The sequence below is a fragment of the Mycobacterium neumannii genome (genome assembly GCF_002245615.1).
Taxonomy (GTDB): Bacteria; Actinomycetota; Actinomycetes; order Mycobacteriales; family Mycobacteriaceae; genus Mycobacterium; species Mycobacterium neumannii_A.
On the sequence record NZ_NKCO01000005.1, the window covers coordinates 1 to 57,671 of the forward strand.

Sequence of the window (57,671 nt, forward strand, 5' to 3'; positions counted from 1 at the left end):
GGCGGCGGTAGCCCACCGCCCAGGAAGGTGTTGCCGGGGGCGGGCTCGGGGTTGGCCGGTGGGTCGCCCTGGTGCACGTCCGACGATGCCGGTCCGTGCGTCGAGGGCTGTTGATCGCTGTCGTCGCTCGAGCTGCCACTGCTGCCGCTGCTGGAGCCGCTGCTGCTGCTTGAGGACTGACCGCTGGTGGACTGAGAGGTGTTGACCGGCTCGTTGTCGGTGATCGGGATCGGCGGGAAGTTCAGCCGCTCTTCGGGGATGTCCGGGGGCGGTACCGGCGGCTGACCGTTGATCAGCAGCGGGCCCTTGGCGCTGTTGAGCAACGTCGACCAGCCACCGTTGCCCAGCGTGGCTCCGATGCTGCAGGACACCTGACGACTGCCCGCCGCCCAGCTCGGCAGCGAGATCGTGCTGTAGATCAGCGTCAGCGTGGTGCTGCGTAGCTCGATGGGCGCCAGGTAGGCGTCCGTCATCCGGGTGCACGCGTCCTTGATGAAGCTGTCCTGCTCGGGCTCGGGCGGCAGTCCGCCGGGGAACCTCTCGGCGAGGTTCACCGCGCCGGTGACCTCCATCGCATGCGGCGCCGCGCAGTCGACCGGGATGTCGGTGGGCTGGTTGGTGGTGGGGTCGATGCCCAGGCAGGTGCCCGCAGGCCACACCTTGGACTGGTCGACCTCGGCGACCTTGCCGGAGAACGCCAGCTGCTGGTTGTTCGGGCCGGGCAACTGCAGCCCGCACAGCATGCGGCGCTCGCCGGACTGGCGCCAGGCCTTGTCGCCGGACCACAGCATGCTCACGGTGAAGCGGCTGTTCGGGTCGAAGCGCGGACCCAGGTAGTTCTTCACGGCCGTCGAGCACTGCTCCTGGCTGATCTGCTGGATACGCGCGCTCGACGGCGGCGCGGCGTCCGGACCGTATTCACTGCCCGGGAAGGTCCGCATATCCACCGACTCGGCGACCTCGAACCGGTGCTCCTGGCTGCAGTCGACTATCTCGGCGGCGTCGGGTGTCCGGTCGGGCCAGTTGAGGCAGTCGCCCGCCTTGGCATGTTCGAACGTCGCATTGCCCCGGGGCCCGAGGGAGATCGTGCTCGCGGTGAGCCCGCTGGCGCCGTCGTTCTGCGGCAGGGCGGTGATGAGGCCCGCGATCAGCAACCCGCCCAGCGCCGTCAACACGAGCGCTCGGCGCGTCGGCGTGGCGTGCAAACTGGTCCACCACGCCACCCGCTGCTGCGCCTGTGCGTCGCCTTGCTGCAGATCGGCGGGTTCATGCTCGCCGAACGGGCGACCGGGTGCCTCCAACATCTGCTCCATTGTGACAGGCGTGTCAGGTGCTGTGACAAGTGATGCAGTTGTAAAGTTATGCGGTTGTGCTGGCCTGGGTGCTCGACCAGTAGGGTTGCGCCCGTGATCGACCTCAAGTTGCTGCGCGAAAACCCGGATGTGGTCCGTGCCTCGCAACGCGCCCGCGGCGAAGATCCGACCCTCGTCGACGCGTTGCTCGAGTCCGACGCCGCGCGCCGGGCCGCGGTGTCGGCGGCCGACAATCTGCGCGCCGAGCAGAAGGCCGCGAGCAAGAAGGTGGGCAAAGCGTCGCCGGAGGAGCGGCCCGCACTCCTGGAGCAGGCCAAGGAGCTCGCCGAGAAGGTCAAGGCCGCCGAGACCGCGCAGGCCGACGCCGCGCGGACGTTCACCGAGGCGCACATGGCGCTCTCGAACGTGATCATCGACGGGGTGCCCGCGGGCGGCGAGGACGACTTCGTCGTACTCGACACGGTCGGTGAGCCGCCGCGCATCGACGACCCCAAAGATCACGTCGAACTCGGTGAGTCGTTGGGTCTCATCGACCTCGAGCGCGGCGCGAAGGTGTCCGGTTCACGCTTCTACTTCCTCACCGGGGCCGGCGCCCTGCTGCAGCTGGGCCTGCTCCAACTGGCCGTCAAACTCGCCACCGCGAACGGGTTCACGCTGATGATCCCGCCGGTGCTCGTGCGCCCGGAGATCATGGCGGGCACCGGTTTCCTCGGCGCGCACAGTGAGGAGGTCTACCGGATCGAGTCCGACGACCTGTATCTGGTCGGCACCTCCGAGGTGCCGCTGGCCGGATACCACGCCGACGAGATCCTCGACCTGTCCGACGGGCCGCTGCGCTATGCGGGTTGGTCGTCGTGCTTCCGGCGCGAAGCGGGCAGCCACGGCAAGGACACCCGCGGCATCATCCGCGTGCACCAGTTCGACAAGGTCGAGGGCTTCATCTACTGCAAGCCCGCAGACGCCGAGGCCGAACACGAACGCCTGCTGGGCTGGCAGCGCCAGATGCTGGCCGATATCGAGGTGCCGTACCGCGTGATCGACATCGCCGCCGGTGATCTCGGATCCTCGGCGGCGCGCAAATTCGACTGTGAGGCTTGGGTTCCCACGCAACAGACCTACCGGGAGCTGACCTCGACGTCGAACTGCACGACGTTTCAGGCCCGCCGGTTGGCGGTGCGCTACCGCGACGAGAACGGGCGTCCGCAGACCGCGGCAACGCTCAACGGGACCTTCGCGACGACGCGGTGGCTGGTGGCGATCCTGGAGAACCACCAGCAGCCCGACGGCAGCGTCCGGGTGCCACAAGCGCTGAGGCCGTATGTCGGAACCGACGTCCTGATGCCGGTCAAGTAGGACAAGCGCCTCGCGGGGCGAAGAGGTGGTTTCGCGCGCCCGGACACGGGTAGACGCGTTCGCATCCCGACTCTAGGAGGCGCCGTGAAGGCGATGGTTTACCGCGGCCCGTACAAGGTACGGGTCGAAGAAAAAGACATTCCGCCGATCGAGCATCCGAACGACGCGATCGTGCGGGTGACCCTCGCGGCGATCTGCGGTTCGGACCTGCACCTGTACCACGGCATGATGCCCGACACCCGGGTCGGCATGACCTTCGGCCACGAGTTCATCGGTGTGGTCGAGCAGGTCGGGCCCTCGGTGCGCAACCTCAAGGTCGGCGACCGGGTCATGGTGCCGTTCAACATCTTCTGCGGTTCGTGCTACTTCTGCGCTCGCGGGCTGTACTCCAACTGCCACAACGTGAACCCGAACGCGACGGCCGTCGGCGGGATCTACGGCTACTCGCACACGTGCGGTGGATATGACGGCGGGCAGGCGGAGTTCGTCCGGGTGCCGTTCGCCGATGTGGGCCCGGCGCTCATCCCCGACTGGATGGCCGACGAGGACGCGCTGATGTGCACCGACGCGCTGGCCACCGGCTACTTCGGCGCGCAACTCGGCGACATCGTCGAGGGTGACGTCGTCGCGGTCTTCGGTGCGGGTCCGGTCGGCCTGTACGCCGCGAAATCGGCATGGCTGATGGGCGCGGGCCGGGTGATCGTCATCGACCACCTCGAGTACCGGTTGGAGAAGGCTCGCACGTTCGCCCATGCCGAAACCCTCAACTTCGCCGAATACGACGACATCGTCGTGGAGATGAAGAAGACCACCGGTTATCTCGGCGCCGACGTGGCGATCGATGCCGTGGGCGCCGAGGCCGACGGCAACCTGCTGCAGCACGTCACGGGCGCCAAGCTCAAAATGCAGGGCGGTTCGCCCGTCGCGCTGAACTGGGCGATCGACGCGGTGCGCAAAGGCGGCACGATTTCGGTGATGGGCGCCTACGGACCGATCTTCTCCGCGGTCAAGTTCGGCGACGCGTTGAACAAGGGACTGACGCTGCGGATGAACCAGTGCCCCGTCAAACGCCAGTGGCCCAGGCTGTTCTCGCATATCCAGAACGGCTATCTCAAACCCAATGACATTGTCACCCACCGCATTCCGCTCGAGCACATCGCCGAGGGGTATCACATCTTCTCCGCCAAGCTCGACGACTGCATCAAACCGATCATCGTGGCGAACGCCGCCTGAGGGGAATCATCATGACCTACACCGCCGACCGTCCGCCCGTTCCGACGTCCGAAGACCTGCGTGCCCGCATCCCGGGGTGGGGCGCCGACCTCGACCCGGCCGACCGGCCCTCGGTGCCCAAGCTGAAGGCGGTCGAGACCGGTGCGCACTGGGACTTCCCCGACCGCCAACCCGAGAAGTGGCCTCGGGAGAGGTCCATCGAACACAAGTTCCTGACACCGGTTTTCGGTACGTCGACGCCACCGAGGGGGCTCTCGGGTGCGATCCGGCGCTACTCGTATCGCACGTACAGCGAGGGCCGTGCCGCGCACTGGCTGCTGCTGATCCTCGCCGACCGCGTCGACGCCGTAGAACACCACGTGCAGTCGCTGCTCAGCCTTCGCCCGGACAACCCCGTCACCCAGACCGGAGTCAAGACCGAGCTGACGCACAACGGCCTGGCCGCGCGCGCGAAAAGTAAACGTGCGGACGTCAATCACATGTGGCTCGACCCGCTGATCGTCGGTGGCCCATGGGTGGCGACCGCGGGGGTCGGGCTGCTCGCGGTGCGCCGGTTGCGCCGCAACCGGCGCTAAGGCTGCAGCAGCTCGTCGAGGACCTCGATGAGCTGGTCGGGGTGTTCGGGCGTGAACGCCGGACGCCACCGGTTGCCGTCGACGTCCAGGGTGACCAGCGTGGCCTTCAGCGGCCTGCGCACGTCCAGCGGCAGCCAGCGGCGCAGATCCGAGCTGCCCCAGAACCGGTAGCGGTGTATCCAGTCCAGCGGTGAGGCGGTGTACCCGCGGATGGTCGGCAGCGGAATGACTTTCGACGTGCCAGAGGGGAAGTGGTACCGGCGCAGCGTGACCGCCTCTCGGTCGACCTGTATCATGCCGTCGTCGTAGAGCTGTTGCGGCACACTCACTTTCGCTCGCTCCGCAACTCGTGGCCCTTGGTGGTCAGGCATCGGCCGTTCTGCAGATTCCACTGCCATCCGTGCAGATTGCAGGTCAGCGTCGAACCCTCCACCACGCCGAACTTCGACAGGTCGGCCTTCAGGTGCGGGCAGCGGCGCTGAATCTCCCAGCCGTCCAGCGTGATCGACGCGGAGTCGTCGTGTGCCTCGGCGAACCAGCCGTCGGCGTACGCGATCCGCTCGTCGGTCAGGCACTTGAAGAACGTGTACAGGTACTCGTTGTATCCGCCGACTCGCCAGGCCCGAAATCGAGTGGACAGGAAGATGGTGTTGACCCAGTCGGGTTCGTTGTCGCGCAGCACGGTGCGCACCAACTCCGGCGGGATCGCAAAGCCGTAACGGAACTTCTCTGCAGAGATCGGTTCACGAACAACGCGTTTCGGAAAGTCGACGACCACGGTCTCGGACCCGAGCCGCAACTCGACGGGGTAGCCGATACCGTCGCAGATCTGATCACTCTGGATCATGATCGGCTCGAAAGCGGTGCGTAGCGGCTCCAGTAGCGACTCGCCCGCCGCGTCGGCCCAGCTCGCCTTCTCCGCGGCCAGCACCGGCGCCATCCGCTCGGCGTAGTCGGCGATGTAGTCGGCCTTGCCGGTGGTGAAGATCGACTCCACCTCGTCGTCGGGCAGCGGGTGGTTCAGTGAATCCAGTTGCGAGCCGGTGAAAGTGGCCGTCGAACCCGGAATCAGCAACAGCCCGCCGTCATGGCCGTGTGTGCGCATCTGCTCCAGAAAAACCATCTGGTCGGGGAAGATGTTGGCCGGGTCGTCGTGGTCGTCGTTGAGGTCGCGCAGGTCCGGATCGAGGAAGCACGGCGGGCCTGCCGACGGGATGACCCAGGTGGCGCCGACCTGTGCGATGTACTGGCGGCAGCGGTCCATCTGGCGCTGGCGCTTCTGGATGCCGAACGCCTCCTTGGCGCGCACGGGCATGTCGTAGACCATCGGGTACCAGATGGCGCCGGAGTACTGGAGCATGTGCACGTCGACGTGGCCGAAGTCGGCGTGCACGACGTCGAGGTCGACCGGGCGTGCGTCGTTCATGTTGAACGCCACGGTTTGACCGTCGTCGACGACGAGTCCCGAGTCGCCGATCGGGCCGTCGGCGGGGGCTCGCAGCGCGATGATCATCACAGCGAGGTCGCCCTTGGGGCCGGACACGGTGTGGCGCACCGAGTCGACGGTCTCGAAGAACCGGTGAAAGCCGAGCTTCTCGAGTTCGCGCCGCAGGTCGGGCACCGGATAGTCCGGCAGCAGCACGACGGCGTCCTTGTTGACGTGCTCGCGCAGTAGTTTGGGGTCGAAGTGGTCGCGGTGCAGGTGCGAGACGTACAGGTAGTCGCAGTCGCCGAGCGCTTCCCAGTTCAGGTCGCTGTTGTCGGGGAACGGGAACCACGACGCGAAGTAGGCAGGGTTCACCCAGGGGTCACACAGGATGCTCCCGGCCGCTGTGTCGATGCGGAAACCCGCGTGGCCGATGCTGGTGACCTGCACAAATACCCTTCCTGCGAATGTGGATGTCTGCCGCGAGTCTAGCCCGCCGCAGGCTCGTCCCCATCCCACGCGCGGCGGTAGTAGGCGACACGGTCCACGTCGGCGGCAACGCCGTACGCGTCGAGAAGGAGCTCCTGGAAACCGCCCGGGCCTTCGGTCGGGAAGTTCCAGTCCAGCGACATGGTCGCGATGCCCAGATCGGCCCACCGGTCGGCGACGCCGAGATCGCCGAGGTCGACGTGCCCGCTGAACGCACCTTCGTCATCGAGCAGCGTATTCGGTGAGCAGGCGTCGCCGTGGCAGACCACCAGGCGGTCGGCCGGCGGGGCGCCGGCGGGCACCCAGGACGGGCGGGCGAACGGACAGTCGGCGACGGGCAGCGCGTCGTGCAGCCGGCGCAGCCCGGTACCGATCGCACGTGCCGCGATATCCGGACGGTCGGCCCAGCGCGGATCGACCGCCGAATACCCGGGCAGTCGCGCGGTGTGTAACCACCCCGGACCGGCCGCCAGAACCTCCGGAACCGGTGTGTAGCGCCGCGCCCAGCGCAGCCGCGGCACCTCGGCGGCCAACAGGTGCGCGGCACCCGGTGGGTACACCTTCACAAATTCACCACCGGTGACCTCGAACGTCACCCCACCCAGCTCGTTGCGCCACACGGCGCGCACCGGCCGTCCGGCCGCGATCCGGGTGACGACGCCCGGTGTCGGCACGGGTTCGGTCGGCAAGGTCACGCGACTAGGCTGCCTGATGTGGAACCCGTATACGGCACCGTCATTCAGCTGGCGCGGCTGATCTGGCGCGTGCAGGGACTCAAATTCACCGTCACCGGTGTGGAGAAACTGCCGAGAACCGGCGGCGCGGTCATCGCCATCAACCACACGAGCTACTTCGACTTCACCTTTGCGGGGCTGCCCGCCTACCGGCAGGGCATGGGGCGCAAGGTGCGGTTCATGGCGAAGAAAGAGGTCTTCGACCACAAGATCTCGGGCCCGGTCATGCGCAGTCTGCGCCATATCGAGGTGGACCGTGACAGCGGCGCCGAGTCGTTCGAGCAGGCCTGTCAGAGGCTCAAGGAGGGCGAGTTCGTCGGCGTCTATCCCGAGGCCACGATCAGCCGCAGCTTCGAGATCAAGCAGTTCAAGTCCGGCGCCGCGCGCATGGCGATCGCGGCGGGCGTGCCGATCGTTCCGCACATCGTGTGGGGTGCGCAGCGCATCTGGACCAAGGGCCACCCGAAGAAGATGTGGCGCCCCAAGGTGCCTATCACCGTGGCCGTCGGCGAACCGATCGAGCCGACGTTGCCCGCGGCGGACCTGACGGCCCTGCTGCACTCCCGGATGCAGCACCTGCTCGAGCAAGTCCAAGACGGCTACGGCCCGCACCCCGCCGGCGAGTTCTGGGTGCCGCACCGGTTGGGCGGGGGTGCGCCGACGCTCGCCGAGGCCGACCTGATGGACGCGGAGGAGGCCGCAGAGAAGGCCGCCAGGCGTGCCCAGCGTCCCGACCCCAGCGGAGCAACCGGGTAGCCGCCATGGAGCCGGTCTTCTACACGCTCGAGGTTCTGGTCAAGGCGGCGGTCAGGATCAATGGCTACAAGATCAGCTACCGGGGCTTGGAGAACATCCCCGCCAGCGGCGGTGCGGTGATCGCGATCAACCACACGAGCTACGTCGACTGGTTGCCCGCCGCGCTTGCGGTGCACTATCGCAAGCGGCGCCTGCGGTTCATGATCAAAGAAGAGATGCAGGACGTGAAGGTGGTCAACTTCCTGATCCGCCGCACCGGCACGATTCCGGTGGATCGCCGCGCCGGTGCGGGCGCCTACGCCGTCGCGGTGGAACGCCTGCGCGCCGGTGAGCTCGTCGGCGTCTACCCGGAGGCCACCATCAGCCGAAGCTTCGAGCTCAAGGACTTCAAGACCGGCGCGGCCCGCATGGCCCTCGACGCCGATGTGCCGATCGTTCCGCTCATCGTCTGGGGTTCGCAGCGGCTGTGGACCAAGGACCATCCCCGTCGTCTGCGGCGCAACAGGATTCCGATCACGGTGCAGGTGGGTAACCCCCTACGGGCCGGCGAGACGATGGAGCAGACATTGCAGGAATTGCGTTCGGCGATGACCGAAATGTTGCACGAGGCGCAGCGCGACTATCCGCACCCGGAAGGGGCGTACTGGGTGCCGCGCCGACTCGGCGGCTCCGCACCCACCCTGGACGAGGCGAAGGCTCTCGATGAGGCCGAACTGGCCGAGCGTGCCCGCAAGCGTGCCCTGCGCGAAGCCAAGAGTCATCGGTGAGCCCGGACACCGGCGAACGCGGATTCCCGCGGCGGTCCCGGCTATGAACCGGCCCTTGCTGATCGCCTCCGACGTCGACGGGACGCTGCTCGACGACGACGAAAAGGTCTCGACGCGCACCAGGGCAGCGGTCACCGCCGCGGTGGAGTCGGGCACCGAGTTCCTGATCGCCACGGGACGGCCGCCGCGGTGGGTGCAACCGGTCGTCGACGCGTTGGGTTTCGCCCCGATGGCGGTGTGCGCCAACGGTGCTGTGCTCTACGACCCGGCCACCGACCGCATCGTGTCCGCGCGCACGCTGACCACCGACGTGCTCGGTGAGCTCGCCGACATCGCGACCAAAGTGATCCCGCGGGCGGGCCTGGCCGTCGAGCGGGTGGGCAACAGCGCCCACGACGCCGCGACCCCGCAATTCGTCAGCTCACCCGGGTACGAACACGCATGGCTCAATCCGGACAACACCGAGGTGTCGTTCGAAGACCTGCTCAGCGCACCCGCGATCAAACTGCTCGTCAGGAAGGCGGGCGCGCGCAGCTCGGACATGGCGGCCGAGCTCGCCGATCACGTAGGGCACATTGCCGATATCACGTACTCGACCAACAACGGCCTGATCGAGATCATGCCGGCCGGCATCAGCAAGGCCACCGGGGTCGCCGAGGTGGCCGAACCGCTGGGCATCACCGCCGATGAGATCGTCACATTCGGCGACATGCCCAACGACGTGCCGATGCTGCAATGGGCCGGCCTGGGGGTCGCCATGGGGCACGCCCATCCGGCCGCGCTGGCCGCGGCCGACGAGGTCACCTCGACCAACAACGACGACGGCGTCGCGCGTGTGCTCGAGCGGTGGTGGGCGTAGGCCTCAGGTGCTGATCGGCGGGGTGAATCGCTCGAGTTGCACGGGCGGGGTGTCGAAGTCAGGCTTCGGCAGTTCCACGGGGATACCGTCGAAAACGCGTGTCACCGTGCCCTTCTCGCGGTCGAAGTTCAGTGTGCCGTGCTGGAAGTTCTGCACGATCCACAGCGGCTCCTGGATCTCGCCGCTGGTGGGCAGTCCGAGCGCACCGCGTTCGAAACCCAGTGTCCCCCAAGCTTTGTAGATCTCACCGGTGACCGGTTCGGCGCCGCTCACCGGTGACCAGTAGATCGCGCCGCGTTCGAACGTCACGTAACGGGCGCCATCCTGGCCCGAGGCCTCCAGCGACGTCGGCCTGCCCAGCGGGCTCTTCATCCCCCCCATCGCTTCCCACTTCGCGAATATCGCGCCTCCGCGCAGTGATTCGGCCAGGTCGTCGGGTCCCGGCGGTTGGTTGAAGCGCGCGGCGATGTCGCGGATGTGGTCCATCAGCGCGTATGCCGCGTTACCGGGGCACTCCGTTGCGCCGACGTCGCGGTGGGTGAAGATCGCGGGCAGCCGCGGTGTCGCCCCGGTCGGGAACTTCGAGAACGACCCGCCGCCTGAGGCCAGCACCACCGCGCCGCGGGGGTCGACGTGGTCGAGGCCGAGCCGCCATCCCAGTAGCCGGGCCGTGGTGCGCAGCTGAATCGGCGTCGGTGGCACCACTTCGAAGTTGCCCATCATCGCGACACCCCAGGTGTCGTGGTTGAACCCGCCGGTGTGGGCGCCCTCGACGGGTCTGGTGATACCGCCCGCGCGCCCCTCGAAGACCTGTCCGAACTTGTCGACCAGTGCGTTGTAGGCAATGTCGCACCAGCCCAGTGTGCGGGTGTGGTACTCGTAGATCGATCGGATGATGCCTGCCGAGTCCTGCGGGGCGTACTCGTTGCTGCCTGCGGTGTGGTGCACCACCCCCGCCCGAACTCCGGAGTCCAACCGGGGGTCTCCGCACCGCATGGATTCGTCGGCGCCCCACTGCGCGCGGTTGATGATGTTGGGCGGCACTCCGGGCGCGCTCACCGCCGACGGCGGAGGCAGCGTGTCGACCGGCGGCGCCTCCGGCGGGCTGATCAGCACCGCGTTGAGGTTCTGCCCGAAGGAATGTTCGGTGTTGGCCGGGACGTAGCCCAGTTCCTGGGCGGACTGGGGCGCCGCTTCCGGAATCTTGGGTGCGTCGGGCGGACGGGTCACTGCGATCTGCACCGTGGTGGTGCGGCCCACGAACACGGGTTCGGTGCCTGCCGGTCCCGCCGACGGAGTGTCCGGGCCGACACCTTCGAGGGGTTCCGCTTCGTACCAGGGCCCCCAGCTGCCGTCGGCCTTCCTGGCGCGCACCCGTGCGGTGGTGCCGGTGAAGTCCTCAGCGGTCAGCGCCACCAACGAGAATGGCGTGTCCTGGTGGATCTCGCGGATCGTCTCCCCGCCGCCCAGCCCCGTCAGCGGTCGCTGCGCCAGGTGCAGCGTCTCGGCGATTGCGTCGTCGTCACCGTCGCCGGGCAATCCGAACAACGCCATCGGCAACATCACGACCGTCGCCGCAAGCGCGGTGAACAGCAGTGACGGCGTGGGACGGCGAGTCGGCACGGACTGATGTTACGTATGTGCCAGGTGATGCTAGTGGTGCGACACGGTTCGGAGCAGAACTAATCGACGCCAGACCGGCACCGGCACCGCAGAGCCGAAGCGGCTTCTGCGGTGCCGTCTGGTGACAGGTCTCAGGCGCCGGGTGCGGGTGCCGGCACGGGGGCCGGGACCGGGGGCACCGCCGGCGCGCCGGGCGGCTTGGCCGCCGACATGATCGCCGGCATCACCATGCCCTTGAGCAGGTCGATCGCCTGCCCCGCACCGAGTTGATCGGCCATGCTGGACAACTCGCCGATGATGCCGCCGCTACCCGAGGTGCCGGTCGCCGCGGGCATCGTCGCCAGGGAGGGGTCTCCGAGGATCGGATAGGTGCCTGCGGCCGGGTCGAGCCCGATCGGTGCCGCGATCGGCACCTCGCTCGGAGCGGGCAGCCCGGTGGCCGACGAGATTGGCGTGGCGCCCAGGGCAGGGTCGGTCAGCGCCGGCGGCGTCGACAGTCCCGGCGTGGTCAGCCCCGGCGTGGTCAGGCCGGTGTCACCGGTCGGGCTGGTCAGCGCAGGGCTGGTCAGCGCGGGGTTGGTCAGAGCCGGATCGGTCAGTGAGGGAGCGGTCGCGGTCACGCCGGGAACCGTCGCGCTCGGGGCCGTCAGGCTGGGAGCCGTCAGGCCGGGTGTGGTGAGCCCGGGCGCGGTCAGGCTGGGCGACGTCAGCTCGGGCGTGGTGAGCGCCGGCGTGGTCAGGCCCGGAGAGGTCAGCGTGGTGGGCGAGCTCGCGCCCGTTCCGGTCAGGACGCCGGTCGGCATAGGCGGAAGGTTGATGCCGAACTGCGAGAGGCCCTGGGTCAGGGCGGACATCAGCTCGTTCGGAAGATCCGTGATCGTCGCCGCCTGGACGAATTCGCGGTGCTGGGGGGCCGGCTTGGTGGCCTCCGTCAGCTCGGTCACGGCGACTACTGCTGCGGGACTCGCGACTGCCAGGGCCAGGACTGCGCTCGTGGCTGTCGACAGCCTGCGTCGACGTCGGTTCGGCACGGAAGTCTCCTCAATACATGGGCTACGACTATTAGTGGTCGCTTGTGGTTCGGCTAGGCGATTCAGGTGAACAGCCCAGGTCGTGCACTGCCGGTAGTCGAAACCGACGTGATCGACGGTACTGATGTGACTTCTGAGGCGAAAGTGACGATATGTAATCGTGAGCCGATCGCAATATTCGGCTCCTGTCGGATTCGGGCGGTGCGCTCGCGGTCGGATACCCTTGCTGCCGATGACCACGCCTGTTTCTCCGGTCGCTCCGCTCTCCGGAGCCCGTTTTGACCTCTTTGTCGTCGGCTCCGGATTCTTCGGCCTGACGATTGCCGAGCGCGTGGCAACACAGCTGGACAAGCGGGTGCTGGTCATCGAGCGCCGCCCGCACATCGGCGGTAACGCCTACTCGGAGGCCGAGCCGCAGACCGGTATCGAGGTGCACAAGTACGGCGCGCACCTGTTCCACACCTCCAACAAGCGGGTCTGGGACTACGTGCGTCAGTTCACCGAGTTCACCGGATACCAGCACCGGGTGTACGCGATGCATGGCGGGCAGGCCTATCAGTTCCCGATGGGGCTGGGGCTGGTGTCGCAGTTCTTCGGCAAGTACTTCACCCCCGATGAGGCGCGACAACTGATCAGGGAGCAGGCCGCCGAGATCAAGACCGAGGACGCGCAGAACCTCGAAGAGAAGGCCATCTCGCTGATCGGGCGCCCGCTCTACGAGGCGTTCGTCAAGGGCTATACGGCCAAACAGTGGCAGACCGATCCCAAGGACCTGCCCGCGGCCAACATCACCCGGCTTCCGGTGCGCTACACGTTCGACAACCGCTACTTCAACGACACCTACGAGGGGCTGCCCGCCGACGGCTACACCAAGTGGTTGGAGAACATGGCCGCCGACGACCGCATCGAGGTCCGGTTGGACACCGACTGGTTCGATGTCCGCGACCAACTGCGCGCCGAGAACCCCGATGCGCCGGTCGTATACACCGGTCCGCTCGACCGGTACTTCGACTATGTCGAGGGGCGGCTGGGGTGGCGAACCCTCGACTTCGAGATGGAGGTGCTCGACACCGGGGACTTCCAGGGCACGCCGGTGATGAACTACAACGACCTCGATGTGCCCTACACCCGGATCCACGAGTTCCGGCACTTCCACCCCGAGCGCACGTATCCGACCGACAAGACGGTCATCATGCGCGAGTTCTCCCGGTTCGCCGACAACGACGACGAGCCCTACTATCCGATCAACACCGAAGCCGACCGCGCGTTGCTGGCCGCTTACCGGGCCCGAGCGAAGGCCGAAACCGCTTCTGCCAAGGTGTTGTTCGGGGGCAGGCTGGGGACCTACCAGTACCTGGACATGCACATGGCCATCGCCAGCGCGTTGAGCATGTACGACAACACACTCGCACCGCACCTGCGTGACGGTGCACCACTGACCGAACCAGGCCCAGAAAGCAGTAGCGCATGAGCGAGATTCCCTCCGGCGCACTGGAATCCGTGGAATCGAAGGCGGTCAGCCTGCTGGCCCGCGTCATTCTGCCGCGTCCAGGCGAACCGCATGACGTCCGCAAGCTCTACATCGAGGAAGCGGAAACCAACGCCAAGCGCGCACACGCGCCGTCGCGCACCGAACTCGAGATCGGCACCGAATCGCAGGTGTCGTTCGCGACCTACTTCAACGCGTTCCCGGCCAGCTACTGGCGGCGTTGGTCGATCCTGCAGTCGGTGGTGCTGCGGGTCGAGTTGACCGGCAGCGCGCGTGTCGACGTCTACCGGTCGAAGGCCACCGGCGCGCGGATCACCGTCGGTGGCGCCCCGATCGTCAGCGAGCGCGACGGTGAACCCGCCCACGTCGAGTTCGAGGTCGAGCTGGGCCCGTTCGAGGACGGTGGCTGGATCTGGTTCGACATCGCCACCGATGCAGCCTCGACGCTGCACCACGCCGGTTGGTACGCGCCGGTCCCGGCACCGAGCCGGGCCAACATCGCCATCGGCATCCCCACCTTCAACCGTCCCGCGGACTGCGTCAACGCGTTGGCGGCGCTGACGTCCGATCCGTTGGTGGACGAGGTGATCAGCGCCGTCATCGTCTCCGATCAGGGGACCAACAAGGCGAAGGACCATCCGAACTTCGGCGAGGCGGCGGCCGCCCTCGGGAACCGGTTGACCATTCACAACCAGCCGAACCTCGGGGGCTCCGGCGGGTACAGCAGGGTGATGTACGAGGCGCTGAAGAACACCGACTGCGAACAAATCCTGTTCATGGACGACGATATCCGCGTCGAGCCCGACTCGATCCTGCGGGCGTTGGCGATGAACCGGTTCGCGAAGACGCCGACACTGGTCGGCGGCCAGATGCTCAACCTCCAGGAGCCCTCGCACCTGCACGTCATGGGGGAGATGGTCGACTCCGAGAACTTCATGTGGACCAACGCGGTCAACACCGAGTACGACCACAATTTCGCCAAGCACGCTCTGGCGGACGAGGATTCAGCGCGTAGCAGGTTGCTGCACCGCCGCATCGACGTCGACTACAACGGCTGGTGGATGTGCATGATCCCGCGTCAGGTCGCCGAGGAGCTCGGCCAGCCGTTGCCGCTGTTCATCAAGTGGGACGACGCCGACTACGGCCTGCGCGCCGGTGAGCACGGTTATCCGACCGTCACGCTTCCCGGCGCCGCGATATGGCACATGGCGTGGAGCGACAAAGACGACGCGATCGACTGGCAGGCGTACTTCCACTTGCGCAACCGGTTGGTCGTCGCCGCGCTGCACTGGGACGGCAACGTCAGCGGTCTGATCGCCAGCCATCTGAAGGCGACACTCAAACACCTTCTGTGCCTTGAGTATTCGACGGTCGCGATTCAGAACAAGGCGATGGACGATTTCCTGGCCGGGCCCGAGCACCTGTTCTCGATCCTGGAGTCGGCGCTGCCCGAGGTGCGCAAGATGCGCCAGCAGTACCCGGACGCGGTGGTGCTTCCGAGCGCGGCCGAGCTGCCGACGCCGTCGGACAAGCGCTGGCGCAAGAAGGCGCGGATCCCCACCAACGCGGTGGCCATCTCGACGCGGTTGTCGCGCGGCGTGATTCACCAGCTGCGGCCGCATGACCCCGAACACCATCGGCGGCCCCAGATCAACGTCGCCACCCAGGACGCCCGGTGGTTCTCGCTGTGCCGGGTGGACGGCGTCACCGTGACAACGGCCGACGGCCGCGGTGTCGTGTACCGCCAGCGCGACCGCGAGAAGATGTTCGAGCTGCTGCGCGAATCGCTCAAGCGCCAGGCGCGCCTCGCACGCAAGTTCAACCGGATGCGCAAGGTCTACCGCGAGGCGTTGCCGACTCTGACGAGCAAGCAGAAGTGGGAGACGGTCCTTTTGGAGTCGTCTGCACATGGATGAGAGCTCCCTCCTGAGCCCTGCGGTCGGGGACGCAGCTCTTCGCCCGCGGGACCAGCGCGGCGAGGAGGCCGCTCTGGTCGCGGTGCAGTCCGCGCTCGGTGACCGCCCCGCGGTCCTTTCGGCGGCGCGCGCGTTGTCCCATTTCGGCGAGCACAGCCTCGGCTGGTTGGCAATCGCCCTGTTGGGGGCGCTCTTTCAGGCCGACCGTCGGCGGGACTGGTTGGCCGTGGGCGCAGGTGCGTTCGCCGCACACGCCGCAGCGGTGTTGATCAAGCGGGTGGTCCGCCGGGAACGGCCGCACCATCCCGCGATCTCGGTCAATGTCGGCACGCCGAGCCGGCTGAGCTTCCCGTCCGCGCACGCGACGTCGACCACGGCGGCGTCGGTGCTGATGGCCAGGGTCACCGGGTTGCCGCTGCCTGCGCTGCTGGTGCCGCCGATGGCGTTGTCGCGGTTGGTGCTCGGCGTGCATTACCCCAGCGACGTCCTCACCGGCGTCGCGGTCGGGGCAGTCGTCGCGAAGGCCGTCGGCACGGTGGCCGACCGCGCCGAAGGGAACGCATGAGCATCTCCAGTGACAGCAGCGCAGAGAGCGTACGGCCGATGAATGGACAACCGGCACCGCAGAAGGGCCCGCCGCGCAACGCCGCGACGGGTCTCATCAAGGCGATCCGACCGCGGCAATGGGTGAAGAACCTGCTCGTGCTGGCCGCGCCGATCGCCTCCCTCGGCGGCGATGTCCAATACGACTACGGCAGCGTCGCGATCAACATCCTGATCGCGTTCGTGACGTTCTCGCTGGCCGCCTCGTCGATCTATCTGGTCAACGACGCCCGCGACGTGGAAGCCGATCGTCAGCATCCCACGAAGCGGTTCCGGCCGATCGCTGCCGGTGTGGTCCCGGAATGGTTGGCCTACACCGCAGCTGTGGTGTTGGCGGCCGCGGCGCTGGCCATCTCGGTGCTCGCCTCGACCAACCTGACGGTGGTCATCGCGGTTTACATCGGCATGCAGTTGGCGTACTGCTTCGGCCTCAAACACCAAGCGGTGCTCGACATCTGCATCGTGTCGTCGGCGTACCTGATCCGCGCCATCGCCGGCGGCGCCGCGGCGGGCATCCCGCTGTCGCAATGGTTCCTGCTCGTGATGACGTTCGGTTCGCTGTTCATGGTGGCCGGCAAGCGGTATGCCGAACTACAGCTCGCCGAACGCACGGGTGCCAAGATCCGCAAGTCGCTGGAGAGCTATACCGCGTCGTATCTGCGCTTCGTGTGGACGTTGTCGGCCACGGCGATGGTGCTCTGCTACGGCCTGTGGGCCTTCGAACGTGACGGCACCACCGCATCGTGGTATGCGGTCACGATCATTCCGATCACCATCGCAATCCTTCGCTACGCGGTCGACGTCGACGGCGGATTGGCCGGGGAGCCCGAGGAGATCGCGCTAAAAGACCGGGTACTGCAGCTGTTGCTGCTGGCGTGGATCGGGACCATCGGTGCCGCCGTCTTCCTCAGCTGAGACCCTCCGCCGACCGGTGCCGGGCGGGTGGGTCGGTGAGATCGAACGCAGCCTCGCGCGCTGGCCCGCGTTCCGCTACGACAACACGGTCCGGATCAGCCTGTGGATCAGCGTGCTGGTGGTCGTGGCGCTGTTCGGCTGGGGCGCATGGCAGCGGCGCTGGATAGCCGACGACGGCCTGATCGTGCTGCGCACCGTGCGAAACCTGTTGGCAGGCAATGGGCCGGTGTTCAACGCCGGTGAGCGCGTCGAGGCCAACACCTCGACTGTGTGGACCTACCTGGTCCACCTCGGCGCGCTGGTGGGTGGTTCCGTGCGGCTGGAGTACGTCGTGCTCGTGCTGGCGCTGGTGCTCAGCCTGTTGGGTGTGGCGTTGGTGATGTTGGGCACCGGCCGGTTGTATGCGCCGAGCCTGCAGGGCCGGCGTGCGCTGATGCTGCCTGCGGGCGTACTGGTCTACATCGCCCTTCCGCCCGCGCGCGACTTCGCCACCTCCGGTCTCGAAAACGGTTTGGTGCTGGCGTATCTGGGCCTGCTGTGGTGGATGATGGTGTGCTGGTCCCAGCAGCTGCGCGGCCACCGGACGACTGCTGCCCCTGTCCTTCGCGGAGGCGCACCGACAATCCGCAGACAACCCCTCGGACCCCAGGCGCCACCCCCGGCAGGCGGAACCTTCGACATTGCACTGGCTTTCGTTGCGGGCCTGAGCGTGCTGGTTCGGCCCGAGCTCGCCCTGATCGGCGGGTTGGCTCTCGTCATGATGCTGATCGCGGCGCGCGACTGGCGCCGCCGCGCGGTGATCATCGTCGCCGGAGGCCTGCTTCCGGTGGCCTATCAGATCTTCCGGATGGGCTACTACGGCCTGGTGGTCCCCAATACCGCGGTGGCCAAGGACGCCAGCGGAGCGAAATGGTCGCAGGGCTTCGTCTATCTGGCGAACTTCAACCAGCCCTACCTGCTGTGGGCGCCGGCGATCCTGCTCGCCGGGCTCGCGGGGGTCGTGTGGGTGATCCGCGGACGTCCCCGGCCGAACCGCGCCGCGATGGCCTCGGGCTCCGGACGCCTGGCGCGGATGGTGCAGAGCCCCGCCGCCGTGGTGATCTTCTTCCTCGTCAGCGGTCTGCTGCAGGCGATCTACTGGATCCGCCAGGGTGGGGACTTCATGCACGGCAGGGTGCTTTTGACCCCGCTGTTCGTCATGCTGGCGCCGGTCGCGGTGATCCCCGTCGTCCTCCCCGACGAAGCCAGGATGGCGCGCGGCGCGGGCTATCTGTTCGTCGGCGCCACCACCGTGCTGTGGCTGGCGGTCGCCGGATGGGCGCTGTGGGCGGCCAATTCGCCGGGAATGGGCCGGGACGCCACCCGCGTCACGTACTCCGGCATCGTCGACGAGCGGCGGTTCTACTCCCAGGCCACGGGCCATGCGCACCCGCTGACCGCCGCTGACTACCTCGACTATCCGCGGATGCGCGCGGTGCTCGAGGCGTTGGAGAACACACCCGACGGTGCCCTGCTGCTGCCGTCGGGCAACTACGACCAGTGGGACGTGGTACCCGCGCTGCCGCCGCCACCGGACGCGCCGGAGGACTACCAAGGTCCGCACACGGTCTTCTTCACCAACCTCGGCATGCTGGGCATGAACGTCGGACTCGACGTTCGCGTCATCGACCAGATCGGGCTGGCCAATCCATTGGCCGCACACACCGAGCGCCTCGAGGACGGCCGAATCGGCCACGACAAGAACCTTTTCGCCGACTGGGCGATCGCGGAGGGGCCGTTCCTCAAAGAGCCGCCCTTCATTCCGGGTTACATCGACGAAGACTGGGTCAGACAGGCCGAGGCGGCGCTGAAGTGTCCGGAGACCGACGCGATGCTGAACTCGGTGCGCGGCCCGATGAGCCCGCGTCGGTTCCTGTCCAATCTCGTGCACGCCTACCAGTTCACGCAGTACCGGATCGACCGCGTGCCCCTCTATGAGATCGAACGCTGTGGGTTACCCGTTCCGGAACCGGAATCCGAGCCGTACACGGGCATGCCCGCCACGGGTCCGTAACGCCGCGACCCCTCCGGGCCGATAAACAGACGCGAACTGCTCTTTTCGCGGCGCCCGAGATACGAACGGATGGATCGACCTGTGCGAACTTGGCTTCGCCGCGTACTGGCGGCGACAGCCGCGGCCGTGGCGCTGCCGAGTGCGGCTGCCGTGGTCGGTGCGGCGCCGCCGGCGGGCGCGTTCTCCCGCGAGGGACTTCCCGTCGAGTACCTCGACGTCTACTCCCCGGCGATGAGCCGCATCGTGCGCGTCCAATTCCAGCCTGCCGGAACGGAATCGGGCGATCAGAGGGCGGTGTACCTCCTGGACGGCATGCGGGCCCGCGACGACTACAACGGCTGGGACATCGAAACCGCCGCATTCGAGTGGTTTTTCGAGTCGGGGGTGGCCACCGTGATGCCGGTGGGCGGGGAGGCCAGCTTCTACGCCGACTGGTACACGCCTTCGAGTTTCAACAGCCAGCCCTACACATACAAATGGGAGACCTTCCTGACCGACGAGCTGCCCGCCTGGCTGGCCGCCAACAAAGACGTCTCCACCACCGGCAATGCGGTCGTGGGCGTGTCGATGTCGGGCAGCGCGGCGCTGATCCTGTCGGCCCACCACCCGCATCAGTTCGCTTATGCTGCGTCGCTTTCGGGGCCCCTGAACACGTCGGCGCCGTCGATGCAGCAGGCGATTCGGGTGGCCATGCTCGACGCCGGCGGTTACAGCGTCGACAACATGTGGGGTGCGCCGTGGGACGGGGCGTGGAAGCGTCACGACCCGGTCCACCAGGCGGCCAGGTTGGCGGCCAACAACACTCGCCTCTGGATTCACTGTGCCCCAGGCGGATCCGCGCCGTCAGAAGCCGACACCGACCCGAACCAGACCTTCGACGCCCGCAGCCTGGAATCGATGGCGCTGAAGAGCAACAAAGACTTCCAGACGGCCTACCTGACGGCCGGAGGAAACAACGCCACGTTCGAATTCCCTCCCCAGGGAAATCACGCGTGGCCGGACTGGGGTGCGCAGTTGCAAACCCTGAAACCCGACCTGGTCACAACGCTTCGTGGTGGAGCGGCGTGACCAGCGTGGACATCGCTCGAATGGGTAGATCACGCCGACGTGTGGTTGACTGCACGGGTTACGCGGCTTGCCTGAGGGGCGGTTCCGCGTGCGGCATACAACAGATGGGATAGATGACGCATGAAGTTCGTTGGCAAGATCCGGGGTGCCTGGGTCCGCCGGCTGGCGGGAGCCGCCCTGGCGGCCGCCGTGCTGCCGGGCTTGGTGAGCGCCATCGGAGGCTCGGCCACCGCGGAGGCTTTCTCTCGTCCGGGTCTGCCGGTCGAGTACCTCATGGTTCCGTCCGCAGGGATGGGCCGTGACATCAAGGTTCAGTTCCAGAACGGCGGGCCGAACGCGCCGGGCGTGTATCTGCTCGACGGTCTTCGTGCCCGCGATGACTTCAACGGCTGGGACATCGAAACCGCGGCGTTCGAGTGGTATCTGGACTCCGGCCTCGCGGTGATCATGCCGGTGGGTGGCCAGTCCAGCTTCTACAGCGACTGGTACAAGCCGGCCTGCGGCAAGGCAGGTTGCTCGACCTACAAGTGGGAGACGTTCCTGACTCAGGAACTGCCCGCGTACCTCGCGGCCAACAAGGGCGTGAACCCGAACCGCAATGCCGCAGTCGGCTTGTCCATGGCCGGATCGGCCGCGATGACGCTGGCGATCTACTACCCGCAGCAGTTCCAGTACGCCGCCTCGCTGTCCGGGTTCCTGAACCTGTCCGAGGGCTGGTGGCCGATGCTGGTCGGGCTCTCGATGGGTGACGCCGGCGGCTACGAATCCGAGGACATGTGGGGCCCGTCGAGCGATCCCGCGTGGAAGCGCAACGACCCGATGGTCAACATCGACAAGCTGGTCGCCAACGGCACCCGCGTCTGGGTGTTCTGCGGTAACGGCAAGCCGGCCGAGATCAACGGCCGCGTCGCCGGTGACAACTTCAACGCGAAGTTCCTGGAGAGCTTCACGCTGCGCACCAACGAGACGTTCCAGGAGCAGTACCTGGCCGCGGGCGGTAAGAACGGCGTGTTCAACTTCCCGCAGGGCGGCACGCACGACTGGCCGTACTGGGGTCAGCAGCTCCAGCAGATGAAGCCGGACATCCAGCGCGTGCTCGGCGCCACGCCGCAGCCGTCGACCCCGATCGCTACCGAGGCCTCGGTCACGACGACGGACGCCGGTAACTGACTGGTACGGCAATAGGTTCATAGTTGGCGGCGGCGATCCTTCGGGGTCGCCGCCGTCGGCCTTTTCCGACCACGTCCGCGCCGGTGTGTGATTGACTACCTCGCGCGGGGACAGCAGACCAATGTGAGGTGGGCGAGCCGATGCAGGGGATCTTCCGGGCGATCTTGACCGTGGCGCTGGCCGCCGGTCTGTGGACCGCGGGTACGGCCGTCGCGCCGACGGCCGAGGCGCAAGTCGAGATGCTGATGGTGCCGTCGGCGGCGATGGGACGCGACATCCCGGTCGCCTTCCAAGGTGGTGGCCCGCACGCGGTCGTGCTGCTGGACGCGTTCAACGCCGCACCCGACGTCAGCAACTGGGTCACCGCGGGCAACGCGATGAACACTCTGGCGGGTAAGGGCATCTCGGTGGCCGCGCCCGCGGGCGGCGCGTGGAGCATGTACACCAACTGGGAGGCCGACGGCAGCCGCCAGTGGGAGACGTTCCTGGCCGACGAGCTGCCCAACTGGCTGGCCGCCAACAAAGGCCTGGCACCGTCGGGGCACGGCATCGTGGGTGCCGCACAGGGCGGCTACGGCGCGATGGCGATGGCCACCTTCCATCCGGACCGCTACCGATTCGCCGGCTCCCTGTCGGGTTTTTTGACCCCCGAGCGCACCGGAGTCGACGGCGCCATCACCGCCGGGCTCGCGCAATTCGGCGGTGTGGAGACCCGCAACATGTGGGGACTGCCACAGCTGGGCCGGTGGAAGTGGCATTCGCCCAATGTCCATGTCCAGTTGCTGGCCGACAACAACACCCGGTTGTGGGTGTGGAGCGGTCCGGTCGGAGGGTGCACCGATCCGCCCGCGATGATCGGCTATTGCGACATCGCCGCGGGCACCAATCGCGAGTTCTACCAGCACTATCGCTCTGTGGGTGGAAAGAACGGACACTTCGACTTCCCGCCGAGCGGGAACCACGACTGGGGTTCCTGGAGCGGTCAGCTCGCGGCCATGAGCGGCGAATTGGCGACGACGATCGCTTAGCCCACGACCCGCTCTCTTCGAACCGGGTCCGCATGTCGGCAGCCGGTACCTTGGAGGAGTGCAACGCTCGGTACGGACGACTGCGGCAGGCTCGCTGCTGATCGCTTCGGCGACGGCGCTGCTGACCGGGTGTTCGGGACCTGACGTCATGGCGGCCATGGGTTTGCCGACGTCGGAGGCCGCGCCTGCGCCCAGCCGGCCCAGCGAGACAGCGGCCCCGCCGTCGGCGACTGGGCACTCCAACACGCTCGTGCTGACCGATCGCCAGCGTGGCTATCTCGACGCACTCACCGCGGCCGGGGTGAAGCCGTCCAGCGAGCTGCTGGCGCTGCGTGTCGGGTCGTACGTATGCCAGGCCCGTGCCGCCAGGCACGACGACCAGAAAGTCTGGGATTCGATCTATCCGCTGGTGCGCGGCGATGCGATGGACCATATCTCCGGTAGGGCGCCGACCGTCAACGTCGACGCGGCAACCGCCGATTACATTCGCATCGCAACCGAACGACTCTGCTAGCAGGAGCCCAACCGACACATGGCCACTACCAACCGGCGGAAACGCCACCGTATCCTCGCGCTTGTCGCGGCCGGCGCGATGGCGCTCGTGGTGGTGCTGCTCATCATCATCGTCGTCGTGATCCTGCGGAAGCCCGAGGGTCCGACCGGCGTTCCGCCGACGGCCGTGCCTCCAACCGGAATCAGCCCGACCAAGAAGCCGCGGCCGGAGTTCCAGGACGCGAGCTGCCCCGACGTGCAGATGATCTCGGTTCCGGGCACGTGGGAGTCCTCACCGAAAATGGACCCGTTCAACCCGACTCAGTTCCCGATCGCGCTGCTGCTCAACGTCACCAACCCAATCCGCGGACAGTTCGCAAACGACCGGCTCGAGGTGTTCACCGTCCCGTACACGGCGCAGTTCCACAATCCGTTCTCGCAGGACGGCCAGATGACCTACAACGACAGCCGCGCCGAGGGCTTCCACGCAACGGTCAAGGCCATGACGGAGATGAACGAGCGCTGCCCGCTGACCAGTTACGTGATCGCCGGGTTCTCCCAGGGCGCCGTCATCGCCGGTGACATCGCCAGCGATATCGGCAACGGACGCGGCGCCGTCGACGAGGATCTGGTGCTGGGTGTGACGTTGATCGCTGACGGGCGACGGCAGACCGGCGTCGGCGTGGACGTCGGACCCAACCCGCCGGGTCAGGGAGCGGAGATCACGCTGCGCGACGTGCCCATGCTCGACGGGATGGGCCTGGCCATGACGGGTCCCCGGCCCGGCGGGTTCGGCGCACTCAACGACCGCGTCAACGAGATCTGCGCTCCCGGTGACCTGATCTGCTCGGCGCCGCCAGAGGCGTTCAACATCATGAACCTGCCCAAGACCATCGACATCCTGCTCGGCGGTGCGGGACAACCGATTCACGCGTTGTACGCCACCACGCAGTTCTGGAGTTCCGACGGGCTGTCGGCCACGCAGTGGACGCAGCGCTGGGCACAGGAAAAGATCGATAACGCTCCGCAGCCAAAACATGGCTGACCTGTGACCAGACCTGATTTGGACGGCGACACCACGTCACCTAACATTAAGAAAAAACTAAGAGCAGTAAGCGAATAGCCGACCGGTACGCTTCTTTTCCGGGTGCGCGGCTCGCAGGGCGGCTCCGAAATCATGTGCAATCGGCATCGAGAAGCGTGTGCCGCTGACAGGAGAGTGCGATGGGGTTCCATAACCCGTTCATCAAGGACGGACTGATCAAGTTTCCCGACAACGGGAGCCTGGTCAAACACGTCGAACGATGGGCGAAGGTGCGTGGAGACAAGCTCGCCTACCGCTTCCTGGACTTCTCCACCGAGCGCGACGGAGTCGCCCGCGATCTGCGCTGGGCCGACTTCGGCGCCCGCAACCGCGCGGTCGGTGCGCGTCTGCAACAGGTCACCCAGCCCGGTGACCGCGTCGCGATCCTGTGCCCGCAGAACCTCGACTACCTCGTCGCGTTCTTCGGGACCCTGTACTCGGGCCGCATCGCGGTGCCGCTGTTCGACCCCAACGAACCCGGCCATGTGGGCCGCCTGCACGCCGTGCTCGACGACTGCCATCCGTCGGCGATCCTGACCACCACCGATGCGGCCGAGGGTGTGCGAAAGTTCTTCCGCACCCGTCCCGCCAACCAGCGTCCGCGCGTCATCGCCGTCGACGCGGTGCCCAACGAGGTCGGCGCCACCTGGGAGCAAGTCCCGGTCGACGAGCACACCATCGCCTACCTGCAGTACACCTCGGGCTCCACGCGGATTCCGACCGGCGTGCAGATCACCCACCTGAACCTCGCCACCAACGTGGTGCAGGTGATCGAGGCACTCGACGGGCAGGAAGGCGACCGGGGCGTGTCGTGGCTCCCGTTCTTCCACGACATGGGCCTGATCACCGTGCTGCTCTCGCCGATGCTCGGCCACTACATCACGTTCATGACCCCGGCCGCGTTCGTGCGCCGTCCCGGCCGTTGGATCCGCGAAATGGCCCGGAAGGAAGACGACACCGGCGGGACCATCTCGGTGGCCCCGAACTTCGCGTTCGACCACGCCGCCGCCCGTGGTGTGCCCAAGGACGGCGAACCGCCGCTCGACCTGTCCAACGTCAAGTGCATCCTCAACGGCAGCGAGCCGATCTCGGCGGCCACCGTGCGGAGGTTCAACGAAGCATTCGGCCCGTTCGGATTCCAGCCCAAGGCGATCAAGCCCTCCTACGGTCTGGCCGAGGCCACGCTGTTCGTGTCCACCACGCCGATGGAGGCCGAGCCGACGATCACCCTGGTCGACCGCGACGAGCTCAACAAGCACCGCTTCGTTCCGGTCCCGGAGGATTCACCCAAGGCCGTCCCGCAGGCCGGCGCGGGCAAGATCGGCGTCGCCGAATGGGCGGTCATCGTCGACAACGAGACCGCTACCGAGCTGCCCGACGGTCAGATCGGCGAGGTCTGGATCAGCGGCCAGAACATGGGCACCGGCTACTGGGGTAAGCCCGAGGAGACGATCGCGACGTTCCAGAACATCCTCAAGTCGCGGACCAACCCGTCGCACGCCGAAGGGGCCACCGACGACCAGACCTGGGTACGCACCGGCGACCTCGGCGCGTACTACGACGGTGAGCTCTACATCACCGGCCGCGTCAAGGATCTGGTGATCATCGACGGGCGCAATCACTACCCGCAGGACCTGGAGTACTCCGCGCAGGAGGCCACCAAGGCGCTGCGCACCGGATTCGTCGCGGCGTTCTCGGTGCCCGCCAACCAATTGCCCGACGAAGTGTTCGACAACGCCCACTCCGGACTCAAACGCGATCCTGACGACACCTCCGAGCAACTGGTGATCGTCGGTGAGCGAGCGCCCGGCGCCCACAAGCTCGACATGGGCCCCATCTCCGACGACATCCGCGCGGCGATCGCGGTGCGCCACGGCGTCACTGTCCGCGACGTGCTGCTGACCCCCGCCGGCGCGATCCCGCGCACCTCGAGCGGCAAGATCGGTCGCCGGGCGTGCCGCGCGGCCTACCTGGACGGCAGTCTGCGCAGCGGGAAGATCGCCAACGCGTTCCCCGACGAGACAGACTGAGATTTTTCCCGAATATGGCTGATACACAAGACGATTCGCAGCAACCTGAGATGCCGTCCGGCGACGAGATTCAGCTCGCCCCCGAAAAGCCGCTCACCGCACCGGGGTCTGATGTCGCCGCCGGGGCGGCTCCGGGGTCTGATGTCGCCGCCGGGGCGGCTCCGCGCACCGACATCACCGTCAACGAGATGCGCGCCTGGCTGCGCGACTGGATCGGCAACGCCACCGGGCAATCACCCGACTCGATCAGCGAGAGCGCGCCGATGGTCGAACTCGGGCTGTCGTCGCGCGATGCCGTCGCGATGGCCAGCGACATCGAGGACCTCACCGGCGTCACGTTGACCGCCACCGTGGCGTTCCGCCACCCCACCATCGAATCGCTGGCGACGGTGATCGTCGAGGGTGAGCCGGAGGTCGAGGACGCCGGCGATGACGACGAGGACTGGACGCGCACGCGCGACGTCGAGGACATCGCGATCGTCGGTCTGGCCACCCGCTTCCCCGGGGACATGAACACCCCCGACGAGACGTGGCAGGCGCTCCTGGAGGGCCGCGACGCGATCACCGATCTGCCGGAGGGCCGCTGGGAGGAGTTCCTCGGCGAGCCCCGCATCGCCGAGCGCGTCGCCAAGGCCCGCACCCGCGGCGGCTACCTGACCGACATCAAGGGGTTCGACGCCGAGTTCTTCGCACTGTCGAAGATGGAGGCCGACAACATCGATCCGCAGCAGCGGATGGCGCTCGAATTGACCTGGGAGGCACTGGAAAACGCCCGCATCCCCGCATCGAGCCTGCGCGGCGGCAACGTCGGTGTCTACATCGGCAGCTCGCTCAACGACTACAGCTTCCTGGCCATGTCGGACCCGTCGATCGCCCACCCGTACGCGATCACCGGCACGGCGAGTTCGATCATCGCCAACCGGGTTTCGTACTTCTACGACTTCCGCGGCCCCTCGGTGGCCGTCGACACCGCCTGCTCGAGTTCGCTGGTCGCCGCGCACCAGGGTGTGCAGGCGCTGCGCTCGGGTGAGGCCGACGTCGTTGTCGTCGGCGGCGTCAACGCGTTGATCACCCCGCTGGTGACGGTCGGCTTCGACGAGGTCGGCGGGGTGCTCGCGCCGGACGGCCGGATCAAGTCGTTCTCGCAGGACGCCGACGGCTACGCCCGCTCCGAAGGCGGCGGAATGCTCGTGCTCAAGCGAGTTTCCGACGCCCGCCGCGACGGTGACGACATCCTCGCGGTGATCGCGGGCAGCGCTGTCAACCACGACGGCCGGTCCAACGGCCTGCTCGCGCCGAATCCCGACGCGCAGGCCGAGGTGCTGCGCAAGGCGTACAAGGACGCCGGCATCAACCCACGCCTCGTCGACTACATCGAGGCGCACGGCACCGGCACCATCCTCGGCGACCCGATCGAGGCCGACGCGCTCGGCCGCGTCGTCGGCAGGGGCCGGGCGGCCGACAAGCCCGCACTGCTGGGCGCGATCAAATCCAATGTGGGACACCTGGAGTCGGCCGCAGGCGCGGCGAGCCTGGCGAAGATGGCGTTGGCCCTGCGCAACGACAAGATCCCGCCGTCGATCAACTACGCAGGCCCCAACCCCTACATCGACTTCGACGGTGTGCACCTCAAGGTCGCCGACACCGTCTCCGACTGGCCGCGCTACAGCGGCTATGCCATCACCGGCGTCTCGGGGTTCGGTTTCGGCGGCGCCAACGCCCACCTCGTGCTGCGCGAGGTGCTGCCGTCGGACCTCGTCGAGCCCGAACCGGAACCGGAAACCCAAGCCGAGCAAGGCAAGTCGTCCGACGCCAACGCCGTCTACATCGGCGGGGTGCGGATGGACGAGTACGGCGAATTCGTCGATGACGACGATGACGACGACGCCTTGGACCGCCCCGCGCACGCGCTGCAGGACGAGCCCGAGCTGCCCGGCCTGACCGACGAGGCCAAGCGCCTGCTCGAGGTTGCCCGCGAGGAGATGGAGGCCGAAGAACAGGCCGCTCCGGTTGTGCCGCTGGTGGTTTCGGGCTTCCTGACATCACGGAAGAAGGCCACGGCCGCCGAGCTCGCCGACTGGATCGACAGCCCCGAGGGGCGCGCGTCGTCGCTCGAGTCGATCGGCCGCGCGCTGTCGCGGCGCAACCACGGGCGTTCGCGCGCGGTGGTGCTGGCCCACGATCACGACGAGGCCATCAAGGGCCTGCGCGCGGTGGCCGAGGGCAAGCAGCACCCGAGCGTGTTCAGCGCCGACGGCCCGGTGACGAACGGGCCCGTGTGGGTGCTCGCGGGCTTCGGTGCCCAACACCGCAAGATGGGCAAGAACCTGTATCTGCGCAACGAGGTGTTCGCAGAGTGGATCAACAAGGTCGACGCCCTCATCCAGGATGAACGGGGTTATTCGATCCTCGAGCTGATCCTCGATGACGCGGTCGACTACACCAATGAGACCTGCGAGTACCCCATCGAAGTCGTCCAGACCGTGATCTTCGCCCTGCAGATCGCGCTCGGTGAGTTGCTCAAGCACCACGGCGCCAAACCCGCTGCGGTGGTAGGCCAGTCGCTCGGCGAGGCCGCCGCCGCGTACTTCGCGGGCGGCCTGTCTCTGGAGGACGCCACTCGGGCCATCTGTTCGCGTGCTCACCTCATGGGCGAGGGCGAGGCCATGCTGTTCGGCGAATGGATCCGGTTGATGGCGCTGGTCGAGTACTCGGCCGACGAGATCGACACTGTGTTCGCCGATTTCAAAGATCTCGAGGTGTGTGTCTACGCCGCGCCGACGCAGACCGTCATCGGCGGGCCGCCCGACCAGGTCGACGCGATCATCGAGCGCTGCGAGCAAGAGGGCAAGTTCGCCCGCAAGATGCAGACCAAGGGCGCCAGCCACACCTCCCAGATGGACCCGCTGCTGGGCGAGCTGGCCGCCGAACTCGTCGGCATCGAACCGCATCCGATCAAGATCGGTTACTTCTCGACGGTGCACGAGGGTCGTTACCTGCGCCCCGGTGAGACCATCCACGATGTCGACTACTGGAAGAAGGGGCTGCGTCACAGCGTCTACTTCACCCACGGCATTCGCAACGCCGTCGACAACGGCCATACGACCTTCCTGGAGTTGGCGCCGAACCCGGTGGCGCTCATGCAGGTCGGCCTGACGACGGCGGCGGCCGGTCTGCACAACGCCCAGCTGATCGCGACGCTGGCGCGCAAGCAGGACGAGGTCGACTCGATGACCGTGGCGATGGCCCAGCTGTTCGTACACGGCCACGATCTGGACTTCCGCACGCTGTTCCCCCGGCGGTCCAAGGGGCTGGCCGGCGCGCTGGATTTCGCGAACATCCCGCCGACCCGCTTCAAGCGCAAACCGCACTGGCTCGACGCGCGGTTCACCGGCGACAGCTCGGTGATGATGCCGGGCAACCACGTCGCCACCCCGGACGGCAGGCACGTCTGGGAGTACGCCCCCAAGGGTGAGCCGGATCTGGCCGGGTTGGTCAAAGCCGCTGCCGCACAGGTCATCCCCGATGCCAAGCTGGTCGCGTCCGAACAGCGCGCGGTGCCCGGCGAGGGCGCGCGGCTGGTGACGACACTGACCCGCCATCCCGGAGGGGCCAGCGTGCAGGTGCACGCACGCATCGACGAGTCGTTCACCCTGGTGTACGACGCCGTGGTGAGCCGCACCGGCGCCGCGGCAGCGCTGCCCGTCGCGGTGGCGACGGGAGCGGCTGTGGCTGACCAGGTTTCGGCGGCACCTGCGGACCAGCCCGAGGAAGATGCTCCCGAGATTCTGCAGGACAACCTGACTGCGGGTGCGGGCCTGGCCGCCGGCTTCGCGAAGTGGTCACCGGACTCCGGTGAGTCGATCCGCGACCGCCTCGGCGCGATCGTCGGCGGGGCAATGGGTTACGAGCCCGAGGACCTGCCGTGGGAGGTGCCGCTGATCGAGCTCGGCCTGGACTCGCTGATGGCTGTGCGGATCAAGAACCGCGTCGAGTACGACTTCGACCTGCCGCCGATCCAGCTGACCGCGGTGCGCGACGCCAACCTGTATGCGGTCGAGAAGCTGATCCAGTACGCGATCGAGCACCGCGACGAGGTCGACCAGCTCGCCGAGGCGCAGAAGGGCAAGACGGCCGAGGAGATCGCCGCCGAGCAGGCCGAGTTGATGGGCGGGGCGAGCACCGTCGCCGAACTCGAGGAGAAGCTCGCCGAGGCCGGGCACCCGCTGGGAACCCAGGAAGACGACAAGGGCCGGGCCGAGGTGCTCAGCGGCGCCAGCCCGGACACCGTCGGCGCCCCGGCTCCGGATCCGCAGGCCGAGCCGTCCACCCAGGCCACGGACATCCCGCCGCCGCCGACCGACCCGAGCGGCCCGGCGATTCCGCCGCCGCCGACGGATCCGAGCGGCCCCACGCCCCAAACCGCCGCAGGCGGCCCGTCGAAGTCGACGGTCGCGGCGGCCAGCAAGATCCTCACCCAGGAGGCGGTCACCGAGGCGCTGGGCTCCGACGTGCCGCCACGTGACGCCGCCGAACGCGTCACGTTCGCGACGTGGGCGATCGTCACCGGTAAGTCGCCGGGCGGCATCTTCAACGACCTGCCCGATGTCGATGACGCGACCGCGACCAAGATCGCCGAGCGGCTGACCGAGCGGGTCGACGAGGGCACCATCACCGCCGACGACGTCCGCTCCGCGAAGACCATCGAGGAGCTGTCCACCACCGTTCGCGACTACCTCGAGGGCGGCAAGGTCGACGGCTTCGTGCGGACGCTGCGCGCCCCATCCCAAGACTCGGACCGGATCCCGGTGTTCGTCTTCCACGCCGCAGGCGGTTCGACGGTGGTCTACGAGCCGCTGCTCAAGCGGTTGCCCGCGGACACGCCGATGTACGGCATCGAGCGCGTCGAGGGCTCCATCGAGGAGCGCGCCCGCGAGTACGTGCCGAAACTGTTGGAGCTCAACGGTTGGACGGGAGACAAGCAGGGTCGCCCGTTCGTCCTGGCCGGTTGGTCGCTGGGTGGTGTGCTTGCCTACGCGTGCGCGATCGGACTCAAGCAGGCGGGCGCCGACGTGCGGTTCGTCGGTTTGATCGACGCGGTACGTCCGAGTGAGGAGATCCCCCAGACGAAGGAGGAGACCCGCGCCCGGTGGGATCGCTACGCCCGCTTCGCCGAGCGCACATTCAACGTCGAGATTCCCGAGATCCCATACGAGGAACTCGAGGCACTCGACGACGAGGGCCAGGTGCGCTACGTCCTCGACGTGGTGAGCCAGAGCGGGGTGCAGATCCCCGGCGGCATCATCGAGCACCAGCGCACGTCATATCTGGATCAGCGGGCCATCGACACCGCCGAGATCAAGCCGTACGACGGCAAGGTCACGCTGTACATGGCTGACCGCTACCACGACGACGCGATCTACTTCGAGCCGCGCTACGCCACCCGCAAGCCGGACGGCGGCTGGGGTGAGTTCGTGTCTGACCTGGAGGTCGTCCCGATCGGGGGCGAGCACATCCAGGTGATCGACGAGCCGTACATTGCGAAGGTCGGGGCGCACATGAGCGAGTCGATCAGCCAGATCGAGGCCGACAACACCGATCAGGAGAAGCAGGGCAAGTGACGACGGAATCTCTCCCGCCCATCCGCACCAGGACCACCGCAGAACTGCTCGCCGAACTCCGCGAGAAGCTGGAGCAGGCCAAGGAGCCCGGTGGGGAGAAGGCGGTCGCCAAGCGGGAGAGAAAGGGCATTCCGAGTGCCCGCGCGCGAATCCACGCCCTGGTCGATCCGGGCAGCTTCCTGGAGATCGGCGCGTTGGCGAAGACGCCCGGCGATCCGAACGCGTTGTTCGGCGACGGCGTGGTGACGGGTCACGCCAGGATCAACGGCAGGCCGGTCGGCGTGTTCAGCCACGACCAGACGGTGTTCCAGGGCTCGGTCGGCGAGATCTTCGGCCGCAAGGTGGCCAAGCTGATGGAGTGGGTGGCGATGGTCGGCTGCCCGATCATCGGTATCAACGACTCGGCGGGCGCGCGGATCCAGGACGCCGTGACGTCGCTGGCGTGGTACGCCGAGCTGGGCCGCCGCCACGAACTGCTCCGCGGGCTGGTTCCCGAGATCTCGATCATCCTCGGCAAATGCGCTGGAGGCGCGGTGTATTCGCCGATCCAGACCGATCTCGTGGTGGCCGTCCGGGATCAGGGCTACATGTTCGTCACCGGACCCGACGTCATCAAGGACGTCACCGGTGAAGACGTCTCCCTCGATGAACTCGGCGGCGCCGATGCCCAGGCCCGCTACGGCAACATCCACCAGGTCGTGGAGAGCGAGGCCGCGGCGTTCCAGTATGTCCGCGACTACCTGGAGTTCCTGCCCGCCAACACGTTCGACGATCCGCCGATCGTCAACCCGGGCTTGGAGCCCGAGCTCACGCCGCACGACTACGAGCTGGACTCGATCGTGCCGGACAGCGACAACATGGCCTACGACATGCACGAGATCCTGCTGCGGATCTTCGACGACGGCGACGTCTTCGATGTGGCCGAGCAGCAGGGCCCGGCGATCATCACCGCGTTCGCGCGGGTCGACGGACACCCGGTCGGGGTGGTCGCCAACCAGCCGATGCACTTGTCCGGGTCGATCGACAACGAGGCCTCCGACAAGGCCGCGCGGTTCATCCGGTTCTGCGACTCCTACAACCTGCCTTTGGTTTTCGTCGTCGATACGCCGGGATTCATGCCGGGTGTGCAGCAGGAGAAGGGCGGCATCATCAAGCGCGGCGGCCGCTTCCTCAACGCCGTCGTCGAGGCCGACGTGCCGAAGGTGACCATCACCATCCGCAAGTCTTACGGCGGCGCGTATGCGGTGATGGGTTCCAAGCAGCTGTCGGCGGACCTGAACTTCGCGTGGCCGACCGCGCGCATCGCGGTCATCGGCGCCGAGGGTGCGGCCCAGCTGTTGGTGAAGCGGTTCCCGGATCCGACTGCGCCGGAGGTGCAGAAGATCCGCGCCGACTTCATCGAGGGTTACAACCTCAACATGGCCACGCCGTGGATTGCCGCCGAACGGGGCTTTATCGACGCGGTGATCCAGCCGCACGAGACCCGGCTGTTATTGCGCAAGTCGCTGAACCTGCTGCGCGACAAGCAGATCACCCGCGTCCAGCGCAAGCACGGCCTCACACCCATATAAGTTCTTCTTGTTCCGCGAGCGCCCGTGTTTGCACGCGACACGCCGCGAAAGTTCGACACTTTGCGGACCGTCGTCGCGGCGCCAGCGTCCAGTCAGCGCCGAATCCATCGGACGATGACGGTGCCGTCGTCGCCGAGCAGTACATCTCTGCGCCGCATACCAAGCTCGACATGCGCCGGTGTGACTGCGATCCGGCGCGCGGGACCCGCCACCATCATCGGGCTGGTGGTGAGGCACAACTCGTCGATGTCGTCGCCGGCGACCAGGTGAGAGAACAGCGTCGGGCCGCCCTCCACCAGCACCCGGTTCAGACCGAGATCGCCAAGCGCGCGACGTATTGCGGCAGAGGTGATTTGACCCTCGGGCATCTCGCACACCACCGCGCCGCCCGCTTCGAGCGCTCGCCGCGCTGAACTGGTGGCACTCGCAGATACCAACACGATCGGCGGAACCGTCGCCGTAAGCAGATGAGGCGGGATCACGCCTCGACTGGAAACGACCACCAACCGCAAGGCGGGGGACAAACCGTGCGAAAGCCGCCACCCCTGTGCATCCGCCTCCACACGAAGATCGGCATACGGCTTGGACCCTGCGGTGGTCGCGCCTACCAGGATCACGTCAGCCACTTCACGCAACCGAGTGAAGACTCGCCGGTCGGTCGGCGTACCCAGCTTGCGGCCCGCTCCGTCGAGCGTGACGGCGCCGTCGATGCTCGCGATGAAATTGGCGCGAAGCCTTGGTTCGGCGGGCGTTTCGGGGTACGCGAGCAGGTCGCGCAACGCCTCGTCGGTGAGTGTCTCCACCTCGTACAGCGTCGACGGTGGTCTTGCGGCAACAGCGGTCATGGCCCGGTGCTCACATTTCTCTCGGAATGGCTCACGGCTTGGACGGCTCGCGGGGAAGGGCCGGTGAAGAAGATCGCCGCGATCGCGCCGAGTCCCGCCACCGTCGCGGGTAACAGCATGGAGTGCGACATCGCTTCGAGGGCCGCGGTTCCCGACAACTCCGGGGCCAGCTCGGAAGCGTCGTGGGACTCGATGTCGGCCTGAGCTGTCAACAACGCGGCGATGCTCGCACTGCCGAGCGCGGCCCCGATCTGCCGAATCGTATTGAAGACGGCCGAGCCCGCGCCCGCCAGATCGTCGGGCAGCGTCCGGGATGCGGTGACGGCCAACGGTTCCCACGTGAGTGCACCCGCCGCCCCGATGAGCATGAGTGGCAGTGTCATTCGCCAGACGGGTGCCGACTGGTTCATCTCCAGCGCGAGCCACACCAACGCGACCGCCGTCAGCGTGAAGCCGGGGCACACGATGGACCGTGGCGCGACGCGGTCGACGAGCCTTCCGACGATCGGGGCGAGGACACCGGTCGCAACCGCCATCGGAGCCGTCACCAGGCCCGCATGTGTTGCGGTCATACCGCGCACGTCTTGCAGATAGAACATCAGCGGAACGGCGAACGCGACGATCGTGAAACTGATCAGTGCGATGCCCAGATTCGACAGTGCGAAGTCGCGGTGGCGGAACAGGTCCAGGGGCACCAACGGCTCCGAACGCTGAATCGACTGCCACAGAACGAATCCCGCCAGGAATGCGCATCCGCCGGCGATCGCGGCCCACGTCGTCGGCCCCCACGCGTGGTGACGCCCCTCCTGCAGGGCGAAGACGATCAGGCAGATGCCGGCTCCCGACAGCAGCACCCCCAGCATGTCCAAGCGGTGTGGACGCGTGGGCAGGGCAGGGATCAGTCGAAGCGCCAACACGAGGCCCACGGCGCCGATCGGGATGTTGACGAGGAAGATCGACCGCCAGCCCAACGCGTCCACCAGCAGCCCACCGGCCACCGGACCGACCAGCAGGCCGAGACCCGCTGTCGCGCCCCAGAGACTCACCGGAACGCCGCGCTGCTGGGGCGGGAAGATGCGGGTGACCGCGGACAGCGTTTGCGGCGTCATCAGCGCCGCGCCAACACCCTGGGCGACCCGCCCGGCAATCAGCATCCCTATCGATTCGGACACCCCGCACCACAGCGAGGCCAACGTGAACGCCGCAAGACCGGCGACATACAGGGTCTTCGGACCGAAGCGGTCGCCGAGGCGCCCACCAACCGGCAGCAGCGCCGCGAACGCCAGCAGGTAGGCGCTGGTCACCCAGATGACGGCATGGTAGGACGCCGCGAATTCCTCTTTGATGACCGGGTTGGCCACGGCGACGATCGTCGAGTCGACGACGATCAGGAAGAAGCCGGTCATCATCGCCCACACCGCGCGCAGTGACGGCCTAACGGTCGGCGCGTTCGGCGTGGGCACCGAGATCACCTCCGTAAGAGGAGATGCAGCGCCTCGGCCCGCGACGCCGGATCGGTTTGGAACTGCCCGCGCACCGCGGAGGTCGTCGTGACTGCGCCCGGCTTTCGCACCCCGCGCATTGCCATGCACAAGTGCTCAGCCTCGATGACGACAATTACGCCGCGAGGATGCAATTTGTTCATAACTGCCTCGGCTATTTGCCCCGTCAGCCGTTCCTGCACCTGTGGGCGCCTGGCATACAGGTCGACCAGACGCGCTATTTTCGACAGTCCAGTGACGCGGCCGTCCTCGCCGGGAAGGTAGCCGACATGGGCGACTCCATGGAAAGAAACCAGGTGATGTTCACACGTGGAGTACATCGGAATTTGCTTGATCAACACCAGTTCACCGTGGTGCTCGTCGAACATCGTCGTGAGAACGTCGTCGGGATCGCTGTACAGGCCTGCAAATGTCTCCTGGTAAGCCCGCGCGACCCGCGCGGGAGTGTCACGCAGTCCGTCGCGGTGAGGGTCTTCACCAATGGCGACGAGCAGATCGAAAATGGCGGCTTCGACGGCTGCCTGGTCGAATACACGGGCTGGCGGCCGTTGGCCGTTTCCCGTCTGCGGCGCTTCGGGAGTCTGCAACATGAATGCCTCCTCGCCGCTTGCAGAAAGCGCCACAAAGCAGTTTGCTGCTGAGTTCTAGTCAGCTGTTAATTATTTAGCAGACGCTTTACCCTGCCGTCAGTTGATTTCGGAAATTCCGATCGACCGGAATAGAAGCGAGTCGTCGAGCATGAACACCGCGGGCGACGGCGGTGCCGCCGCTAAAGCCTCAGCGTTACGGCTTGATCCGGATGTGGCCCGGGCTGTACAGACCGCTGTGCGTGGCCGTCCCGAAGTCCAGCGTCGCAGGCGTCGCCCCTTGCGCCTCAGGGGTCGGCTCGAACCGGCGCAGCGAGCCCCAGTCCCGGCCCCAGTCCTCCGATAGGTACGTCGCCATCACGTGCGCGCGCAGCAGCAGATCCGTGATCCCCAGCAGACCCCCGTTGAGGCCGTCCTGCCAGGTGTCGGTGTCCTTGCGCTTGGCGTTGTAGTCCGGAGTGATGCGGAACCTTGGAATCTCGGTGACGCCGTTGGCGTGCAGCATCGGCTGCTGGCACGGGAACGCCAGGCCGACGGCCCAGTCCATCAGCACCGGCTGCTCGGAGCCGACGTACTCCTGTACCGATCGCAGTTCGGGCACCCGGGGCGGGGTCACCGCGAGCCAGTCGCCGGGCGTCAGCGAAAGGTCTTCGGCGACAACGCGAACGGCGACCGCGTCGGCAGGAATGTCGGCGCGGGGGAAGCGCAGGTTGCGCCACGACGGAATCGGACCGAGGTCGTAGGGCACCATCCGGCCGGCGGGCACCAGGGCACCGTCCGGAGCCCGGCGCGCGTACTCCAACTCGACAGTCTCGCCCTCGGTGCGCCCGTTGAAGACGCTGTCGCCGGTGATGGTCCCGGCGGCGGTGACGACGACCAGCGGATGCGCATCGTCGGGGGCCGGCAGTTCGTACCACGCCGACGTCAACCTGCTCTGCTGCTGAGGCCCCTCGACGTAGGTGCCCGCCAACGGAACCCGGTTCGGGTCGAGCCCGTACGGTAGCGGAACCGTCGACCCGTTGACACCGGGCTCCTTCAGTTCGGTGGGATGGTCCCAGTCGTAGTCGGTGCCGGGCATCGGCAGGTTCATCCGAATCGCCTCGGCGACAATCTTTTCCGGCACACCATCGGCGGTGAACCCGACGGGCCCGTCTCCACCAAGCGGGCCCAACGGCCCGTACTGTCCGGGCAGCGCTGTCAGAAAGCCTTGGTTGGCGTCGGGTTCGACGAGTACGTCGTCGGCCAGGCCGCAACCGCCGGCGAAGGCGCGCAGGTTGGCCCACGCGTTCGAGTAGGTGGGGTACTGGCGAACCGCGCCGACGAGCATCGATCCGACGAACACCACCACCATGAAGCCCGCGACCACCGGGATCGGCGCTGCGGTCAGCGCCCTGGCGATGCGCCCTTCGCCGCGGGTCCGCGACGAGAAGTGCAGCCAGGCCGCCCATATCGCCACGATCGCGAACAGCGCGAAGAAGACCGTGCTGACGGTGACGCCGCCGATGGCGGGTTCGTCGTTGTTGAACGGGACGCCGTAACTCGACACGTACCACCAGCCGTTGGTGGTCGCGAAACACAGTGCGAGAACGAACAACAGGGCGGCCAAAAAAGCCATCCGATTGCGTGACCACTTCAGCACCGCAGGCGACACCAGTACGGTGGCCAGCGCCGCCATCGCCGCCCCGACCGCGGCGAACAGTCCGAAGTGGTGGACCCACTTGGTGGGGGTGAACATCAGGAAAAACACCGTGCCCAGGATGATTCCGATCAGCCGCCACGCGGGACCCCTGGCCACGCCGGGCACCCGCCCGCGCCGCAACATGATGAACATCGCGGCGAACAACGACAGCGCGGTGATCAGGAAGCCGAAGCGACGCGACAGCGATCCGTCCACTGTCGGCAGGATCAGGTAGTAGTAGCGCAGGTTCTCGGTGTACCACTCCTGGTTCGGGCCGACGGCGGTGCGAATTCTGGTCGCCTCCAACACCGTTGCGATGGTCTGGTCGAAGAAGACGACCGTCAGGATCACCGTTCCCGCGGCCAGCAGTGGCAACACCAGCGGCCAGACGCCCACCACCTGGCGGCGCCGCACCAGGATGCGCAACAGCGGTCGACCGCCTGCCAGCAGCGCGGCCACCGCGATCAGACCTGTCGGCTGGATCCCGAGCGTGAACGCCGCCGTGATGATCGCGAACGCCGCGGGAGTGAGTCGTCCGGAGGTGATCGCCCGCTCGATCAGCACGTAGGTGATCAGCGCGCCGGTGGCGATCTGGCCCTCGGGGCGCAGGCCGTTGTTGAACGGCATCCATGCCGCCAGCAGCACCAGCCCCGCCGCCCACAGCGCAGGCTTGCTCGCGGCAACAGCGGGACCGAGTCGCGGCAGCACCTCACGAGAAAGCAACAGCCAGCACACGATTCCGCACACCAGGTCCGGCAGTCGCATCCAGATGCTCGCGTCGCTGACGCTGGTCATCATCGCCAGCAGGTTGTAGTACCAGCCGAACGGGTCCTCGGGGCTGCCGAACCATCGGAAGTAGTTCGACATGTACCCCGCGTGACCGGCCACTCGGGCCATCCCGAGGATGTAGCCGTCGTCAGAGGAGTTGGCCCCGATCACGTGCCAGACCGCGAAGCCACCGACCACCACCACATCGGTGGGGGTGAACGTCCGCCACCGCTGCGGGATCAGCCGCCTCATTCGCCTGCCGTCCATACGATCCAGGCGCCACAGCGCGAGCAGTGCGATCGCCGTCGACACGATGGCCAGCACCATCGCCGTCAGCTTCAGCGGTGTCGGCTTGGTGGTGAACCGCGTGTCGATCTCTGCCGACAGGCTCAGCCCCGGCGGCGCAGGGCCGGTCAGGTCGGTGAACACGCCGACGATCGCGGGGCGCAGGTTCGGGTCCGGGAAACCGGTGTACTGCGGCGAACCGTCCGCCTTCGTCAGCCCGACGAAGTCGGCGAAGGTGCCCTCCTCCGAGGAGGTGATCTCGATGCGTGAGCATCCCGGGGTGTCCCCGGTGCCGACCACCCGGGCCCGGGGGACGCTGGCCACCACCACGTTTCGGTCGGTGATGTCGACACGCTGCGGGTTGACCGTGACGAACAGACTCTGCAGCGCGGCCTGCTTACCGTCCTTTGGCGCGGTGCCCAACACGACTCCGCCGCGCGGCGGCATCGAGCGGATCACCTCGCACGGCACGGTCACCGACATCCGCACCGGAGTCTGCGTGATCAACGGCGCGGTGACGCTGTTCAACTCGCCCTGCTGCGGCCAGTTCAGCGATGCGGTGGTCTGTTCCACCGGAAGCAGAGGAGTCGCCACCGACAGCACGAAGCCGATCAACCCGGCGATCGCCGCGACCCAGCGGGCGATCCGCACGTCGGAACTCGATGTCTGGCTCATGGCAGCGCCCTGATGGGTCCGTTACGGCTCCAACCGAACACGCGCACCGCCCCCTGCTCGACGATCGCGTCCGGCGCCTCGGATTCGGGCACCACCCGCAGGTACCGCTCGATCGAACCCCAGTCCCGGTACCAGTCGTCGCGCAGATAGGTGGGCACGGTCGAGGTGCGCAACAGTGCCTGGATGAACAGGAATGGACCGCCGTCCTCGGCGGACTGCCACTGGTTCGAGGACACGACCACCTGCTTGAGGTTCGGGAGGATGCGGTATTCCGGCAACTCGGCGATGCCGAGATGTTCGGAGAACGGGCGCTGGCAAGGGAAGTTCGCGGCCGTCGCGATGTCCATCAGCACGGGCGTCTGCGAGCCGAGGAACTGCTGCGCGGTGACGAGCACCGGCACCCGTGGCGGGGTGAACGCGAACCACTGGTCGGTGGACAGGTTCGGGTCGTCGGCGACGATGCGCGCGACATTCGCCTCGGGCGGCGCCGATGCGAACGGGAAACGCAGGTTGCGCCAGGCCTTTTGAGGACCGGGGCCGACGTCGATCGGCTGCACCTCGGCCAGCGGCTGATAGCTGCCGTCGGGGCGGTGTATACCCCACTGCAGCTTCAGCGACTGTCCGTAGTTGAACGAGCCGTCCTCTTCGTAGAACCAGATCGCCCCCGCGGCCGCGACGGTGACCAACGGCCGGTCCGGGGTGCGTGGCGGCAGCTGGTACCACGCCGAGGTCACCTTGGCCGCGACAGTGTTCTCGTCGTAGCTGCCCATCACCGGCGTGCGGTCGGGGTCGAGTCCGAACGGCAGGAACACATTCGAACCGTTCACGCCGACGGGTCCGTAGCCTCCGCCGGTGCCTGCGGCGAAGCCGATCCCGATGTTGGGTTCGTTCGGTGAGCCGTCGGAGTTGACGGTGCCCGGGTTGGCGGTGATCGGCTCGGGCGGTTCGAGGGTGTCGCTGACGCCGTTGGGGTTGAAGCCCACGGGGTCCTCCCCGCCGAGCGGTCCGTACTCGCCGAAGCGTTGGCCCGGAACCGGTTGCAGCATACCGGCGTTCGTGTCGGGCTCGACGAGCACATCGTCGGCCATCGCGCAGCTGGTGTCCGAGAGCCCGGACTTCAGCGCCGAGAAGTTCGCCTTGGCGGTGGTGTAGACGGGGTAGCGCTGCACGGCGCCCTTGGTCATGGAGCCGACCTCGAGCACCACCATGATCGTCGCCACCACCAGCAGCGGCGTGGAGGCGAGCACACGGTTGCGCTTGGTGTTGGCGACCTCCGTATGCCCCGCGTAGTCCATGCGGAAGTGCAGCCACCCCGCGAGCAGGCCGGTGATGATCGCCAGCGCGAGGAAGATGCCGGTGACCGGGATACCGGCGATCACCGGCTGCTTGTCGAACCACGGCACACCGTAGTTGCCGACATAGAACCAGCCGTTGATACCCGATGTCGCCCAAGCCAATACAAACAACAGCGCGGTGACATAGAGCGCGAGGTTGCGGCGGCTGTGCAGCCCGACGCGGCTGAACGCGAACGCCGTCACCGCACCGAGCGCACCCGCCAGACCGGCGAACGCGCCGAACTGCACCGCCCACTTGGTCGGCGTGAACGTCAGCAGCAGAAGGCCGATCGCCGTCGACCCGATCAGCCGCCACACCGGTCCGCGCGCCATGCCGGCGACACCGCCGCGCCGCAGCAGCACCGCGAGCATCCCGAACAGGCAGAGCAACAGCACCAGCACCGCGAAGCGCCGGGTCAGCGACGAGTCGATGCTGTCCTCGACCGTGAGGAAGTAGTAGCGCAGGAACTCCTGGTACCACGCGATCGTCGGGCCGACGACGTACTTGATGCGGGCCGACTCCGCCACCGTGGCCAGCGTCTGGTCGCGGAACACCACCACGAAGATCAGCGCGAGCGCGGACAGCAGCGCGGCCAACGGCGCCAGCACACCGTCCACCCGACGACGCACGCGGATGGTGCGGACGATCGCGCGGGCCCCAACAAGCAGGGGCGCGATCGCGATCAGTCCCTGCGGAGCCAACGTCACGCTGAACACCGCGACGACGATCGCCAGCGCGGCAGGCCACGTCCGCCGGGTGGCCACGGCGTTCTCCACCAGCACCCACACGGCGACGGTGCCGAACGCGATCAGCGGTTCAGGTCGCAGGCCGTTGTTGAACGGCAGCCACGCCGCCAGGAACACCGCCCCTGCCGTCCACACCGTCACCCGGTTGGCCGCAAGCCGACGGCCGAGGCGCGGCAGGATGCAGCGGCTGACGATCAACCAGGCGCCGATGGCCGCCAGCGTCGCGGGCACCCGCATCCACACGCTGGCGGTGCTGACCGAGGCGAACGCCGCGAGCACCGATTGATACCAGTCGAACGGGGCCTCCGTGGCGCCGAAGAAGCGGTAGTAGTTCGCGGTGTACCCGGCGTCGGCCGAGACGCGGGCGATGGTGAGGTTGTAGCCGTCGTCCGACGACAGGGCGCCGATGACGTGCCACAGCAGCAGGGTGCCCGCGACGGCCAGGTCGGCCGCCCAGTGCCAGAAGCCCACCCGCCAGAACCGCCGCCAGGCGCGCAGCACGCGGCGACCGCTGCGGAGCCCGATGTCGCCGCCGGAGCGGCTCCGCCGGTCCAGCACCGCCATCGCGACGATCGACGCGATCACGCACAAGACCCCCAGCACCATCACGGCGAGCTTGAGCGCGGTGGGGGAGGTAATGAATCGGGTGTCGACGTCGACGCGCGCCCCGAGCCCCTCCTGTGGTGCGACCTCCAGATCCGTGAAGACGCCGGCGACCTGCGGCTTCTCCTCGGCGGCCAGCGTTCCCACGGCCCCGGGCAGCCCGATGAAGTCGGCGCCGGCCTCGCCGGGGTTGGCCCAGATGTGCAGTGTGCTGCAGGCGCCGTCCTCCACGGCGGGCCGCGGCGCGACCGCGGCGACGGAGTCGCGGAACGCCACGACAACGAGGTCGGAGGTGGCGCGCACGAAGAGCCCGTTACGGCTGGCGTCGATGCCGCCCGGCGGGACGGTGGACAGCACCAGGCCGCCGTCGGCGGGCAGCGAGGCGACGGCCCGGCAGGGGATCGAGATGTCGAGGGCCTGCGGAGCGCCGGAGACCAGCGGGGCGGTGATGTCGCTGACGAACCCGTCGGGTCCGGTGCCCTGCGGCCACAGGATGGTCGCGGTGGTCTGTTTGACCGGCAGCAGCGGCACCAGCCCGCACAACAGCACGCCGGCGATGCCTGCGACGACGGCGATCAGTCGCGCGATCCGATGGGCAGGCACGAGCGTCGATGGTAGGCGACTCGATCATCGGAGTCGGTGACCCCGGGCCGATATGGGCAAACGCCTCCTGTGCTCTAACGGGTTGATCCCACGCACCACGTGCGTACGACCCACCTGTTAAGCGCAATAACCAACAAGGCCCGCAAGCTCAGGACAGGCGCAGCGGCGCCGGGCTCCACAACCCGCTGCGCGTCGCCGTGCCCAGGTCCAGGCGCGCCTCCGCGGCGTTCGGGTACCACGGCGTGAGCTGCTGCAGCGAGCCCCAGTCCCGGAACCAGTCGTCGTCCAGATACGTCGGCACCGTCGTGGCCCGCACCAGCAGTTCGGTGATGCCGAGCGGTCCACCGCCGAGGTAGTCCATCACCGGCGAGTTCGCCTCGGCCCCGAACCGGTCGGGCAGGATCCGCCACTTGGGCACCTCGACGACGCCGTTCTGGTGGCCGAACGGCCGCTGGCAGGGGAACGCCAACCCGACCAGCCAGTCCAGTAGCACCGGATCCGACGACCCGACGACGTCCTGCAGCGTGCGCAGCTCGGGGATCCGCGGCGGCGTCACCGCGATCCAGTGCTGCGGGTCGAGGTCCTCGTCGGAGGCCACCAGTCGGATCTGAGTGGCTTCGGGCGGTATCGCGGACAACGGTGCCCGCAGGTTGCGCCACGCGGGGGAGGCGCCGACGTCGGCGAACCCGATCCCACCCCCGGGCTCGTCGGCGGCGGCCTGCTCGTCGGTCGCCCACTGCACCGTGACCTCACCCGCGTCGAACCGGCCGGCCGCCGAGATGACCAGCAGCGGGTCGGCGGAGTCGCGGTCCGGCAGCCGGTACCACGCCGAGCGCAACTGCGCGGGCTGCTGCGTACCGGAGCGCCAGCTGCCCATCACCGGGGTCGTGGCCGGATCGAGTTTGTAGGGCAGCCGGGCCCGTGAACCGTTGACACCGGCGGCGGCCGTCGTGCCGCCCTCGGTCCCACCGTTTCCAGCCTGGTCGTCTTCGTTGTCGGTATCGGCGAAGTTGCTCGAGGTGCCCTGACCGCTCATCGTCTCGTCGGCGGAGACGTCACTGGGAATCCCGTTGGGGTTGAACCCCTGTGCGGTGCCTGCGCTGAGCGCCTCACCGACGGGCGTGCCGATCGGCCTCAGCATGCCGACGTTGGGGTCCTCCTCGACGAGCACATCCTCGGCCATCCCGCACGTCTTGCCGGCCAGGGCTTCGAGGTTGGACCGGCCGACGCTCCACGCCGGGTACTGGTCGATCATGGCCAGCGTCAGCGAGAGCACCTCGAACATCACCAGCAGCCATGTGGCGATGGCCAACGGCGCCTGCAGCATTCGTTGCCAGCGCCGCTGCGGCCCGGGTGGCGACGAGTCGCGCCCGGAGAAGTGGAACCACGCCGCGGCGATCAGGGTCAGCACGGCCAGCCCGAGCAGGATCGTCGAGAAGCCGAACTTCCACTCCGGCATGGCGTTCGACCACGGCACACCGAAGTTCGACACGTACCACCAGCCGTTGACGGTGGCGAACGACAGCGCCATCGCGAACAGGACCGCGGCGCCGAACACCGAGCGGTTGCGGCGCGAGCGCATCGCCGTGGCGGCGACGGCGACGGCGGCCAGTGCGCCCAACGAGCCGGCCAGCCCGGCGAACACCCCGAAGTGATGGGTCCACTTGGTCGGCGTGAACATCATGGCGAAAAATGAGATGACCGTGATGCCGATAATGCGGCGGCTGGGTCCCAACGCCGTGCCGGGAATCCTGAACTTGCGCAACGACATCGCGACCGCAACGGCCAGCGCCAGCAACAGTGTGAGCACCGCAAAGCGGCGCGCCACCGAACCGTCGGGACTCAGCGTGAACAACCGCTCGTAGCGGATGTGCTCGTCGAACCAGCTCAGGCTCGGCCCGACCGCCGACTTGAAGGTGCTGGCCTGCATCTCGGAGGCCAGCGTCTGGTCCCGGAAGATCAAGATGATCGTGACGGTGGCCGCGGCCAGGATCGGCGCCAGCAACGCCAGATAGCCGAAGCGTGAGACATGCGCGGCGACAATGGTTTTCAGTGGTCCGACGGCGACCAGCAGCGCGCCCACGGCGGCGATGCCCGTCGGCCCGGAGAACAGCGTGAACGCGCCGATGATGATCGCGATCGCCACGGGCAGCAGCCTGCTGGTGGCCACACCCCGCTCGACCGAGCACCAGGTGAGAAGGATGCCGAGCGCGATGATCGGTTCGGGGCGCAGCCCGTTGTTCAACGGCAGCCAGAACGCCAGGAACAGACCCGCCGCCGTCCACGCCGCCGCAGGTGTCTTCTTCACGGCGTGGCCCAGCCGCGGGATCACCTCACGGCTGATGACCCACCAGCACGCCAGCGCCATCACCAGCGTCGGCAGGCGCATCCACACGCTGTGCGTGCTGACCTGGGCCCACAACGCCAGCAGGTCGTAGTACCAGCCGAACGGCGCCTCCGGCGTGCCGAACCACCGGTAGTAGTTCGCCATGTAGCCGGCGTGCTCGGAGACCCGCGCCATCGTCAGGATGTAGCCGTCGTCGGCGGTGTTGGCGCCGACGAAGTGCCACCACACCAGCACCGCGGTGACGACGCCGTCGAGCGGTCGCAGCGTCCACCACCGCGGCGGCAGGAACCGTCTGACGCCGCGGCCGTCGGCGATGTCGAGAAGATGAAGCGCGACCAGGGCGATGACGGTCATCGCCACCCCGATGATCATCGCCAGGGTCTTGAGCAGCGTCGGCGACGTGCTGTAGCGGGTGTCGAGCGTCGCGGAGAACTCCAGACCCGGGGGCGCCGGACCGCTGAGGTCGGTGAAGACGCCGACGATCTGCGGGCGGAAGTCGTAGCCGCCGCGTTCACCGCGCAGCGGTTCACCGGGGTCGTCGTTCGGGATCCGTCCCGGACCTTGGACGAGACCGACGAACTCGCCGGCCACCTTGTCGGCGTGCGCGGTGAAGGTCAGCCGTTGGCACTGCGGGCTGAGCACCTGATCCAGCGGCGCGCTGACCACCGGGGTGTTTCGCACGATCACCAGCAGGTCGTCGTTGACCCGCTCGATGAGAAGGCCGCGGTCGATGGCCTTGGGTGCCTGTTTGGGCACGGTCGACAACAGCACGGTGCGGCCCTGGGCATCGGGACCGGCCAGCCCGGCCGCCGCGCGACACGGCACAGAGATCTCGAGGTCGGTCGCGACGTAGCCGATGAGCGGGGCGTCCACGCTGCGCAGCACGCCGTTCTGCGGCCAGTTCAGTTCGGCGGTGGTCTGCGTGACCGGCATCAACGGCGTCGCGATGGCCAGCAGTGCGCCGAGCAATCCTGCGACGATGGCGATGAGCCGCACCGTCCGATGGTTCGACCCGACACCGGCTTCACCGACCACGGGGTTCGATCTTAATTGGGCTTGCGGATCGCCAACACGAACGGGCCGATGCTGGAGACCTCGAAGCGGGGGTCGTCGAACAATGTCTCGTCCAGGGCGACGTGGTAGCGGCGCACATTGGGCTGGTTCGGATAGACGTCGGAGGCCAACCGCAACGTATAGGTGTCGTCGGCCCCGCGGCGCATCAGAAACACCGTCGGCGGCTCCCACGGCAGCGTGTCGAGCGCCTCGATGAACTGGTCGGCGTCGGCCAGCGTGGCCCAGCTCTCGATGGCCTCGGCGCGCTTCTCGAACTGCGCCAGTGGATTGGCGTAGTGCGAGGTCAGGCCCTGGAATCCGTAGTAGGGGTAGTAGGACAAAAAGCTGTAGTCGGCGGTCAGCACGACGGTCTCGTCACGGGGACGACCGGTGACCTCCGTGATCCTGGCGTCGATCTCGCGGTAGTAGCGCTCGGCGCCGGGCGGTCGCCGGTCCGCGCGCTGACCGTAGCCGTCGGTATCGGTATAGGCGACGACGATGTCGGACCGCAGCACGTCGGGGATGTCCTGGCTGTAGGTGACGGCGCCGATGGCGCCCAGCGTGGCCGCCGCCGCGACGACACGTCGCGCGTTCTCGGGCCGCACCCGCGCCGCGACTGCACGGGTGACCTCGATGAAGCCGAAGGCACCTGCCGCGGTGAGTAGCACGGTCAGCGTCGGATTCAGTCGGAAGGACAACAATGTGGTGCCCACCAGCGTGGTCAGCATCGACAGCAGCGACCAGGCGTAGACGGCGAGTACCGCGATCGCCAGAGCGCCGGCCCGGGTGGAGGACCGCGCACGCCAGACCAACCACAACGTGCCGAGCATGCACAGCGCTCCCAGCAGTGTGAAGTGCAGCATCGGGAATTCCAGCTGCGCGCCGTCGGTCGGCAGATAGTGCTGGGCGGTTCCGGAGTCGGCGGGCTCGCCGGAGAACGCCGCCAGAAGGTAGGGCGCCCAGCCGATCAGCGCGATGGCGCCCGAGATGACCGCGATGACCACCAGCCGCAGCAGCGGTTCGATGCGTCTGCGCGCGACGGCCAGAAGCACCCCCATGATCGTCAATGTGAATGCCGCGTAGGCGAACAGGAGCGTGTAGAACAGCGCGGCGCCGCCGAGGAAGAGGCCGGTGCCGATGACGGCGGGCCAGCCGGCTCGCGTCCTCCCGCCCGCCACCCCATCCGGGTCGCCCCCGCGCAGACCCGACCAGGCGAGCACGAACACCGGCGGCAGCAGAACGCAGATGATGGCGGCGTAGGGCTCGGCCGGAGAGTATGCGAGCGTGGCTGCGGCGGTGGCGGTGGTCACGATGAGCGCGTACTCGAAGCGAATCATGGCCGCCCACAACACGAACGCCACCGCGATCGCGGCGGTGATCGACATGATCGCCCACGGTTTGAACATCTCCCACGCCGGAGTTCCGGTCAGCGCGGCCAGGCGGCCCCCGATCCAGAACCAGCCCGGCGGATAGAACGGCGGCAGACCCATGTAGGTCATATCGCGCAGCGCGGCGCTGTCGGCGAGCCGGGTGAGGTACTCGGTGCGGAACTGCTGATCGACCGAGATGCCGTACAGATAGAGCCTCGTCGCACCGAGCGGCATCGCCAGCGTCACCACCGAGAACGCTGACAGGAACAGCGTCGCCGCCACCTTCGCAAGCAGCTGCCGGCCGCGCCGCCAGACCCACCCGCTCGCCAACAACCCCGCCAGACAGGCGAACTGGCCCACGGTGGTCAGCGCGTGCAGCTGATTGGACGAGTTGTAGGCGGGCCACTCCACGCGCGCGATCGCGGCCAGCGAGACCACCGCGACGGCCATCGCCACCGCGGCGGCCGCCATCATCTGGCCGGCGACCTTGATCGGCAGGGCCCGCGCGCCGCCGCGCATCAGATGGGTAGCTTGCGGAAGATCGGCCGGGGGATGTGGCGCAACACCATCATCACGTACCGGAACGCTCCCGGCGCCCATACCAGTTCCTTGCCTTTGGCTGCCGCCGTGACGGCCAGTTCGGCGACGTCTTCCTTGTCGACGGTGAACGGCGCTTCCTTCGCGCCGGTGGCCTTCCAGTGCTCGATGGTGGTCGTGGTGCGGACCTGACCGGGCCGGATCACCAGCACCCGAACTCCGTGCTCGCGCAACGCCTCTCCGAGGCCAAGGTAGAACCCGTCCAAGCCGGCCTTGGTTGACCCGTACACGAAGTTGGACCGCCGCACCCGCTCACCGGCCGCTGAACTCATCGCGATGATCTGCCCGAAGCCCTGGGCGCGCATCTTCTCGCCGATCAGCACGCCGACCGAAACCGCTGCGGTGTAGTTGATCTGGGCGACCTGCACGGCCTTGGACTGGTTCTGCCACAGCTCTTCAGCGTCGCCGAGCAGCCCGAAGGCCACGATCGCGACGTCGACATCACCGCCGCCCCAGGCCTTGTCGATCACGGCGCGATGTCCGGCGGTGTCGGTGCCGTCGAAGTCGATCCATTCGACGGACTTGGCCCCCGCGGCCGTCATCGCCGCGATCGCCTCGTCCTTGCGGGGGTTATTCGGCAGGTCCGCAAGGATGATGCGGGCATGCGCGTTGCGCAGGTAGCGCTCGCAGATCGCCAGCCCGATCTCCGATGTCCCGCCGAGCAGCAGGATGGACTGGGGGTTACCTACAGCGTCGAGAACCATCTACAGGAGCTCCAAGCGTCGTGCCATGTCGGATGCGAAGACGCCGTTCGGGTCGGCCTTGCGGCGCACGGCGATCCACTCGTCGATCCTCGGATACATCTTGTGGAACCGCTCCGCACTGACCCGGGAGTCTTTCGCGGTGTACACCCGGCCGCCGAACTCCATGACCCGCTCGTCGAGCTCGTTGAGGAATTCGTTGATACCGGGCTTGTTCGGGAAGTCCATCGCTACGTTCCATCCCGCTATCGGAAAGCTCAGCGGCGCGCGGTTACCGGGCCCGAACAGTTTGAACACGTTCAGCGCCGAATAATGCCCGCGGGTCTGGATCCAGCGGATGATGGTCTTGAACTCCTCGAGCGCATCGGGCGGAACCAGGAACTGGTGCTGCGCGAAACCCGCTGGGCCGTAAGCGTTGTTCCACCCGCTGACCAGATCCAGCATGTGGTAGAACTGCGACAAGTTCATGATCTTGCCGGTGTAGGTGCCGCCGAGCCGGTAGTACACCTCGCCGATCGCCATGAACGAGAGCTTGTTCATGGCGCTGACCGGGAAAACATCAGGCACCGAAAGCAGTTGCGGTGCATCGAACTTCAGCGGATTCTTAGCCAGCTTCGGGGGCAGCTGATCGAGCGTCGCGAGGCTGCCGCGGCTGATCGCGGCCCTCCCGAGCTTCGGCGGCGGACTGATCAGGTCGAACCACGCGCTGGAGTAGGTGTAGCGGTCCTCGCTGCCGTCGAGGTGCACGGCGACGGTCTCATCCAAATCGCTGGTGGACACACCGTCGGCGATGAAGTACGCGGTTTCTGTGCGCGTCATCGCGATTCGGGCGCGCACCACGATCCCGGTGAGGCCGTTACCGCCGACCGTCGCCCAGAACAGTTCGGCGTCCGGCCCGTCGGGGGTGAGGGTGCGAATCTCGCCGTCGGCCATCAGCAGGTCCATCGACAGCACGTGATTGCCGAAGCTGCCTGCACTGTGGTGGTTCTTGCCGTGGATGTCGGAGGCGATCGCCCCGCCGACGGTGACCTGCCGCGTGCCCGGCAGCACCGGTACCCACAGCCCGAACGGCAGCGCGGCCTTCATCAGCTGGTCGAGGCTGACGCCCGCATCGACGTCGGCCACGGCCGTCTCGGCGCTGATCGAGTGGACATTGTGCAGCGCGGTCATGTCCACGACCAGGCCACCGCCGTTGCATGCCTGATCGCCGTAGGAGCGACCCAGGCCGCGAGCGAGGACGCCCCGGTGCAGGAACGACGGGCTGGATGCGCTGCGGTCGGCGGCCTCGCGGACCGCAGCGGCGATCAAGTCGACGTCCGGCGTGCTCAGCACCTGAGCGACCGACGGTGCCGTGCGGCCGAAGCCGGTCAAGGCACGCGAGGTCGTCGGCAAGTTCTCGGACATCGTGACGAGGGTACCGTGCGGACAGCCGGCGCCATGACCGCTGGATATCGCGCGGCCGGCAGCGGTGTCGCGTCAGCGCAGCCGGAAGATGACCGCACGCTGGACGACGAAATTGATCACCGTCGCCGTGCCCTGGGCGATGACGAACGCGACCGGCACCCGCCACGGTTTGTCGTCCCACGCCACGTACAGCACGTAGTTGATGCCGACCTGCGCGGCGTAGGTCACCGCATAGAGCGCACACACCGCGATGAACCGCGCGGTGCTCGGCGGCGCCTGAAAGGTCCACCGGCGGTTGATCAGATACGCCGTGGTGGTGCCCGCGATGAAGCTGAGCGTCTTGGCCACGTTGACGTGCAGACCGGCGGCGAGCAGGGCGACGTACAGGCCGAAGTCGACGATCGCCGAGAAACCGCCGGTGACGATGAACCGCCAGATCTGGGTGCCCAGGCTCAGGGTCGGCTGCATCGGGGGCTCGGCCACCCGGGCAGCTTACGCGGGATGTGCAGCCGTCGCGTCGCTAGGTTTCAGGTGTGCAGACCCGGTCCGGTGCGGAGATCGTCGTCGACGGCGACGTCGTCTACAAGCTGCACCGGCCGGGTACCAACCCGCGGGCACTGACGGTCCGACTCGGCATCGCTGCGAGCTCGGATTGCCTGCTCTCGCCGCTATCAACGCTTCCCGAGCCGGTCGCAGCGCGGTGGCGCACTCGATGGCCGCGCGTGCAACCCCTTGCCCCGCAACCAGAGTCGGTGCCGTGGTCGGAAGCCGGACAGTTGTTGGCCAGGTTGCACCGGGAGCCATGGTCGTCTCGAGTGCCCCCGCACGGCTGGCCGCAACGGCTGCGGCGCGCGGTTGACGCGCTGCGCTCCGACGGCGATCCGACGGTGCGACGGGCCGCGGCCGCCCTGCCCGACGCGGTGTGGCGGCCCGGCTCACCGGACCGTCCGCACACGTTGGTGCACGGTGACTGGCATCTGGGCCAACTCGCGCGCCCGCACGCAGATTCGCCATGGGTCCTTCTCGACGTCGACGACCTGGGTGCCGGCGATCCGGCGTGGGACCTGGCTCGACCGGCCGGATTCTGGGCGGCGGGACTGATCCCGGACGCCGACTGGCAAAGCTTCGTCGACGCCTACCGCGCCGCCGGCGGCCCCGCGCTGCCCGACGCAGACCCGTGGCCGGTGCTCGACGCGTTCGCGCGCGCGGCCGTGGTGCAGGCGGCCGCCCACCACCCTGACGAACTGTTGGTGGCGGCCTGCGCGCGGATGGGCTGAAGCTGGGTGGCTAGCTGGAGAAGAACAGCCGGCCGAAACCCTGCTTGCGGTAGTACTTGTTGCCGCGATGGCCCCAGCCCGGACCGTATCCGTATCCCGGCTGGGCAGGCGGCGGAGGCGGTGCGGCCTGGACGAACCGGTTCTCCATCTGAGTCAGCGACTCGAGCTCGCCGAAGTCGAGGAAGATGCCGCGACAGGTGTCGCACTGCTCCAAGTGGATGCCGTTGCGTTCGTAGGTCCGCATCGAGCCTGCACACTTCGGGCAGGTCAGCGTGCCCGTCGGTGCGGACGGCGTGGACGACGGCGGCTGATATGGCGGGATGCTCATATCCGCATAACGGCCGCGGGCACCTCTCAGGTTCCGCCGACTGAACCCGTCAGATATCGCTGAACTGTCGGGCCAATCCACGCCACCAAGTCGTCGATCGACGTGGACGCGATCGGTTCGATGCGCAGTTGATACCGCGCGAAGGCCAAGCCCATGAGATGCACCGTGACCAATTCGACCCGCAGCACCGCGTCGTCCACACCGAACTCGCTGGCAACGCGCTCGGCGACGGGGCCGGCCAGGGTGTCGTGGAGCAGCTTGCGGGCCAGCGGCTGGATGTCTGCCGACCGCCAGACCGTCAACAGAGGCTCGAAGGTGTCACCGGCGTCCCATCGCACCAGGAACGCCCTAACCAGTCGGGCCCCGATCTGGTCGTGGCCCTCGTCGAGCAGCAGCGGAAGCTGGTGCAGCGGATGCTCGGGAATGTCGAGCACTGATGCGGTGAACAGCCCCTCCTTGTTACCGAAGAAGTAGTAGACCATGGCTACGTCGACGCCGGCGTCGGCGGCGATCTGGCGCACGGTTGCCTGCTCGTAGCCGCGCATGAAGTGCTCGCGAGCCGCCTCGATGACCCGCTTCCTGCTCTCCTGGCCGGTACGCCAGCGGCCGGTCCTGCCACGTTCCGCCATGCTGAGAAGCGTAGTTCAACAAGTGTTGATCTTTGTTGTGAGCCGGGCGTAGCATCATTCTTCAGCAAGTGTTGAACAAGGAGGTTCGGCGATGCGACGGCTCTGGTGGCGGCATCTACTTTCGGTACTTCTCGCACCGGCGATGATGACGGTGTTCATTCCCGTCACGATCGGCATCCTCGCCGACGTCGGGGTTCCCGACCTCGGCACGCCGCGCGGGCTCGTGTTGGCCCTCGTGGGGGGTGCGCTGATCGCGTTCGGTCTGTTCATGCTGGCGTGGACGGTTGTGCTGTTCGACCGCATCGGCGACGGCACGTTGGCCATCGGCTCGCCGGTGAAACTCGTTGTGACAGGGCCTTACCGGCACGTGCGCAACCCGATGATGACCGCGGTGTTCTGCATTCAGCTCGGCACGGCGGTCGTCTGGTCGTCACCCTGGTTGTTCGCGTGGTTCGTGTTCTTCTTCACTGCGGTGCTGATCGCGATCCGCACCGTGGAGGAACCTCACTTGCGCCGGCGGTTCGGCGGCGATTACGACCAGTACCGCCGCCACGTGCCGCGCTGGATCCCGCGGGTACGCGCATGGGAACCGCTTTCCGGTGGGCAGACGAACTCGGGAAAGCCGGTCAGCACTTAGCAACCCGCCAGGAAGCTACACCCAATAGGCGACACGGCCGCGGTACTGCCGCATGGCGAACGCCGCGAAGGTCCAGCCGACCACGGTCAGCACGATCACCACTACCCAGTGGCGCAGTTCCTGGTCGGCGCCGAGCAGCGGGGCCCGCACGATGTCGAGATAGTGCAGCAGCGGATTGAGCTCGACGATCTTGGTGTACTGCTCGGCACCCTGCTGTCGCAGGGTGGACTCGTTCCAGATGATCGGGGTCATGAAGAACAGCAGCTGCACCAGGCTGACCAGCAGCGGGCTGATGTCGCGGTAGCGGGTGGCCAGGATGCCGAAGCACAACGCCACCCAGATGCAGTTGAGCACGATCAGACCCAGCGCGGGGATGACCGCCAGGTCCGTCCACTTCCACGGCTTGGGATAGATCATCGCGATGATCACGAAGATGATCATGTTGTGGGCGAACAGAATCATCTGTCGCCACACCAGCCGGTAGACGTGCACCGACAGCGGTGTCGGCAGCTGTTTGATCAACCCCTCGTTGGCGACGAACACGTCGGCGCCCTCCAGGATCGCCGCGTTGATCAGGTTCCATACGATCAGACCGAGGGTGACGTACGGAAGATGTTCGGAGAGCTCGAGTTTGAACAGTTTGGAGTAGAGCAGACCCATGGCGACCGCGGTGGCACCGGTGGCGATCGTGATCCAGAACGGGCCGAGAACCGAGCGGCGGTAGCGCTGTTTGATGTCCTGCCAGCCGAGATGCAACCACAGTTCGTGCTTCCCGAAGCCCTCAACCAGGTCGCCCCAGGCCCGGCGCATGGTCTTCGACTGCGCAGCGGCGTCGGTGAACGTCACGGCTGAAGCCTCCCGAACCTCTCCTTGCGGCCCATGCGCCGCAACCGGATCCACTCCATCAACCCGGCGGGGTCGCGGCGCGACACCAGAAAGAACCAACCGAAGCGCGCCCACTCCTGCAACTGCAGACGACGCAGCCCCGGCTGGGACAACAGATATCCGCGGTTGCGGTAGGTGAAGAAACGTTTGCGGGTGTCGTCAGGGAACTGCGTGTGCATTCTGCCGCCGAGGATCGGTTTGAACTCGTCACCGCCCTGCGGATGCAGGTACACCGCGTCGAGGCAGGTGCCGAACGGTAACCCGGAGCGCACCAGCCTGCGGTGTATTTCGGTCTCGTCGCCCCGGACGAACAGGCGCAGATCAGGCACGCCCGTCGCCTCCAGCGTCGTCGCGGCGAACAGCGCGCCGTTAAACAGTGATGCGATGCCCGGCAACAGATCTGAACCGGATCCGGTGCGTAACTCGTCGACACGGCGACGCCACACTAGTCCACGACGCAGGGGAAAGGCCAGCCGCCCGGGATCGTCCATATCGCAGACCATCGGCGACACCTCGGCAAGTCCGTGGCGGGCGGCGCATTCGATCAGCGTGCCCAGCACCTCCGAGTCGGCCGGGCGGCCGTCGTCGTCGGCCAACCACACCCAGTCCGCGCCGAGCGCCAGAGCATGCAGTATGCCCAACGCGAAACCGCCCGCGCCGCCGAGGTTCCGGCGTGATCCGAGGTAGGTGGTGGGGATGGGTTGTCCGGCAACCAGTTCGGCGACGCGGGAATCGTCGTCGTTGTCGACGACGATCAGGTGGTCGGGCGCGCGGGTCTGGGCCGACACCGACTCCAGTGACTTCGCCAGGTCGTCGGGACGACGATGGGTGACCACCACCGCGCAGATGACGGAGCTGGTTGGCTCCTCGGGCAAGCCCTCGTCGGCCGTCATCCCTGTCGCGTCTCTTCGAGCACTTCCCGGACATGCCGGGCGGCGTCCTCGCCTTCATAGGCACGCACGACGTCCTCGATGCCGCCGGTCATCTTGATCGTGCCGTGGTCGATCCACATCGCGGTGTTGCACAGCCGGGCCAGAAACTCGTTGGAGTGGCTGGCGAACACCAGGATCCCGGAGCGCGCGACGAGTTCGGCCAACCGGGTCTGCGCCTTCTTCAGGAACTCGGCGTCCACCGCGCCGATACCCTCGTCGAGCAGCAGGATCTCGGGGTCGATGCTGGTCACCACGCCCATCGCCAGACGCACGCGCATACCGGTCGAGTAGGTGCGCAACGGCATCGACAGGTAGTCCCCGAGCTCGGTGAACTCGGCGATCTCGTCGATCTTGGCCGTCATCTGCTTGCGCGTCTGTCCCAGGAACAGGCCGCGGATGATGATGTTCTCGAAGCCGGAGATCTCCGGGTCCATCCCGACGCCGAGGTCGAACACCGGCGCCACCCGGCCGCTCACGGTCGCCACCCCCCGGGTGGGCTCGTAGATACCCGACAGCAGGCGCAGCAGCGTCGACTTGCCCGCACCGTTGTGCCCCACCAGACCCACCCGGTCGCCGAGTTCCAGCGACATGGTGATGTCCCGCAGCGCCTCGATGACCACGACGTTGGAGTCGTTGCGGCCGATCGCGCCGCCGGCCTTACCGAGGAACGCCTTCTTCAGCGAGCGTGACTTCGCATCGAAGATCGGGAACTCCACCCACGCGTTGCGGGTCTCGATATGTGGGACCAACGCATGCCCCTACAGGTACTGCCCGGTCCCCGGATGCGACGGACCGCCGCCGCGCATCGCCACTCCCGGTGGCAGCGCGCCTTGGCCCCGCATCTGCTCCAGCTGCTGCCGTGCCGCCATCTGCTGGGCGAACAGCGCGGTCTGGATGCCGTGGAACAGGCCCTCCAGCCAGCCCACCAGCTGGGCCTGCGCGATACGCAGCTCGGCATCCGAGGGTACGGCCTCTTCGGTGAACGGCAGCGTGAGCCGCTCGAGCTCGTCGCGCAGCTCGGGGGCCAGGCCGTCTTCGAGTTCGGTGATGCTCGTGCGGTGGATCTCCCGGAGCCGGTTGCGGCTGGCCTCGTCGAGCGGAGCTGCGCGCACCTCCTCGAGGAGCTGCTTGATCATGGTGCCGATCCGCATCACCTTCGCCGGTTGCTCGACGAGGTCGGTCAGCGACCTGCCGTCCTTTTCCTCGTCGGTCTCGGCTCCGGTGTCGGCTCCGCTGATGATCTCGATGTTGTCGTCGTCGGTCATACTCCCTGCGTTCCCTCTAATCTCCACGGCATTCGTCGCGCAAGCCTCGCGATGCCCTCGACCGCGAACCAACTAGCGACACTAGTCGGGTCGTGCACGGGACGGTCCGCACGCTGCGCACAGGCGAACCCCGGTCGGTGACCGCAAACCGGTCGCTCAAACAACTTCGGCAATCCAGCAAACGGTTCATCGGCGGCCACCATGGCGAATAACCAGGCGGGTTAACTTGAGGCCGCGTTCTGGCGATGTGGCAGACGTGACCAGCAACGACAACGGGTTTAGCACTCCGAATGCCAAGGTCACTGGACTAGTATGGCTGCCCAGCAGACCCAGTCCGACATGGCGGGTCGGGCCGAGTATCGGCCAGAATCGTGTGGGTTCGCGAACTCACGGACGCTCGAAGGTGGGCTGGCATGGCATACGACGTCGCCCGGGTGCGTGGTTTGCACCCGTCTCTGGGCGACGGGTGGGTGCGTTTCGACGCCGGGCACGGCATGTTGTTGCCCGACACCGTCGGCCGAGCTGTGTCCACGGCGTTCCGCGGGTCGATGGCCACCCCGGTCGGTCCGCACCCCTCGGCGCAGCGCAGCGCCGCAGTGCTGGAGGCCGCGCGGCTGGCCGTGGCCGATCTGGTCAACGCCGATCCCCGCGGTGTGGTTCTGGGCGCCGACCGGGCGATCCTGCTGACCTCGCTGGCGGACGCGTCGTCGTCGCGTGTCGGCCTCGGCTACGAAGTGGTGGTCACCCGTCTGGATGACGAGGCGAACATCGCGCCATGGCTGCGCGCCGCGAATCGCTATGGCGCCAAGGTGAAGTGGGCCGAGGTCGACATCGAGACCGGCGAACTGCCCAGCTGGCAATGGGAGAGCCTGGTCACCAAGCCGACCCGCTTGGTCGCAATCACTTCTGCCTCTTCGACTTTGGGTACCGTGACCGACCTGCGCGCGGTGACGAAACTGGCACACGATCAGGGCGCACTGGTGGTCGTCGACCACTCCGCGGCCGCGCCCTACCAGTTGATCGACATCGACGAGATCGACGCGGACGTGGTGGCGGTCAACGCATTGGCGTGGGGCGGTCCGCCCATCGGAGCCCTGGTCTTTCGCGATCCGGCGCTCATCGGCTCCTTCGGTTCGGTATCGCTGGATCCGGACGCAAGCGGAGCGGCGCGGCTCGAAGTCGGCGCGCACCAGTTCGGTCTGCTTGCCGGAGTGGTGGCCAGCATCGAGTACCTTGCCTCCCTGGACGAGAACGCGCGCGGTACGCGCCGCGAACGCCTCGCGATCTCGATGCACTCCGCGAACGCCTATATGAGCAGGCTTTTCGACTATCTGCTGATCTCGCTGCGGTCGCTGTCGACGGTGATGGTCATCGGTGCGCCCGAATCGCGAATCCCCGTACTCAGTTTCGCGGTCAACGG

Annotated in this window: 44 protein-coding genes (1 of these 44 running past the window's edge); 22 read left to right on the forward strand and 22 right to left on the reverse strand. The window is 67.4% G+C overall.

Going from position 1 to position 57,671, the window contains the following annotated elements:
* Positions 1-1,313 (reverse strand): septum formation family protein (locus CEX88_RS08165; RefSeq protein ID WP_099459212.1); only part of this gene is annotated, 1,313 nt, incomplete at its 3' end.
* A gap of 93 nt (positions 1,314-1,406) precedes the next feature.
* Here CEX88_RS08165 and serS point away from each other — a divergent pair.
* The 3 genes from serS (at position 1,407) to CEX88_RS08180 (ending at position 4,474) form a co-directional block, all read left to right on the forward strand.
* Positions 1,407-2,666, forward strand: a complete 1,260-nt coding sequence (gene serS / locus CEX88_RS08170; RefSeq protein WP_094293127.1) for a serine--tRNA ligase — start codon at positions 1,407-1,409, stop codon at positions 2,664-2,666.
* 84 nt (positions 2,667-2,750) lie between these two features.
* Positions 2,751-3,899 (forward strand): zinc-dependent alcohol dehydrogenase, encoded by a 1,149-nt coding sequence (locus tag CEX88_RS08175; RefSeq protein ID WP_066846637.1) that lies wholly within the window; start codon positions 2,751-2,753, stop codon positions 3,897-3,899.
* Positions 3,900-3,910: 11 nt separating this feature from the next.
* Positions 3,911-4,474: a hypothetical protein gene (locus tag CEX88_RS08180; RefSeq protein WP_094293128.1), complete on the forward strand. Its 564-nt coding sequence runs from the start codon at positions 3,911-3,913 to the stop codon at positions 4,472-4,474.
* Here CEX88_RS08180 and CEX88_RS08185 read toward each other — a convergent pair.
* Genes CEX88_RS08185 through CEX88_RS08195 form a run of 3 tightly spaced genes read right to left on the reverse strand, consistent with a single transcriptional unit; the run spans position 4,471 to position 7,084 of the window.
* Positions 4,471-4,803, reverse strand: a complete 333-nt coding sequence (locus CEX88_RS08185; protein WP_094293129.1) for a hypothetical protein — start codon at positions 4,801-4,803, stop codon at positions 4,471-4,473. The two genes, CEX88_RS08180 and CEX88_RS08185, sit on opposite strands and share 4 nt — an antisense overlap.
* Complete coding sequence (locus tag CEX88_RS08190; protein ID WP_094293130.1) at positions 4,800-6,350, reverse strand: MBL fold metallo-hydrolase; 1,551 nt, start codon at positions 6,348-6,350, stop codon at positions 4,800-4,802. Before CEX88_RS08190 ends, CEX88_RS08185 begins: the two co-directional genes overlap by 4 nt.
* Before the next feature lie 38 nt (positions 6,351-6,388).
* Complete coding sequence (locus tag CEX88_RS08195) at positions 6,389-7,084, reverse strand: phosphotransferase (protein WP_094293131.1); 696 nt, start codon at positions 7,082-7,084, stop codon at positions 6,389-6,391.
* A gap of 18 nt (positions 7,085-7,102) precedes the next feature.
* On the opposite strand from CEX88_RS08195, the gene CEX88_RS08200 reads away from it, so the two are divergent.
* The 3 genes from CEX88_RS08200 to CEX88_RS08210 are packed head-to-tail and all read left to right on the forward strand — an operon-like array spanning position 7,103 to position 9,505.
* Positions 7,103-7,879: a lysophospholipid acyltransferase family protein gene (locus CEX88_RS08200; RefSeq protein WP_094293132.1), complete on the forward strand. Its 777-nt coding sequence runs from the start codon at positions 7,103-7,105 to the stop codon at positions 7,877-7,879.
* A gap of 5 nt (positions 7,880-7,884) precedes the next feature.
* Complete coding sequence (locus CEX88_RS08205) at positions 7,885-8,646, forward strand: lysophospholipid acyltransferase family protein (RefSeq protein ID WP_094293133.1); 762 nt, start codon at positions 7,885-7,887, stop codon at positions 8,644-8,646.
* Positions 8,647-8,689: 43 nt separating this feature from the next.
* Entirely contained in the window at positions 8,690-9,505 is an 816-nt protein-coding gene (locus CEX88_RS08210) for an HAD family hydrolase (RefSeq protein WP_094293134.1), read from the forward strand.
* 3 nt (positions 9,506-9,508) lie between these two features.
* On the opposite strand, the gene CEX88_RS08215 is transcribed toward CEX88_RS08210, so the two are convergent.
* Positions 9,509-11,068 carry an N-acetylmuramoyl-L-alanine amidase gene (locus CEX88_RS08215; protein WP_420799206.1) on the reverse strand — a complete coding sequence of 520 codons (1,560 nt, stop codon included), beginning with the start codon at positions 11,066-11,068 and terminating at the stop codon, positions 9,509-9,511.
* A 191-nt stretch (positions 11,069-11,259) separates the two neighbouring features.
* Entirely contained in the window at positions 11,260-12,159 is a 900-nt protein-coding gene (locus tag CEX88_RS08220; protein ID WP_066846658.1) for a hypothetical protein, read from the reverse strand.
* Positions 12,160-12,391: 232 nt separating this feature from the next.
* Here CEX88_RS08220 and glf point away from each other — a divergent pair, with 232 nt between their 5' ends.
* The 13 genes from glf (at position 12,392) to CEX88_RS08285 (ending at position 33,199) form a co-directional block, all read left to right on the forward strand.
* Positions 12,392-13,630, forward strand: coding sequence for a UDP-galactopyranose mutase (gene glf / locus CEX88_RS08225; protein ID WP_066846661.1), 1,239 nt, complete (start codon positions 12,392-12,394; stop codon positions 13,628-13,630).
* Positions 13,627-15,564 carry a glycosyltransferase gene (locus CEX88_RS08230; RefSeq protein WP_094293136.1) on the forward strand — a complete coding sequence of 646 codons (1,938 nt, stop codon included), beginning with the start codon at positions 13,627-13,629 and terminating at the stop codon, positions 15,562-15,564. Before glf ends, CEX88_RS08230 begins: the two co-directional genes overlap by 4 nt.
* A complete protein-coding gene (locus CEX88_RS08235) occupies positions 15,557-16,129 on the forward strand; it encodes a phosphatase PAP2 family protein (protein WP_082699026.1) in 573 nt (190 codons plus the stop codon). The genes CEX88_RS08230 and CEX88_RS08235 overlap by 8 nt, the downstream gene beginning before the upstream one ends.
* A 38-nt stretch (positions 16,130-16,167) precedes the next feature.
* A complete protein-coding gene (locus CEX88_RS08240) occupies positions 16,168-17,082 on the forward strand; it encodes a decaprenyl-phosphate phosphoribosyltransferase (protein WP_064394909.1) in 915 nt (304 codons plus the stop codon).
* Positions 17,060-19,135, forward strand: coding sequence for a terminal beta-(1->2)-arabinofuranosyltransferase (aftB, locus tag CEX88_RS08245; RefSeq protein WP_420799203.1), 2,076 nt, complete (start codon positions 17,060-17,062; stop codon positions 19,133-19,135). The genes CEX88_RS08240 and aftB overlap by 23 nt, the downstream gene beginning before the upstream one ends.
* Before the next feature lie 69 nt (positions 19,136-19,204).
* Positions 19,205-20,203 (forward strand): alpha/beta hydrolase, encoded by a 999-nt coding sequence (locus tag CEX88_RS08250; RefSeq protein WP_066846679.1) that lies wholly within the window; start codon positions 19,205-19,207, stop codon positions 20,201-20,203.
* A gap of 120 nt (positions 20,204-20,323) precedes the next feature.
* Complete coding sequence (locus CEX88_RS08255; protein ID WP_066846682.1) at positions 20,324-21,373, forward strand: esterase family protein; 1,050 nt, start codon at positions 20,324-20,326, stop codon at positions 21,371-21,373.
* 140 nt (positions 21,374-21,513) lie between these two features.
* On the forward strand, positions 21,514-22,401 hold the full coding sequence (locus CEX88_RS08260; RefSeq protein ID WP_094293242.1) for an alpha/beta hydrolase-fold protein: 888 nt from the start codon (positions 21,514-21,516) through the stop codon (positions 22,399-22,401).
* Positions 22,402-22,459: 58 nt separating this feature from the next.
* On the forward strand, positions 22,460-22,915 hold the full coding sequence (locus CEX88_RS08265) for a DUF732 domain-containing protein (protein ID WP_094293138.1): 456 nt from the start codon (positions 22,460-22,462) through the stop codon (positions 22,913-22,915).
* Between the two features lie 18 nt (positions 22,916-22,933).
* A complete protein-coding gene (culp6, locus tag CEX88_RS08270) occupies positions 22,934-23,938 on the forward strand; it encodes a carboxylesterase Culp6 (protein ID WP_094293139.1) in 1,005 nt (334 codons plus the stop codon).
* 179 nt (positions 23,939-24,117) lie between these two features.
* Entirely contained in the window at positions 24,118-26,007 is a 1,890-nt protein-coding gene (gene fadD32, locus CEX88_RS08275) for a long-chain-fatty-acid--AMP ligase FadD32 (RefSeq protein WP_094293140.1), read from the forward strand.
* A gap of 188 nt (positions 26,008-26,195) precedes the next feature.
* On the forward strand, positions 26,196-31,628 hold the full coding sequence (gene pks13, locus CEX88_RS08280; protein ID WP_420799207.1) for a polyketide synthase Pks13: 5,433 nt from the start codon (positions 26,196-26,198) through the stop codon (positions 31,626-31,628).
* A gap of 20 nt (positions 31,629-31,648) precedes the next feature.
* Positions 31,649-33,199, forward strand: a complete 1,551-nt coding sequence (locus tag CEX88_RS08285; protein WP_094293243.1) for an acyl-CoA carboxylase subunit beta — start codon at positions 31,649-31,651, stop codon at positions 33,197-33,199.
* A 92-nt stretch (positions 33,200-33,291) separates the two neighbouring features.
* On the opposite strand, the gene CEX88_RS08290 is transcribed toward CEX88_RS08285, so the two are convergent.
* The 10 genes from CEX88_RS08290 to CEX88_RS08335 form a co-directional block, all read right to left on the reverse strand.
* Positions 33,292-34,044, reverse strand: coding sequence for a dihydrofolate reductase family protein (locus CEX88_RS08290; protein ID WP_094293142.1), 753 nt, complete (start codon positions 34,042-34,044; stop codon positions 33,292-33,294).
* The gene (locus tag CEX88_RS08295; protein WP_202931408.1) at positions 34,041-35,507 is read right to left on the reverse strand and encodes a DHA2 family efflux MFS transporter permease subunit; all 1,467 of its coding nucleotides are present in this window, start codon (positions 35,505-35,507) and stop codon (positions 34,041-34,043) included. The genes CEX88_RS08290 and CEX88_RS08295 overlap by 4 nt, the downstream gene beginning before the upstream one ends.
* A 5-nt stretch (positions 35,508-35,512) precedes the next feature.
* Positions 35,513-36,136, reverse strand: coding sequence for a GTP cyclohydrolase I FolE (gene folE, locus CEX88_RS08300; RefSeq protein ID WP_094293245.1), 624 nt, complete (start codon positions 36,134-36,136; stop codon positions 35,513-35,515).
* Positions 36,137-36,329: 193 nt separating this feature from the next.
* Positions 36,330-39,539 (reverse strand): arabinosyltransferase domain-containing protein, encoded by a 3,210-nt coding sequence (locus tag CEX88_RS08305; RefSeq protein WP_094293143.1) that lies wholly within the window; start codon positions 39,537-39,539, stop codon positions 36,330-36,332.
* Positions 39,536-42,826 (reverse strand): arabinosyltransferase domain-containing protein, encoded by a 3,291-nt coding sequence (locus tag CEX88_RS08310; protein ID WP_094293144.1) that lies wholly within the window; start codon positions 42,824-42,826, stop codon positions 39,536-39,538. The genes CEX88_RS08305 and CEX88_RS08310 overlap by 4 nt, the downstream gene beginning before the upstream one ends.
* 148 nt (positions 42,827-42,974) lie before the next feature.
* Entirely contained in the window at positions 42,975-46,208 is a 3,234-nt protein-coding gene (locus CEX88_RS08315) for an arabinosyltransferase domain-containing protein (protein ID WP_094293145.1), read from the reverse strand.
* An 11-nt stretch (positions 46,209-46,219) separates the two neighbouring features.
* Entirely contained in the window at positions 46,220-48,115 is a 1,896-nt protein-coding gene (locus tag CEX88_RS08320) for a galactan 5-O-arabinofuranosyltransferase (protein ID WP_202931409.1), read from the reverse strand.
* On the reverse strand, positions 48,115-48,897 hold the full coding sequence (locus tag CEX88_RS08325) for a decaprenylphospho-beta-D-erythro-pentofuranosid-2-ulose 2-reductase (RefSeq protein ID WP_094293146.1): 783 nt from the start codon (positions 48,895-48,897) through the stop codon (positions 48,115-48,117). The genes CEX88_RS08320 and CEX88_RS08325 overlap by 1 nt, the downstream gene beginning before the upstream one ends.
* Positions 48,898-50,298 (reverse strand): decaprenylphosphoryl-beta-D-ribose oxidase, encoded by a 1,401-nt coding sequence (locus tag CEX88_RS08330; RefSeq protein WP_094293147.1) that lies wholly within the window; start codon positions 50,296-50,298, stop codon positions 48,898-48,900.
* A 72-nt stretch (positions 50,299-50,370) separates the two neighbouring features.
* Positions 50,371-50,766, reverse strand: a complete 396-nt coding sequence (locus CEX88_RS08335; protein WP_066847148.1) for a GtrA family protein — start codon at positions 50,764-50,766, stop codon at positions 50,371-50,373.
* Between the two features lie 65 nt (positions 50,767-50,831).
* Between CEX88_RS08335 and CEX88_RS08340 the strand changes: the two genes are divergently transcribed.
* The gene (locus tag CEX88_RS08340; RefSeq protein ID WP_094293148.1) at positions 50,832-51,575 is read left to right on the forward strand and encodes a phosphotransferase family protein; all 744 of its coding nucleotides are present in this window, start codon (positions 50,832-50,834) and stop codon (positions 51,573-51,575) included.
* 10 nt (positions 51,576-51,585) lie between these two features.
* Here the strand turns inward: CEX88_RS08340 and CEX88_RS08345 are convergent, their stop codons facing one another.
* Positions 51,586-51,903, reverse strand: coding sequence for a TFIIB-type zinc ribbon-containing protein (locus tag CEX88_RS08345; RefSeq protein WP_064394864.1), 318 nt, complete (start codon positions 51,901-51,903; stop codon positions 51,586-51,588).
* A 26-nt stretch (positions 51,904-51,929) separates the two neighbouring features.
* Positions 51,930-52,532, reverse strand: a complete 603-nt coding sequence (locus CEX88_RS08350) for a TetR/AcrR family transcriptional regulator (RefSeq protein WP_094293149.1) — start codon at positions 52,530-52,532, stop codon at positions 51,930-51,932.
* 91 nt (positions 52,533-52,623) lie between these two features.
* Here CEX88_RS08350 and CEX88_RS08355 point away from each other — a divergent pair, with 91 nt between their 5' ends.
* Positions 52,624-53,169: a methyltransferase family protein gene (locus CEX88_RS08355; RefSeq protein ID WP_094293150.1), complete on the forward strand. Its 546-nt coding sequence runs from the start codon at positions 52,624-52,626 to the stop codon at positions 53,167-53,169.
* 15 nt (positions 53,170-53,184) lie between these two features.
* Here the strand turns inward: CEX88_RS08355 and wzm are convergent, their stop codons facing one another.
* The 4 genes from wzm to CEX88_RS08375 are packed head-to-tail and all read right to left on the reverse strand — an operon-like array spanning position 53,185 to position 56,251.
* Positions 53,185-54,015 carry a galactan export ABC transporter permease subunit Wzm/RfbD gene (wzm, locus tag CEX88_RS08360; protein WP_094293151.1) on the reverse strand — a complete coding sequence of 277 codons (831 nt, stop codon included), beginning with the start codon at positions 54,013-54,015 and terminating at the stop codon, positions 53,185-53,187.
* Complete coding sequence (gene glfT1, locus CEX88_RS08365) at positions 54,012-54,947, reverse strand: galactofuranosyltransferase GlfT1 (RefSeq protein ID WP_094293152.1); 936 nt, start codon at positions 54,945-54,947, stop codon at positions 54,012-54,014. The genes wzm and glfT1 overlap by 4 nt, the downstream gene beginning before the upstream one ends.
* Entirely contained in the window at positions 54,944-55,735 is a 792-nt protein-coding gene (gene wzt / locus CEX88_RS08370) for a galactan export ABC transporter ATP-binding subunit Wzt/RfbE (protein ID WP_066846730.1), read from the reverse strand. Before wzt ends, glfT1 begins: the two co-directional genes overlap by 4 nt.
* Positions 55,736-55,744: 9 nt before the next feature.
* On the reverse strand, positions 55,745-56,251 hold the full coding sequence (locus CEX88_RS08375) for a bacterial proteasome activator family protein (protein WP_094293153.1): 507 nt from the start codon (positions 56,249-56,251) through the stop codon (positions 55,745-55,747).
* Positions 56,252-56,664: 413 nt separating this feature from the next.
* On the opposite strand from CEX88_RS08375, the gene CEX88_RS08380 reads away from it, so the two are divergent.
* Positions 56,665-57,671: the 5' portion of a cysteine desulfurase-like protein gene (locus CEX88_RS08380; protein ID WP_094293154.1), read on the forward strand. It continues 190 nt past the right edge of the window; 1,007 of the gene's 1,197 nt are visible here — the first part of the coding sequence; it begins with the start codon at positions 56,665-56,667; the stop codon falls past the right edge of the window.

What these genes read in the sequence shown, in the direction of transcription:
- CEX88_RS08205 (WP_094293133.1), top strand. Translation starts at nt 7,885, where the DNA reads ATGGAGCCGGTCTTCTACACGCTCGAGGTTCTGGTCAAGGCGGCGGTC.
- culp6 (WP_094293139.1), top strand. Translation starts at nt 22,934, where the DNA reads ATGGCCACTACCAACCGGCGGAAACGCCACCGTATCCTCGCGCTTGTC.
- CEX88_RS08210 (WP_094293134.1), top strand. Translation starts at nt 8,690, where the DNA reads ATGAACCGGCCCTTGCTGATCGCCTCCGACGTCGACGGGACGCTGCTC.
- CEX88_RS08215 (WP_420799206.1), bottom strand. Translation starts at nt 11,068, where the DNA reads ATGTTGCCGATGGCGTTGTTCGGATTGCCCGGCGACGGTGACGACGAC.
- CEX88_RS08240 (WP_064394909.1), top strand. Translation starts at nt 16,168, where the DNA reads ATGAATGGACAACCGGCACCGCAGAAGGGCCCGCCGCGCAACGCCGCG.
- CEX88_RS08335 (WP_066847148.1), bottom strand. Translation starts at nt 50,766, where the DNA reads ATGCAGCCGACCCTGAGCCTGGGCACCCAGATCTGGCGGTTCATCGTC.
- CEX88_RS08325 (WP_094293146.1), bottom strand. Translation starts at nt 48,897, where the DNA reads ATGGTTCTCGACGCTGTAGGTAACCCCCAGTCCATCCTGCTGCTCGGC.
- folE (WP_094293245.1), bottom strand. Translation starts at nt 36,136, where the DNA reads ATGTTGCAGACTCCCGAAGCGCCGCAGACGGGAAACGGCCAACGGCCG.
- CEX88_RS08330 (WP_094293147.1), bottom strand. Translation starts at nt 50,298, where the DNA reads ATGTCCGAGAACTTGCCGACGACCTCGCGTGCCTTGACCGGCTTCGGC.
- fadD32 (WP_094293140.1), top strand. Translation starts at nt 24,118, where the DNA reads ATGGGGTTCCATAACCCGTTCATCAAGGACGGACTGATCAAGTTTCCC.
- CEX88_RS08180 (WP_094293128.1), top strand. Translation starts at nt 3,911, where the DNA reads ATGACCTACACCGCCGACCGTCCGCCCGTTCCGACGTCCGAAGACCTG.
- CEX88_RS08375 (WP_094293153.1), bottom strand. Translation starts at nt 56,251, where the DNA reads ATGACCGACGACGACAACATCGAGATCATCAGCGGAGCCGACACCGGA.
- glf (WP_066846661.1), top strand. Translation starts at nt 12,392, where the DNA reads ATGACCACGCCTGTTTCTCCGGTCGCTCCGCTCTCCGGAGCCCGTTTT.
- CEX88_RS08230 (WP_094293136.1), top strand. Translation starts at nt 13,627, where the DNA reads ATGAGCGAGATTCCCTCCGGCGCACTGGAATCCGTGGAATCGAAGGCG.
- CEX88_RS08235 (WP_082699026.1), top strand. Translation starts at nt 15,557, where the DNA reads ATGGATGAGAGCTCCCTCCTGAGCCCTGCGGTCGGGGACGCAGCTCTT.
- CEX88_RS08250 (WP_066846679.1), top strand. Translation starts at nt 19,205, where the DNA reads ATGGATCGACCTGTGCGAACTTGGCTTCGCCGCGTACTGGCGGCGACA.
- CEX88_RS08345 (WP_064394864.1), bottom strand. Translation starts at nt 51,903, where the DNA reads ATGAGCATCCCGCCATATCAGCCGCCGTCGTCCACGCCGTCCGCACCG.
- CEX88_RS08290 (WP_094293142.1), bottom strand. Translation starts at nt 34,044, where the DNA reads ATGACCGCTGTTGCCGCAAGACCACCGTCGACGCTGTACGAGGTGGAG.
- CEX88_RS08355 (WP_094293150.1), top strand. Translation starts at nt 52,624, where the DNA reads ATGCGACGGCTCTGGTGGCGGCATCTACTTTCGGTACTTCTCGCACCG.
- CEX88_RS08305 (WP_094293143.1), bottom strand. Translation starts at nt 39,539, where the DNA reads ATGAGCCAGACATCGAGTTCCGACGTGCGGATCGCCCGCTGGGTCGCG.
- CEX88_RS08260 (WP_094293242.1), top strand. Translation starts at nt 21,514, where the DNA reads ATGCAGGGGATCTTCCGGGCGATCTTGACCGTGGCGCTGGCCGCCGGT.
- CEX88_RS08255 (WP_066846682.1), top strand. Translation starts at nt 20,324, where the DNA reads ATGAAGTTCGTTGGCAAGATCCGGGGTGCCTGGGTCCGCCGGCTGGCG.
- CEX88_RS08350 (WP_094293149.1), bottom strand. Translation starts at nt 52,532, where the DNA reads ATGGCGGAACGTGGCAGGACCGGCCGCTGGCGTACCGGCCAGGAGAGC.
- pks13 (WP_420799207.1), top strand. Translation starts at nt 26,196, where the DNA reads ATGCGCGCCTGGCTGCGCGACTGGATCGGCAACGCCACCGGGCAATCA.
- CEX88_RS08320 (WP_202931409.1), bottom strand. Translation starts at nt 48,115, where the DNA reads ATGCGCGGCGGCGCGCGGGCCCTGCCGATCAAGGTCGCCGGCCAGATG.
- glfT1 (WP_094293152.1), bottom strand. Translation starts at nt 54,947, where the DNA reads ATGACGGCCGACGAGGGCTTGCCCGAGGAGCCAACCAGCTCCGTCATC.